Consider the following 54554-nt stretch of genomic DNA (forward strand, 5'->3'; position numbering starts at 1 on the left):
TCCTGCGGTCCAGCCGGGCGAAACGGCTGCCGTACTACTCCCCGGTGATGCTGGGCCTGCTGGTCCTGGTGATCGCCTGGAAGCCGGTCACGGTCAACCGCGGCACCTCCGAGAGCGTCATCTACTTCACCAGCCTGAACACCACCGGCCCGCCGACCTGGGTGATCCTGCCGATCGTCTTCGTCGCCGCCGCCGTGATCCTGGCCGGTCCGGCCGAGCTGGTCGGCCGGTGCTTCTCCGAGTTGCCGCGACTGACGGCGTACCGGTTCGACCTGATCGGCAGCCTGATCGGGATCGGCGCGTTCACCGGGCTGTCGTTCCTGGGCGCGCCGCCGATCTGGTGGGGCGCGATCGTCACCTGGATGTTCGGCGCGCTGATGATCCCGCGGACCGCCGAGTCCGGCCGCCGGACCGTCGCCGTCGGACTGAGCGCGGTCATCACGTTGTCACCGCTGCTGGTGATGCTCGGCGTGCTGTTCCACGAGTCGAGGCAGCCGCAGAACAGCTGGTCGCCGTACTACAAGGTGCAGACCAAGAGCTACACCTGGCAAGGCGTTCCGCTGCTGACGATCACCGTGAACGGCGTGCCGCACCAGCAGGCGATCCCCGCCGACTCCCGGCTGCAGTGGGAGCCGCAGTACGGCCTGCCGTACGAGCGGGCGAACGCCGGCAAAGCCCCGAAGAACGTGCTGATCATCGGCGCCGGCTCGGGTTCGGACGTCGCGATCGCGCTGAAGAAGGGCGCCGAGCACGTGGACGCGGTCGAGATCGACCCGCGGATCCGTGACCTGGGCAAGGAACTGCACCCGGACCGGCCGTACCAGGACCCGCGGGTGACCTCGCACATCGACGACGGGCGCGCGTTCCTGTCCCGGACGGACAAGAAGTACGACCTGATCCTGCTGGCCCTGCCGGACTCGCTGACGCTGGTGAACGGCGCGAGCTCGCTGCGGCTGGAGAGCTACCTGTTCACCGAGGAGGCGTTCAAGAGCGCCAAGGAGCACCTCAACCCCGGTGGCGCGTTCGCGATGTACAACTACTACCGCGAGACCTGGCTGATCGACCGGCTGGCGTCGACCGCGGAGACCGCGTTCGGGCACAAGCCGTGTGTCGACCAGGTCGGCGACGACCTGCAGCAGGCGGTGGTGACGGTCGGGCTGACCGAGGCCGACCAGACCTGCGGCGAGACGGCGTGGGCCGGGGCGACGTCGATCACGCCGCCGCCCGCGACCGACAACCGGCCGTTCCTGTACCTGTTCACCGACCGGATCCCGTCGCTCTATCTGGTCACCCTCGGCCTGATCATGGTGGCCGGCCTGATCGGGGTCGGGATCGCCGGCGGTGGTTCGTCGTACCGGCGGATGCGTCCGTACGCGGACCTGTTCCTGCTCGGCGCCGGCTTCATGCTGCTGGAGACCAAGAGCATCACCGGCTTCGCGTTGCTGTTCGGTACGACGTGGGTGGTGAACGCGATCGTGTTCGCCGGCGTCCTGGTCGCCGTACTGGCCGCTGTCGAAGTGACCAGACGGTTCAAGACACCACCGTTGAAGGTGATGTACGTCGTCCTGTTCGGCGGGCTGGCGTTGTCGTGGATCTTCCCCGACGACTGGTTGCTGGCGATGCCGGTCGGGTTGCGCGCGGTGGTCGCGGTGCTGATCGCGTTCCTGCCGATCTTCGCGGCGAACGTGATCTTCGCCAAGCGGTTCACCGACACCGCGGACGGGACCGCGTCGTTCGGCGCGAACCTGCTCGGCGCGATGCTCGGCGGCTGCCTGGAGTACGCGGCGCTGCTGATCGGGTTCGACGGGCTGCTGATCGTCGCCGCGCTGCTCTACGTCGGGGCGTTCCTGCTGACACCGAAGGTCAGAACGGCGATCCGCAGTTAGCGGTCCTGCGGGCGGTCCTGCGGCCGGTCCGGGTTCGGCCCGGGCCGGTACGGCGGGAAGCCGCCGCCCGGCTGGTTCGGGAAGGTGTTCCCGGGTGGCGGGTAGTTGCCCGGGGCACCTTGCCACGGACCGCCCGGTCCAGGGGTGCCCGGTCCAGGGGCGCCCGGGAAGGTCGGCCCGGGCCGGTTGCGGCGGCGGTTCTTGACCGCGGCGACGGTCAGGAAGGTGATCCCGAGCCCGAGGAAGATCAGCAGCGAGAACACCGTGCCGAGGATCGACACCACGAACGCGAGCACCGACATCTTCGGCCCGGCGAAGTACGTCGCGCTGGTCTCGTCGTCGGCGCAGGAGATGGTGTAGTCACCGGCCGGCACGGTCTCGACCGACCGGGCGACGACGTACCAGGTGTCGGAGTTGACACTGATCTGCTCCGAACCGGTCACCGGCTTGAGCGGGACGTCGGCACCGTCGGCGTTCTTCGCCTCGCACGGCGGCGTGAGCACCGGCACGGACGAGTAGATCGTCAGCCCTTCCTCGTCCAGGTGGACGACACCGCTCTCGCCGATCGGCTCCGGCGTCCGCGGCGCCGTCACGACGATCCGGTAGACGAAGAACCCGGTCAGCCCGAGCCCGATCACGAAACACGCGACCGCGAGCCAGGTCAGCGTCTTGTTCTTCTTCGGCTCCGTCTGCCCGGGATAAGCACTCATGCCTGAACCGTAGCGGGGTTCAGGGTACGCCGAGCAACCGCAGACCCGCCGCGGTCGCGGCGGCGGCCACCACGACGAGGACGAACGGCGCCTTCCGCCAGGCCAGCACGCCGCCGACCAGCACACCGGCGGGACGGGCGACCCCGGCCGGCCCGTGGCCGTCCATCAGGGCCGCCGTCGCCACCAGCGCAGCGAGCAGGACGACCGCCGCGGCAGCGATGAACTGCTGAGCCCGCTCCGGCACCTCGAACCGGCTCCGCATCAACGGCCCCGCGAACCGCAACGAGAAGGTGCCAACAGCAAGCACCGCGATGGCTGCGAGCAACACGGGGGTGTTCGTCATCATCGGGCCACCTCCAGCGCAGGCTTTTCCGCGCGGTAGAACAGCAAGCCGACCAGGGCGAGCAGGACCGGGAGGCCGGCCGGCAGGAACGGCGTGGCAGCGAGCGCGACCACGATCCCGACCAGGGCCGCCGTACGTGTCGCCTTGTCGCGGAGGGCCGGCAGGACCAGCGCGAGAAGCACGGCCGGGAAGGCGGCGTCCAGTCCGAACACGTCGGTGTCGGTGATCACGGTGCCGGCCAGGCCGCCGACCAGGACGCCGAGGTTCCAGCAGACGAAGATCCCGATCCCGGCAGCCCAGTACGCCGCCCGCCGCTGCCGGGGCTCGTCCTGCCCGAGGGCGAAGGCGACGTTCTCGTCGGTCATCAGGTGGCTGCCCGGCACCCGGCGCCAGCCGCTGCCGATCACGTCGCTGACCGCCAGGCCGAACGCGACGTGCCGGCTGTTCACCAGCAGCCCGGCGATCATCGCCGCGATCGGGCTGCCGCCGGCCGCGACGATCCCGACGAACAGGAACTGCGAGGCGCCGGCGAACACCACGATCGAGAGCACCACCGGCACCCACAGCGGAAGGCCGCCGCCGACGCTGATCGCGCCGTACGAGAGCCCGACCACGCCGTCGGCGAGACAGACCAGCCCGATGTCCCGGGCCAGCCGACGGTCGAGTGTTCGCCAGATCGAACGCATGGGCATTATGATGAACAACAGGCCGCCCGTTCGTCAAGCCGAACAATTGGACCGATGGAGCGAACATCGATGGACAGCACCATGCCCGGCAAGGCACCACTCGACGTCATCGCGGCCTCGCTGCGCCGGCACCGGGCGCGTGCGGGACTGTCGCTGACCGAGGTCGCGAAGCGCGCCGGCGTCGCGAAGTCGACGCTGTCCCAACTGGAGTCCGGCACCGGCAACCCGAGCGTCGAGACCCTGTGGGCGCTGGCGGTCGCGCTCGACACCCCGTTCGCCGCCCTGCTCGACCCGCCGCGCCCCAAGGTCCAGGTGATCCGCGCCGGCGAGGGCCCGGTGATCTACTCCGACCAGGCCGAGTACGCGGCCACCCTGGTCGCCTCCTGCCCCCCGAACGCGCGCCGCGACATCTACCGCATCACCGTCTCCCCCGGCCCCGGCCGCAAGTCCGAACCCCACATGCCCGGCGTCGTCGAGCACGTGGTCCTCAGCTCCGGCCGAGCCCTCGTCGGCCCCACCGACTCCCCCATCGAACTGAGCCCAGGAGACTACGTCGCCTACCCCGGCGACCACCCCCACATCTTCCAAGCCCTCGAAGAGAACACCTCAGCCGTCCTCGTCTCCGAACACGTTTGACTTCCTGCCCAGCCCTGACTCAGAGCTTGCGGCCGACGCCGCCGACGATGCACTCCTCGACCTGGTTCAGCGGCTTGACCCGGGGGCCGTCCGGCCACCAGTCGTCGCAGAGCACCAGGCCGGGTGGGATCAATTCCTGGTCGGGGAACAGCTCCAGCAGTTGCTCGCGGGTGCGGAAGACGCCGCTACCCATCGGGCTGTGCGTGAACTTCTCCTCCATCTTGCGCGCGATCTCGGAGTGCTCCGGAGTCTGCGGGTCGAAGAAGTGCGCGATCACGGTGTACGACCCCGGCACCACGGCGTCGACGTACTTCTGCATGATGGCGGGACCGTCGTCGCCGATGTAGTGGTGCAAGGTGCCGTTCTGGATCACGGCGATCGGCTGCGAGAAGTCGAGGAAGTCCTTCACCTCCGGCAGCCCGAGCACCTCGTCGGGCTCGAAGATGTCGGCGCTGACGAACAGCGTGTTCTCGTTCTCCTCCAGCAGCGCGCGGCCGTGCGCGAGCACCACCGGGTCGTTGTCGATGTACAGCACCTTCGCCTCGGGCAGGAGCCGCTGCACGACCTGGTGGGTGTTCTCCGCGGTCGGCAGGCCGGAGCCGCAGTCGAGGTACTGCGTGATACCCGCCTGACCGGCCAGGAAGCGGCAGGCCCGGATCAGGAAGTTCCGGTTCGACCAGGCGAGGTCGTTCACCTGCGGGGCCACGGTGGCCACCTGGCGCAGCACCTCACGGTCGATCTCGTAGTTGTCCTTGCCGTTCAGCGCGGCGTCGTACACCCGCGCGATGCTGGCCCGGGTGGTGTCCACGCCCACCGGAATCGAACTGGGCGCCTTGGTGGCATCGGGCATCGGCGAACCTCGCAGCTGTCGGGATGTGTGTGGCACGACTCTACTGACCGTAGGGGGCCGTGAACACGGGGTGCACGCGCGTCGGGCTGGACCGCGTCACATTCTGTTGTGAAATGATCGATCGGCCGTGATGTGACGATCTGGGGAGGCGAGGGTGACTGAGCCGGGCGCGTACGGCGGGCCGACCGCGCTGCGCATCATGCTCGGGGCCCACCTGCGCCGGCTCCGCGAGGAGTCCGGCATCACCCGCACCGACGCCGGCTGGGCGATCCGCGGCTCGGAGTCGAAGATCAGCCGGCTCGAGCTCGGCCGGGTCGGCTTCAAGGTCCGCGATGTCGACGACCTGCTCACTCTCTACAAACTCGACGACCCGGCCGAGCGCGAGCGCTTGCTCGACCTGGCCCGGGAGGCGAACAACCCCGGCTGGTGGCAGCGGTACGACGACGTCACGCCGACCTGGTTCCACTCCTACCTCGGCCTGGAGATGGCGGCCGACCTGATCCGGACCTTCGAGCTCCAGTTCGTCCCGGGCCTGCTGCAGACCCCGGAGTACGCGCGGGCCGTGTTCCAGCTCGGCCGCGACAAACCGATGCCGCCGGAGGAGCGCGAACGCCTCGTCACGCTGCGGATGTCGCGCCAGCAGGTGCTCACGCGGACGCGTCCGGCCCGGTTGTGGGCAGTCATCGACGAGGCCGTGCTGCGCCGCCCGATCGGCAACAAGCAGATCCTCAAGGCGCAGCTCGAGCACCTGATCGTCGCGTCCAAGCGGCACAACGTGACACTGCAGATCATCCCGTTCGAGACCGGCGGGTACGGCGCCACCGGCGGCGCATTCACGCTGCTCCGGTTCAACGACGCCGACCTGCCGGACATCGTCTACATCGAGCACCTCACCAGCGCGGTCTACGTCGACAAGCGAGACGAGGTCGACGGCTACACGATCACCATGGACACGCTGTCGATCTCGGCCGCCCAGCCCCGCGAGACCGAGCGCCTGATCCGCAACGCGATCGATCTGCTCTAGCTCGCGAGCTCCCGGGGTTTGGCGCCAGGCCCGGGGCGGATCGCGATCTCGCGGGCGCCCGGCTCATGGCCGGCTTCGCAGCGCAGTACGACGCTGACCTGCTCACCGCACTCGCGATGCTGCGGCACGATCGGTGGGCCGCCGTCGAGCGGGAGGTACTGGTCGCCCCACTGGATCATCGCCACAAGCACCGGGTAGAGGTCGAGGCCGGCCTGGGTGAGGCGGTACTCGTACCGCTCGCGCTGCCCGGGCAGGCGGTACGGATGCCGCCGCAGCAGGCCGCGCTCGATCAGCGCCGCGAGCCGCTCGGTGAGCACCTGCCGCGGGATCCCGGCCCGGACCCGGATGTCCTCGAACCGCCGGACGCCGACGAACAACTCCCGCAGCACGTGGAACGTCCACTTGTCGCCGAGGATCTGCATCGTCCGCGAGATCGTGCAGTTCTCGGTCGACCAGCTCATCGCCTCGGGCACCTGCGCAGTCATACCTCGAGGATAAGTCCGCTTGACAGACTCAGCCAAGTCAGGCAAGGCTGAATCCGTGAACCAGACTCAGCGGCCGATGATCCGGCGCGCCGGCGAACCCGACGCGGAGGATCTGACCACGATGCTCACGGGGCTGACCGACCTCAGCCTCTACCTCCGGTTCCAGACCGCCATCGGCCGCCCACCGCGGCCCGCGCTGGTGCTGCGCATGCTCTGCCCGTCCGGCCAGTCCTGGGTCGCCACCCGCGACGACCAGGTCGTCGGTCACGCCATGTGGGCCTGGGCGATCGGGTACGACGAACAGACCGCCGAGCTCGCCGCCGTCATCAGCGAACCCGAGCAGCGGCGCGGTCTCGGCGTACGGATGCTGTCGATCGCCGCCGCGGACGCGATCGCGGCCGGCGCGACCCGGTTCCTGTTCGTGGTCAGCCCGGCCAACGACCGGACCCTGCGGATGATCCGCCGCCGCTGGCCGGACGCCACGGTCGAGCGCGACGGCGCGCTGATCAACTTCCTGGTGTCAGCGAAGCTCCCGGAAGAACGCCCGGATGTCGCCGACGAGCAGGTCTGGCGCCTCGAGCGCGGCGAAGTGACCGCCGCGGGAAAAGTCCGACCAGTGGACGATGCGGTGCCGACGCGCTAGCACCCGCCGGATCGCGGGGTCGGTCGGAAACACCGCCACCCCGGTGGGCGGCCCGGACGGTTCGGCCGGATCGTCGGCCGCCACGCGATTCTCGTAGTACAGGTTGGCGGACGACGCGCTGGTGTTGGTGAACCAGTAGATCGACGCGTCGGTCAGCAGGTGGTCGAGGTCGACCGCGTCCTCGGGCAGCGCACGGGCTGGGTCGGTCCACTCCCAGAGCTTCTCCACGATCCAGGCCAGCTGCCCGACCGGCGAGTCGCTCAACCCGAACGACACCGTCTGCGGCCGCGTGCCCTGCAGTTCGGCGTATCCGGTCCCGACCTCGCGCAGCCGCTCCGCCGCGGCCAGCCGCTCCCGCTCGACGTCGGTCAGCTGGTCGACATCGCCGGGCTCGATCGACGGGAAAGCCAATCCCCCGTTGATGTGTACGCCGATGACGTGGGCCGGATCGACGTGTCCGAGCAGTGGTGACACGACCGATCCGGTGTCGCCGCCCTGGGCGCCGTACCGCTGATAGCCCAAGCGCGCCATCAGTTCGGCCCAGGCGTTCGCGATCCGGCGGTGGTTCCAGCCCGGCGACTCGAGCGGCACCGAGAAGCCGTGCCCCGGGACCGAGGGGGCGACGATGTGGAAGGCGTCGCGCGGATCACCGCCGTACGACGCGGGATCGGTGAGCGGACCGAGGATCGGCAGGAACTCGGCGACCGAACCCGGCCAGCCGTGCGTGAGGATCAGCGGCAGCGCGTCCGGCTCGGCTGATCGCGCGTGCAGGAAGTGAATCGTCTGCTCGTCGATCCGGGTCGTGAACTGCGGATACTCGTTGAGCCGCGCCTCCCAGCCCCGCCAGTCGAAGGATTGCCAGCGCTCGACGAGCTGCCGCAGGTACTCGACCGGAACCCCACGCTCCCACCCGTCTGCAGGCAGTTGCTGCGGCCAACGAACGCGTCGCAGCCGCTCGGCCAGGTCGTCCAGCGCCTCGTCCGGGACGTCGATCCTGAACTCTCGCATGCCCCGAACCTACGCGGCCGGAATAGCGTGCCGCGGCGGGGTTGTGGCCGAGATGATCCTCGTGACCGCCACCACCGGGAACCGCGGAACCGTCATGTGGTGGTCACCGGCGCGGTCCACAGCCCGACGATGCCGTCGATGAGGCCGTCGGCCATCTCCTGCCAGGTCGCTCGCGCGGTCGGGGTGCCCTCGGCCTGCGCGCGCTCGAACTCCGCTGTCATCTGGATGATCAGGTGCCGGGCCATGTCACCGCGCTCCATCCGCACCGGAACCGGCAGGTCCGCCAGGCACTCGTTGAGTCCGTCGAGGATCTGCCGCAGCGTCGGCGAGGTGAGCGACTCCTCGATCTGGATCTGACGCAGCGACGGGTCGGTCATCAGCTGGGCGCTGAACCGCGCCAGCCAGCTGGGGTTGCCCAAACTGCCCATATGGTCGGTCGCCGACCGGACCAGGCAGGTCACCCAGTCGCGGACGTCCGCGTCCCTGCCGAGCTCGGCCAGCAACTCCCGGCGGCGCGCCTCGATCGGCTCGGAGTGCTTGCGCACGATCGCCCGGACCAGGTCGGCCTTGGTCCCGAAGTGGTACCCGACCGCCGTGTTGTTGCCCTGGCCGGCCGCCTCGCTGATCTGCCGGTTGGAGACCTCGTGCACCCCGTGCTCCGCGAACAGCCGCTCCGCCGTGCTGAGGATCAGCTCGCGGGTCGCGTTCACGCGCTCGGAGCGGACCGCCTTCGCCATCATCATGTTCGGTCACCGCCTGCCATCGGAAAGCACCTCCGCGTCGATCTGACTCCAGCCTGCCCGGTCGACTTGTTTAAGTCAACCGCCTGACTTAAAGTCTAGTTGCATAAACCAACTATTCAAGTCGTCCTTCGGAGGCTCGTGATGTCCGCAGTCCCCTCGTCGGTGGAGGCGCCACCAGCGCCTGTGCGCACCGGTGCCGTCGTACCGGTGCTCGCTTCGGCCGGCATCACGGTCGCGCTGATGCAGACCCTGGTGATCCCGCTCGTCCCGGAGTTGCCCCGGCTGCTGAACGCCTCGGCCGCCGGAACCGCTTGGGCGATCACCGCCACGCTCCTCGCGGCCGCCGTCGCGACGCCGATCATCGGGCGGCTCGGCGACATGTATGGCAAGCGCCGGATGCTGTTGCTCAGCCTGGGCATGCTCGTCACCGGCTCGATCGTCGCCGCTCTCAGCGACTCGCTGACCCCGATGATCGTCGGCCGCGCGCTGCAAGGACTTGCCTCCGGCGTGATCCCGCTGGGCATCAGCATCATGCGCGACGAGTTGCCACCGGAGAAGCTCGGTACGGCGACCGCGCAGATGAGTGCATCCCTCGGCGTCGGCGGCGCCCTGGGACTTCCCGCGGCCGCGCTGCTCGCCGAGAACTTCGACTGGCACACGCTGTTCTGGATCTCCGCCGCGCTCGGCGTGATCGTGTTCGGCCTGGTCCTGCGCCTCGTCCCGGAGTCCGCGGTGCGGTCGGGCGGCCGGTTCGACGTACTTGGCGGCGTCGGCCTGTCGACCGGCCTGATCTCGTTGCTGCTGGCCATCTCGCAGGGCGCCGACTGGGGCTGGACCAGCGGCCGCACACTGGGCCTGTTCGCGCTGGCCGTCGTCGCGCTGCTGGCGTGGGGCTGGTGGGAACGCCGTACTCCGGAGCCGCTGGTCGACCTGCGGACCACGGCCCGCCCTCAGGTGTTGCTGACCAACCTCGCGTCGATGGTGTTCGGGTTCGCGATGTTCGCCATGTCACTGGTCCTGCCGCAGCTCCTGCAGATGCCCAAGGCAACTGGTTTCGGGCTCGGCCAGTCGATGCTCGGCGCCGGCCTGGTGATGGGCCCGTCCGGGCTGGTGATGCTGCTGACCGCGCCGCTGTCGGCGAAGATCTCCCGGACCCGCGGCCCGAAGACCACCCTGATGCTGGGCGCCGTGGTCGTCGCCGCCGGGTACGGCGTCGGCGTCGTGCTGATGTCCGCCGTCTGGCAGCTCGTCCTCGTCTCCGTCCTGATCGGCGCCGGCATCGGCCTCGCGTACGGCGCGATGCCCGCGCTGATCATGGCCGCCGTGCCGGTGTCGGAGACCGCGGCCGCGAACAGCCTGAACACCCTGATGCGCTCGATCGGCACCTCGGTGTCGAGCGCCGTCGCCGGTGTCATCCTGGCCCAGCTCACCATCGACCTCGGCGGCTACGCGCTCCCGTCGCAGAACGGCTTCCGCGTCGTCCTGATCATCGGCGCCGCCGCCGCGCTGGCCGCGCTGGCCGTCGCCTCCTTCATCCCGACCCGCAAGGCCGAGGTCGAGTCTCCAGTTCGCTCCGAGGCCGAGGCCACCCGAGCCGCGGTTTCCTGACGAAGAAGGGTCAAGCGGCGGGCTGTGGCGCATACTGGGACCCTGATGGATTCATTCCGCGCGACGACGCGTCGTCACCTGTCCACGAGTCCCTTCAAACCCCGTGTTCCGGACCCGATCAAGGTCTTCGAGGTCGGCCAGCGGGTGTCTCACGACAAGGAAGGCCTGGGCCGGATCAGCACGGTCGACGCCGGCCACGCGGTCGTCGTCGACTTCGGTGGCGGCAAGCTGATCCGTGTCCTCGCCCCGTTCCCCAAGCTGCACGCCCTCTGACACCTACCTCACTCGATTCCGGCCAGGAACACCAACGTCCGCTCCCTGAGGAGGGCGGCAACTGATTCGTCGTACGACGGTAGGGACGAGTCGGCGAAGAGGTGCTCCTTGCCGGGGTAGAGGAAGAGCTCGGCCTGATCGGTCGCGGCGACCAGCGCGCGGGCGGCGTCGAGGTCGCCGCCTTCCTCGGTGAAGAAGGGGTCCTGGTCCATGCCGTGGATCTGCACCGGGACGCCGTCCGGCCACGCGCCGAACTCTTCCACCGGCAGGCAGGAGTAGTAGAACAACGCGCCCTTGGCGCCGGGGCGGGTCTGCGCCAACTGCTGCGCCGGCATCACGCCGAGCGAGAAGCCCGCGTAGACGAGCTCTTCCGGCAGGCTCTCGGCAGCAGCGACCCCGCGCTCCAGGAGCGTGCCGAAGCCGACCTTCTTCGCATACTCCAGCCCCTCCTCCAGGGTGGCGAAGGTGTTGCCGTCGTACTGGTCAGGCAGGTGGACCGTGTGACCCGCCCGGCGTAGCTCTTCGGCGAATGCCTGCACGCCGTCCGTGAGTCCCTGGGCGTGGTGGTACAGCACGATCTCGGCCATTATCAGCTCCAATGATCCAAATATCTCGAACGATTGGCGATGTTAGTCTGATCCGATCATGCCGATCAAGGGGCCGGTGCCGGACTACGAGCTCGAGGACACGATCGAGCTGACCACCGCCGAGCAGGTCCGGGCGATCAGCGACCCGCTGCGGACGACGATCCTCGGCCTGCTGCACGAGCGGGCCGCGACGGTCACCGAGCTGGCGGCCGCGGTCAAGCGGCCGAAGAGCACGGTCGCGCACCACGTGAAGGTGCTGGCGGACGCAGGCATCCTGCGGGTGGTCCGGACCCGGCGGGTGCGGGCGATCGAGGAGCGCTTCTACGGCCGGGCCGCGCGGATGTTCTTCGTCGGCCTGGGTCGCTCCGGACCGGACGGCGAACCGCTGCCGCCGGACTTCAACGACTTCGAGGTCGCGGCGAAGGAGTCCACCCCCGCGTACGACGACGGTCAGCTCCGCTCGTTCATCCGGCACGCCCGCATCCCCGAGGAACGCGCCGCCGAGTTCTGGCAGCAGGTCGACCGCCTCATCCACGACTTCGACCAACTCCCCCGCTCCGGCAACACCACCTACGGCTTCACCGTCGGCCTCTACCCGATCCTCGACTACCCGACCCTGCCACCACCGGACGATGAGGAATCGAGCAGGCGAGCATGAGCACCGCCATGAAGGAGTAGTAGTACAGCGCGACCCACAGACCGGCCGGAGTCTCGAGTCCGAGCTCCGGAGCGAAGGACTCGACCGTCAGCGCCCAGATCGGTACGACGCTGAACGCCAGAACTCCCGCGATCACTCGCCACACCAAGCGACCGCGGCCGGCGATCGCGTACCCGCCGAGCATGCCGAACAGCGGTACGCCGATGGCGCCGCCACCGATGCCGTCTTCCAGCACCCCGAGCGGATCGGGGGTCAGCACGGCCATGAAGAGCAACGGCGACAGTGCGAGCCATCGCCAGTGCGGACGTCCGCCGGTGCGGCGGAGGTACTCGGCCCATCCCAGGAGGACGCCGATGAGTAGGCCAGGCAGCAGGATCCAGACGAACGTGCCGACCCAATCGACACCGGCCTCGTCGCCGGCGACCTGCGCCATGAATCCGCGCAGTCCGGCCGCCCAGGCGAGTCCACAGATCCCACCGACCGCCAGCAGGCCGACCGGATCAACGACTGTCGCCTGAGGCGATTGCGACAACTCGCGCGTCACCACCAGAACCGCCCCCTCACCCCCCAGGCTCGGTTCGACGATAACTCCGGCCGGCTCGATGCGAACCGACTCTGCCCGAAAGGGCCGATCAGAAGATCTCGATGCTGACCGGCGGGGTCGGCCAACCGAAGGCAGCGGTGGCGGTGGTGAGGGCCTCGGGGCGGTGTTCGGTGACGCGGCCGGTGGCGGCGAACTCGGCGAGCGGGCGGCCGCCCAGGTAAATCGCGCCGAGCTCGCGGGCTGACAGGGTGAGGTCGGCCGGGTCGTCGGTCTGGAAGCATTTCGCGGGTGCGGACGGGCCGTCGGCGGTCAGCCGGAAGCGGCCGGCGTTCGCGGGGATCAGGTCGTCGGCCACCTCGAACACCAGGTCGACGGGTACGGCGTACCGGCGTTGGGCCAGCGCCCGCGGGACGTCGGTCACGCGGACCCACAAGGACTCGCTCAGCCGCCGGGTCAGCGCGGTCGGGGTGGTGACGAGCTGCTGCAGCGGCTCATCCACCGCGGCATGCCCGTACTCGAGCTTGGCGGCGAGATCCAGCGTGAGCAGGTAGTGCCACAGCGCCCGGTAGGCGGCCGGCTCGATCGCGACCAGTTCCTCGACCGACACCTCGTTCGACGGGCCGACCGGGTCCCAGTTCATCTTGCCGCGCCACAGCGCGTATCCGTCGATGGCGCCGGACTCATCGCGGTGCACCAGGATCTGCCGGGCGGTCTTCCCACCCCGTGAGTCCGGCTTGTCCTCCAGGTGCTGTTGCCAGCCGAGGCCGGATCGACCGGAGACGCCGGGACGCCGTTCCTGCAGGCGCTTCAGCAGCGGTGCGAGCTGCTCGGCGGCCCCCTCCGCAGCCAGCAGGCCGAGCTCGCCAGGACGGACTCGCACGTCCGGCGGGCCGACCCTGTGCAGATCGATCTCGTAGGACACACCCCAAGCGGCGGGCGCGTAGTCGAACCGCCCGTAGATGCCCGACTCGCTCGCCCACAGCACCGCGATCGCCTCCGGCGCCTCGCGCAACTGCCGGATGATCAGCTCGGACATCACCCCACGCCGGCGATGCGTCGCCCGCACTCCCACGGAGGTGACGTGCGCAGCCGGCACCACCGCTCCCGGCACCGACAGGTCTCGCGTCAGGGCGCGCGTCGTACCGATGATCTCGTCGCCGTCGGTCGCGACCAGTGCGCGCTCGGGCTCGAACAGGGCCCGGCCCAGGTCGTTGGTGGCCGAGGGCTCGAACATCAGCGCCGCGGCGAACAGCGCCCGGAACTCGTCGTAGTCCTCACGCACGGCCGGTCGTACGGCGATCTGCTCGGTCATTCTCCGATCCTCACACGGCCCGCGGACACTTTCGCGTGATTTATCCGGAGGCAGCCTCGGACGCCCGCTCCGCGGCCCAGCGGTCGAGCAGGTCGGCAACGCGGGACAGGACATCGCGCGCGGTCTCGTAGTCCTCGGGACCGAACTCCGCGGCGAAGCGTTCCTCGAGGTCGCGCAGGTGTGCGTACCCGTCGGCGGCGACCTCGCGGCCGTGCTCGCTGTAGGTGACCAGCTTGGCCCGGCCGTCCTCGGGGTCGGGGCGCATCTCGAGGATGCCGAGGCCGACCAGCTCGCGGATCACCTCACCTATCGACTGCCGGGTGATCCCGGCCCGGACCGCCATGTCGGCGGCGCGGGAGCCCTCGATGCTGAGTGTGCCGAAGACAGCGTTGTGGGCCGGCTTCAGCTCCGGATGACCGTCGCGGTGCCCGTGCCGGACCATGTCCGCCTGCAGCGCCCGGTTGGCCCGGTCGACGATCGCAATGAACGGCTTACGCCCAAGCCGAGCAAGCTCAACCCTCGACGGTCTTGACGGCCTGCCCTCTGCCCCCTCCGCTCTTGACATCCGTAAGGATTCCTTTCAACATTTCGACAGGAATCCTTACAGTATCAGGAGCACCCATGGATCCCAAGGAGCTTCGCCCGATCGTCGCCGGCCTGTTCGCCCAGGGCCGTCGCCGGACTGTCCGGGTCGCCGTGGAGCAGGAGTTCCTGGTCGCGGACAGCACCACCGGCGCCGCCGTACCGATCGACCGGGTAAGGCAGGCGGCCGCGACGGCGATCGCCTCGCCGTACGTCGGCTTCGAGCCCGGCGGACAGCTCGAGCTGAGCCTGCCGTGCACGACTGACCCGGTGACGCAGGTCCGCTCGCTGACCGACGACCTCCAGCGCCACCTCACCGCGGAACACCTCAGCATCTACGCACTGCCGGTCGACCCACGGCCGGAGCACGAGGTCCCGCTGCAGCTGACAACGCCGAGGTACGTCGCGATGCACCGGCACTTCGACTCGATCGGTCCAGCCGGCCGGTGGATGATGCGTCGTACCGCGTCCACCCAGGTCTGCCTCGACTGGTGGCCCGGTCGCGCCGGCGCCGAGCAGTGGCGGGTCCTCAACCTCGCCGGCCCGTTCCTCGCCGCCGCGTTCGCACGCAGCGCCGGACCGCACGGACGGCTCACCACTTGGCTCGAGACCGACCCGGCACGGACGGGCTTCGACGATCGGCTCCTGTACGGCGACGACCCGGTCGCGGCGTACACCGCCTTCGCCGCCGGTGCCACGGTCTTCGTGACCGGCGGTCCGGTCGACCACCTCACCACGATGTTCCCGCCGGTCCGGCCGCGATCGACGTACCTCGAAGTCCGTTTCCTCGACGCCCAGGAACCGCACGCAATCGGCGACGTGATCACTGCCCTGACAAGTCTGGTGTACGACGACGACCGCCGGCGCACCGCATTGCGCGCACTCGAGCCGGAACGTGCACACCTGGCTGACCACTGGCGCTCGGCCGCTGCCGGGGACGCCGACACCGCGGCTCGTGGTCACGAACTCCTTCCCGAAGTGGAGCTCGTCGCATGACCGGCATCCTGTTCGTCACCGACCCGCTCGCCGGGCTGCACGCTCAGCCACTCGATGGTGAGCCGGCTGGTCGCCCAGTACGAAGGAGTCCTGATATGAGCACCGTGACGATTGTCTGCATGGCCCTGATGGGCATCCTGCTGTTCCTGCTGGGTGCCAACGTCACCCGGCACCGGGCGATCCGCGGCGGCGGCAACCAGGCGCCGACCGATCTGGCCTAACCGCTGCGCGATATAGGGGCCCTGGGCACCTATGTCATCGGCATCGCCATCGGCGTCACCGCGATCGCCACGATCTGACGTCCCGCTTGTCAGCTACCTTCGATGACCTCGTAGATGCGCTCGGCAACCAACCCGTGCGCCTCCCGGTGCACCGCGATGGCGGCCTCGGCATCCGGCGCCTCGGCGAGGCAGAACACCTTGTGGTTCGCCTCGTCGACCCAGTAGCGCAGGTACTTCACGCCGTACGCGTCCTGCACCTTCACGTCCGCCTTGTGCGCCTCGGCGACATCCTTGGCCGTCGCACCCTCCGGCAAACTCTCGTGCACATCCATGAACAAAGCCATGACACTCCCTAGCCACTTGCCCCAAGCCCCAGCTCCAACACCGCCAGTGTCACGCCCCCACCCCCGACCGCCTATACCCCCACCGCACCCGTAACCAACCGGAAAGCCCGCTCAGCCGAGCCTTTCCGAAGCCGCCGAGCCGCGACGGTGGGCGGTGGGCGTGGTGCCGGTGTGGGATCGGAAGGTGCGGGCGAGGTGTTGGCTGGAGCTGTAGCCGAGGGATTGGGCGATGGTGGTGATGCTGAGATCGGTGGTGTCGAGGAGTTGGCGGGCGCGGTCGATGCGGCGTTCGTTGAGGTAGCGGTGGGGTGGCTGGCCGAGGTGACTGGTGAAGAGCTCGGCCAGGTACGACGGTGCGAGGCCGACCCGGTCGGCGAGCCGGCGGAGTGTCCAGCGTTGGTCGAACTCCTGGTCCAGAAGGCGTTTGACGGTCCGCACCGCCGGATGGATCGCGAGTTCCGGCGCGGCGGTCGGAGCCATCGCCCGGTTGACCGCGAGCACCAGGTGGTCGACCGCGAGAGTCAGGCCGATGTCGGCGTACTCGTACCGCGTGGTCAGCTCGCGCACGAGCTGCGCGAACGCATACGCGACCTCACCCGCCTCCCGATGCACCACGATCGCCGGCCAATCCAGGGCCAGTGACGGATGCCGCCGTACGACGGGATCGAGGTCGATCGCGGCGAAGTAGAAGTGATGGTTGCCCGAGGCCCCGGCCAGGTGATGCTCGAGCTTCGGAGGTACGGCGAACAGGTGCCCGGGCTGCAGCAGATAGCTCTCCCCACCGGCGACCCACCGCGTGACGCCGTGCAACTGCAGGTAGATCTCCCAGACCGGATGCTCGTGCGGCTCGATCAGGAACCGCTCCGGCACCCACTGCTCACCCGCATGGACGAGGCCGCTGACCGGGTCGTGGACATCGGCGTGGAAGCCGGCGCGCAACCCGTCCGGTCGGCTCAGAGACACCTGAAGATTGTGCCCAGTCGCCTGAACATCGGCAACGCCGCGTCGCCCAGCTCCTGCCTAGGGTCAAGGCATGCAGCCAGGACCTGATGACATTGCCTTCTACCGGGAGCACGGCTACTGGATTTCGCCGGTGATCGTGCCGGCCGAGGTGCTCGACGCGGCCGAGCGGGGCATGGAGCGTTTCTACGCCGGCGACCACGACCATCAACTCCCCGATGTTCCGGTCACGCGTGGGTGGCAGCCGAGCGATGGCGACGTACTGCGGAAGAACGACTACGCGTCGCTGCGGGTCGACGAGTTGGCGGCGCTGGTTCGGCATCCGGCGATCGCCGCCACGGCCGCTGCGTTGTCCGGGGCCGACGGGATTCGTTTGTGGCACGACCAGTTGCTCCGGAAGCCGGTCGACGGGCCGGGCGGGTCGGCCCGTGTCGGGTGGCACACGGACCGGCAGTACTGGCAGTCCTGTACGGCGGACACCATGCTCACCGCCTGGGTCGGCTTCCACGACGTCGACGAGGTCAACGGCGCGGTCTCGTTCCTGCCCGGCAGCCACCGGTGGGACGTGACCGGCCTCGACTTCTTCTCCCAGGACAGCGCCGCCCTCGACGCCGCGCTCGTCGCGCAAGGCTTCGACCCGACACCCTTCACGCCACGGATGCGTCGCGGCCAGGTCAGCTTCCACCACTGCCGCACCGTCCACGGCAGCTCTCCCAACCGCGGCACCGAACCCCGCCGGTCGCTGGCGATCCATCTCCAACCGACCACCAACCGCTGGCGCCCCGGCTCCGCCCACCCCAACGACGTCCTGGTCCGCACCGACCCACAGACCAACGCGCCCGACTACACCGACCCCACGATCCAGCCCCTCCTCTGGCCCCGCGACCAACAAGCGGACTGCCGACCGCTCAATGGGGAGTGATCAGCGCACGGCGGGAAGGTCGCCGGTCGACTCGGGGTCGAGCGCGGCCGGTGACTCGGGGTCGAGGGCGGCCGGTGACTCGGGAGCCGGGGTTTGCTCGGCCTCCTCGAGCTCGATCTCTTCCTTGAACACGAACTTGCGGTAGGACCAGAACCGGAACAGCGTGCCGAGGCCCAGGCCGATCACGTTCGCGGAGATGTTGTCGGCCAGCCAGCTGTGCAGGTCCAGCACGTAGCGGGAGAAGCCGAGGCAGGCGGCCGCGATCAGCAGGCCGATGCCGTTCAGCACGAAGAACAGCACGTACTCTCGGTGGAGTCCGGAGCGCTCGCGGTGCCGCCAGGTCCAGTGCCGGTTGCCCAGGTACGTCGCGATCGTGGCGGCCGTGACCGAGATGAACTTCGCGGTCAGCGGCTTGTGGTGCAGCATGCCGACTCCGGAGTCGGCGATGACCAGCGGGTTGTTGAAGACCAGCCAGTTGTAGATCGGGAGGTCCACCGCCATGCCGAGCAGACCGACCAGACCGAACTTGGCCACTTCGTGCACCAGGTGCTCGACCTGGCGGTACAGCGTGGTGACGAGCTTCAACGGTCTCCGGAACCTTCTGTGATCACACTGCGACGGGAGGGCAGCTTCCCACGGTACCCGGCGACGGGCCCGACTCCGAAATCGCCCGCGCGCCCCCGCGCGTCCCTGTGGCCCGCTGCCGCTGACCTGATGTATGGACATTAGGCTCCAGGCTGTGAAGTTCGAACGCAAGGACCTCCCGGTCGGGACGCCGGTCGTCGGCATGGTCGGCGGCGGCCAGCTGGCCCGGATGACGCAGGAGACCGCGGTCGCGCTCGGCATCCAGCTCCGCGTGCTCGCCGAGGGCCCGGCGGTGTCGGCGGCCCAGGCGGTGGCCGACGCACCCGTCGGCGACTACCGCGACCCGGAGACGGTACGGCGTTTCGCCGCCGGGTGCGACGTGGTCACGTTCGACCACGAGCACGTCCCGACCGACCTGCTGCACGCGCTGGAGTCCGAAGGCGTGAAGGTGTTCCCCGGCCCGGACGCCCTGGTGCACGCCCAGGACAAGGCGGTCATGCGCAGCCGGCTGGACACGTTCGACGCGCCCTCGCCCGCACACCAGATGGTGGAGTCGCCGGCGGACGTCGAGGACTTCGCCAAGCGGGTCGGCGGCTTCCCGGTGATCCTGAAGACCACCCGCGGCGGGTACGACGGCAAGGGCGTCTGGTTCGTGGACGGCCCGGACGACGAGGCGGTCGCGGCCGCGTTCGGCAGCGGGGTGCCGATCCTGGCCGAGGAGAAGGTCGACTTCGTCCGTGAGCTGTCCGCGATCGTGGCCCGGTCGCCGCACGGCCAGGCAGTCGCCTACCCGATCGTCGAGTCGGTGCAGAAGGACGGCATCTGCGTCGAGGTCACCGCGCCCGCCCCCGGCCTGGCCCCGGACAAGGCCGCCCAGGCCCAGCAGACCGCGCTGACGATCGCCGGCGAGCTCGGTGTGGTCGGCATCCTCGCGGTGGAGATGTTCGAGGCCCGTGACGGCCGCCTGCTGGTCAACGAGCTCGCGATGCGCCCGCACAACACCGGCCACTGGTCGATCGACGGTGCCGTGACCTCACAGTTCGAGAACCACCTCCGGGCCGTGCTCGACCTGCCACTCGGGTCGCCGGCCGCGCGAGCGCCGTACACGGTGATGGTCAACGTGCTCGGCGGTGACGTCGAGGACATGCACCGCGGGCTGCTGCACTGCATGGCGCGTGATCCGGGGCTGAAGGTGCACTTCTACGGCAAGTCCGTGAAGCCCGGGCGCAAGGTCGGCCACGTGACGGCGTACGGCGACGACCTCGACGACGTGCGTGAGCGCGCCCGGCACGCGGCGGCGTACCTGACCGGCACCATTGACGAGTAGGAGCGGGCAATGTCTGTTGGCATCGTGATGGGGTCGGACTCGGACTGGCCGACGATGAAGGCCGCGGCCGAGGTGTGCACCGAGTTCGACGTGCCGTTCGAGGCGGACGTCATCTCCGCGCACCGGATGCCGGCGGAGATGATCGAGTACGGCCGGTCTGCCCACGAGCGCGGGCTGAAGGTGCTGATCGCCGGCGCCGGCGGGGCCGCGCACCTGCCGGGCATGCTGGCGTCGGTGACTCCACTGCCGGTGATCGGCGTACCCGTGCCGCTGAAGTACCTGGACGGGATGGACTCGCTGCTGTCGATCGTGCAGATGCCGGCCGGGGTCCCGGTGGCCACGGTGTCGATCGGGAACGCGCGCAACGCGGGCCTGCTCGCGGTCCGGATCCTGGCCGCGTCGGACGACAAGCTGCGCGACCGGATGGTCGCGTTCCAGGAGTCGCTGGCCGATCTCGCCCGGGCCAAGGGAAGCACCGTCCGTGACGGGGCCGAACAACTCCGTAAAGGCTGATCACAGCCGGTTTTCCACAGGTCATGGCCGGGTAGTCGTGAGATCCCAACCGACGTCGTCTAAGGTCCTTGATCGTGACTCCGCCCGCTGAATCGGATACGCAGCGCATCCCGGTCCGCTACTGGATCTGGCTGTTCGGTGCTGCCGTGTCCCTGCTCGGCGACCTGACGATGACGTTCGCCATCGGATGGTCGGCCAGCCAACACGGCGGCCAGGTCGCCGGACTGGTCCTGCTCCTCGCCGCCGCGCCTCGTGCCGCCCTGCTGCTGGTCGGCGGCGCCGTCGGCGACCGGTTCGGCGCACCACGCGTCCTTCTGGTCAGCTGTACGGCGATGTTCGCCGTGACGGCCGCCCTGGTCCCGGCCACGCTCGCGGTCGGGGAGCCGGTCTGGCTGCTGCTCGGCCTCGCCCTGGTGGTCGGCGTGATCGACGCGTTCTTCCTGCCGTCGTCCCGCTCGATGCCGCGGCTGCTGGTCCCGCCGGAGCAGGTGCCGCGGGCGCTCGCCAGCTTCCAGGTCACCGGTGTGGTCTTCGCGGTCAGCGGCACGGCGGTCGGCGGCGTTCTGGTCAGCTGGGGCGGGCTGGCGGCCGCGTCCGCCTTCGACGCGCTGACCTTCGGCGTGATGATCGTCGTACTGGTTCTGCTCGGGAAGACGATGACCCCGACCGGACAGATGCCGACCGGGATGATCCGGTCGATCGCGGCCGGGATCAAGGTGGCGTTCGGGCGGCCGCTGACCCGGGCGTTGCTGATCATGATGACGGTGGCGGCCGGATTGCTGATGCCGCTGGACGCACTGCTGTTCCCGCTGCTGGCCCGGTCGCACGGGTGGGACGCGGCGACCGCGGGCCTGCTGGTGGCCAGCCGGAGTCTCGGAGTGGGGGTGATCGCGCTGCGCATCCTGATGCGCGGAGCGTTTCCACGGCCGGGAATCTTCGCCGCGGTGGGGCTGCTCGTCGCCGCGGTCGGGCTGCTCGGCCTGGCGGTTCTCGAGCCGCTGCCGCTGGCCTTCGCCGCGGGTGTGCTCAGCGGGATCGGCGTCGGGACGTTCACCGGTCACGTGCTGCCGCTGCTGATGAACTCGGTCGAGCGTGAGTACCAGTCCCGGCTGCAGTCGGTCGTGGTGCTGTGTCAGAACCTGGCGCTCGTGGTGATGAACCCGGTCCTCGGCACGCTCGCGGACGTGGACGGCTTCGGCATCACCGGTGTCTGCCTGTTCATCTCGGTCGCGGCGGCGCTGACGGGTTTCGTCGTACTGACGAGACCCGTCCTGCGCACCGCGACCGTCGCTTAGGGCTTGCCGGGCGCCCGGTAGGTCCAGCCGGCCGCGCGCCACCGCTTCGAGTCCAGCTGCAAGCGGGCGTCGACCAGCGCGGGCCTGTCCACGACCTCCTTCAGCTTCACCGGGTCCAGCTCACGGAACTCGGGCCACTCGGTCAGATGCAGTACGGCGTGCGTACCCTCGCAGGCCTCGAGCACGGACGCGGCGTACCGCAGCGTCGGGCGGACCTTGCGGGCGTTCTCCATCGCCTCCGGGTCGTAGACCGTGACGTTGGCGCCGTGCAGCTGGATCCGGCCGGCGATGTCGAGGGCGGGCGAGTCGCGGACGTCGTCCGTACCGGCCTTGAACGCGGCGCCGAGGACGGTGACGTTCCGGCCGACCCACTCCGCGCCGAGGACCTCGTGGGTCAGGTCGACGATCCGGGCGCGGCGGTGGTGGTTGATGTCGTCCACCTCGCGCAACAGCGTGATCACCTCTTCGACGCCGAGCTCACCGGCCCGGGCCATGAAGGCGCGCAGGTCCTTCGGCAGGCAACCGCCGCCGTACCCAGGGCCTGCGTTGAGCATGCCGCGGCCGATCCGCTTGTCGTACCCGAGGGCGTCCGCGAGCTGGGTCACGTCGGCGCCGGTCGCGTCGGCCATCTCGGCGAGCGCGTTGATGAACGAGATCTTCGTCGCCAGGAACGCGTTCGCGCCGCCCTTCACGAGCTCGGCGGTCGGCCGGTTGCAGACCACGACCGGCGACCCCTCGGCGATCGGGGTGGCGAACACCTCGCGCAGCCGGGCCTCGGCGGTCGCGGACTCGACCCCGAACACCAGGCGGTCCGGGTGCAGCGTGTCGTCCACGCCGTGCGCCTCGCGCAGGAACTCCGGCTGCCAGGCGATCTCGACCGCCGTACCGGCCGGGGACTCGGCGTGGAAGCGCTGCTCGACGTGCTGCGAGGTGCCGACCGGGACCGTCGAGCGGCCGACCACCAGGGTCGGCTTGGTCAGCAGCGGGGCGAGCATGTCGACGACCGAGTTGACCTGGGACAGGTCGGCCGCCTCGCTGCCCTCGAGCTGGGGGGTGCCGACCGCGATGAAGTGCACGTCGGCCCAGTCCGCGATCTCGCGGTAGTCCTTGGTGAACCGCAGCCGCCCGGACTCGACGTGCTTCTTCAGCAGCGGGTCCAGTCCGGGCTCGTACAGCGGCGCCTTGCCGTCGTTCAGCAGCTTCAGCCGGTGCTCGTCGATCTCGACGCCGATCACGTCGAAACCGAACTCGGCCATCCCCGCCGCGGTGTTCGCGCCGAGGTAGCTGGTGCCGATCACGGCGATCCGCAGCGGGCGGGAGGTCGCTTCACTCATGTCGGGGACTCTACCCATCGTGGTTATCAGCCGGTGACCGGCACTTGTCCGGCCCGTGCGCTCTTGGTCACTTTCGGCGTACGACGCCCTCCGCTCGCGCGGAGTTCGTCGTACAGTGCAACTCGTGAGTAACTCTTTCGAGCTGTACGCGCTGTCCGAGGAGCACCAGGCGATCCGGGAGGCGGTCCGCGACGTCTGCGACGCCAAGGTCGCCCCGCACGCCGGTGACGTGGACGAGCTGGCCGAGTTCCCGAAGGCGTCGTACGACGCGCTGAAGGCGTCCGACTTCCACGCCCCGCACATCCCGGAGCAGTACGACGGCGCCGGGGCGGACGCGCTCGCCACGGTGATCGTGATCGAGGAGGTGGCCCGGGCCTGCGCCTCCACCTCGCTGATCCCGGCCGTGAACAAGCTCGGCTCGCTGCCGCTGCTGCTGTCGGCCTCCGAGGAGGTCAAGCAGAAGTACCTGCCGCCGGTGGCCGCGGGCGACGCGATGTTCTCCTACTGCCTGTCCGAGCCCGAGTCCGGCTCGGACGCCGCCTCGATGAAGACCCGCGCGGTGCTCGACGGTGACCACTACGTGCTGAACGGCGTGAAGCGGTGGATCACCAACGCCGGGGTCAGCGACTACTACACCGTGTTCGCGGTCACCGACCCGGCGGCGCGGTCCAAGGGAATCAGCGCGTTCGTGGTCGAGAAGGGCGACGAGGGGGTCTCGTTCGGGGCGCCGGAGAAGAAGCTCGGCATCAAGGGGTCGCCGACCCGCGAGGTGTACCTCGACAACGTCCGGATCCCCGCCACCCGGATGATCGGCGCCGAAGGCACCGGTTTCGGCACGGCGATGGCGACGCTGGACCACACCCGGGTGACGATCGCGGCGCAGGCGCTCGGGATCGCCCAGGGCGCGCTGGACTACGCGCTCGGGTACGTGCAGGAGCGCAAGCAGTTCGGCAAGGCGATCGCCGAGTTCCAGGGCCTGCAGTTCATGCTCGCCGACATGGGCATGAAGACCGAGGCGGCCCGCCAGCTTACGTACGCCGCCGCCGCCCGCTCCGAGCGCGGTGACGCCGACCTCACCTACTTCGGCGCCGCCGCCAAGTGCTTCGCCTCCGACGTTGCGATGGCGGTCACCACCGACGCCGTCCAACTCCTCGGCGGCTACGGCTACACCCACGACTACCCCGTCGAACGCATGATGCGAGACGCCAAGATCACCCAGATCTACGAGGGCACCAACCAGGTGCAGCGCATCGTGATGGCCCGCCAGCTCCTGAAGGGCCTCGGCTGAGCGTCGCCCGCGAGGCAGTCGGCTTCGTCAGCCGGCGTACGGTGCGCCGACGATCCATCCGCCGACGGAGTGCGGCCGGGCGCTGGTGCGTTCGAGTGTCACCGGATCGCCGATCCGCACCCGGCCCGGCCGGATCACCCAGGCGTTGAGGCCCAGCTCGCCACCGAAGTCGTGACGAATGCGTCTGAAGACGTCGAGATCTTGGGCTCCGGTGTCGGGATCGATCGAAGTGACGATGCACCTGCCGCGGGTGGAATGGATGCCGATGACCGCCTCGCCGATGACCAGGGCGTGTCCCGGCCAGTGACCCTCTGCTCGTGCCGGTACGCCACCGATCAGCAGGTTCGGACGGAGCCGGCGGACGTCGGCGCCCAGCTCCGCGACTGCCCCGTCGGTGGCGATCAGCAGGTTCAGGACGTCGAACCGTTCGGGTCCGGTGTAGGCGACGAGCTCCGCGTCCGGTCCCGCTGCTGCTCGTACAGCTTCCGCCGCGGCTGATGTGTGCCACGGATGACCCGCAATCAAGGGCACACCGTCGGGTCCGGTAGCGGCCGGAACGGTCAGCAACTGGTGCCGGGTCCGGCCGGTCAGCGGCCCGCGGCGGCCGCGGACGTGGACGGTCCGGTCACCAGCGACCCCGTCCCGGGTCAGACCGGCCTCGCCAAGCGCCTCGCCGCTCAGCGACTTGACCGGATAACGCCAGAGCCCCTCGACGTACACAGCTGCCCTCCTCGTCGATCACATCTCCTAATGTGTTAGAAGACGCCTTAGCATTAGAAGTGAACCATGATCTTCTAATGGGAACAAGGCCAAGTATCGTTAGAAGCCGGAGGTGACGATGAGCCACAGTTTTGCCCTGCCATTGCCCGGCGAGCCGGCGCCGGTGCGATTGATGAACACGATCTGGGCAGACCGCCATGGCGTGTACGACGCGCTCGTGGACGTCGGCGACCTGCGTTCCTGGCTGACGGCGCTCGGCCCGGCGGCGGACCCGGCGGTTCCCGGTCGGTTGGTCACAGCCGACCTCACCGCCTACCGAACCCTCCGCGACGCGCTACGGCGACTGGCCGCCTTGCTGACCGAAGACACCCGGTCGGCCGCCGCCACGGATCTCGACGTCGAGCAGGCGGTCGCGGACGTCAACCATGCCGTCACCGCAGGCAGCAACTGGCCCCAGCTCAGCCTTCGCCGGGGACACCTCGAACAACACGCGGCCGGTACGGCGAGTCCCGCGATGCGGTCGCTGTCGGCCATCGCCACCGAGGCCATCCAGCTGTTCACCGGCGAGGACCCCTTGCAGCTCAAGGCCTGCCAGGCGCCCAGCTGCGTGCTGTACTTCGTGAAGAACCACCCACGCAGGGAATGGTGCTCAACCGCCTGCGGCAACCGCGCCCGCGTCGCCCGTCACTACCAGCGCCACCACTAACCGTCAGCGGCGGTCGTTGTCGTCGGAGCTGAAGAGGGTCTCGGCGTCCGGCTCCGCCTGGGGGCGGCGGCGCATGTGGTCAGGGGGCTCCTCGTTGTCGAGGATCCCGTCGCCGGGGCGGCCTTCGGGGCCGCCGAAGAGGAGGTCGGACATCTGCAGGTGGACGTGCTCCACGTGGGGTACGTCGGGCAGGACGACCTGGCCGCGTTCGCCGGCGGACTCGATGTGGAGGGTGCCGCAGCCGAGGATGCGGTCGATCAGGCCGTGCTCGTAGGAGACGTCGTTGATCCGCATCAGCGGGATGTCCCGGCCGGTCCGGGTGAGGATGCCGTGCCGGGTGATCAGCCGGCGGTTGGTCAGCGTGTAGGTGGAGAAGAACCAGTTCAGGAACGGCTTCGCGGCGAACGTCACCAGCACCACCACCCCGACCGCGAGGACGGCGATCCGGGCCGGGGTCTGCAGGCTGCCGGACGGCACGATCGCGGCCACGAAACCACCCACGCCCGCCACCACGAGCAGCACGAACACCGGGAAGATCAGCGCCTTCCAGTGCGTCCGGGTGCTGACGACGACGTACTCGTCCTCGCCCAACAACTTCGCCGAGATCGCCATGGTCACAGTGTCACAGTTCCCGGGTTCGCTTGTCCTGTCCCGACACGACCGCCTTTCCGCCCAGTGGTTCAACACTTCACAAAATGCATACAGTGGGCCAAGATGCGCGAGGAGTAACCGCCCGAGCATGCAGTGCTGATCTTGGTGCGAAAGGGAGCCATCCATGGCCGTCCTGTCGGTACTCGACCGGGAGCACACCGTCGCTCCGCCGGGATACAGCCGCTGGCTGATCCGCCCGGTCGCCGCCCGGTTCCACGAGCGATCCGAGCCGACGATGGAGGAGGCGAAATGAACCAGACCCCACGCCTGGTGATCTCCTGGCTGCTGGTCGCCGTACTACTCGGCTACGGCGTCATCCAGACGCTCATCACCGCGGCAAAGATCTTCACGAGCTAGTACGCAGATGCGTGACATCCCCGGCGGCGAGCGGTCGGACGCCGTCGGGGGTGTCGACGATCAGCCGGCCGTCGTCGGCCAGATCGCGTGCGGTGCCTTCCAGGAACGTCCCGTCCGGCAACTCCACGCGCACCTGACGCCCGAGCGTCGCGGAGTACTCGCGGTACTCCGGCAGGATCGTCTCCGGGTCGCCGTTTTCCGAGCGCCACGCCTCGTAGCGAGTCGCAAGCTCCCGCAGTACGGCGGCCAGCACGGTCACCCGGTCAGTCGTCGCAGCATGCTCGAGCGCCAGCGACGTCGCAGCAGGATGCGGCTTCTCCGACTCGCGCAGGGTCACGTTGAGCCCGATACCGACCACAGCCGCGGGTCCTTCGACGCGCTCGAGCAGGATGCCGGCCAGCTTGCGGTCCTCGACCAGTACGTCGTTCGGCCACTTCACCTGAGCCGGGATCTCCCCCACCCGTCGTACGGCGGCTGCCACTGCCAACGGGACCAGCAACCCGAGCCACGGCCACCGTGCGGCAGGCACAGCCGTCGGACGCAGCAGAACCGACGTCAGTAGCGCAGACCGCGGCGGAGTGGTCCACGTACGCCCCAGCCGCCCACGACCCGACGACTGATGCTCCGCAGTGACCACCAGCCCCTCAGGAGCGCCGGCAGCCGCAGCAGCGGCCACGACGGCGTTCGTCGACTCCGTCTCGGTCAGTACGTCGATCTGCGTCCAGAGCGAGCCGGGTCGTACCAGCCGCCCACTCAGGAAGCGCGCGTCGAGCGGCGGCCGTTCCAGGTCGCTGAACATCAGCCGGTGTTCTGCAGGCCGGCGGCAACACCCGAGACGGTCAGCAACAGCAGCCGCCGGGTCCGGACGATCTGCTCCTCGTCCAGTGAGTCGTCTGTCCGCAGCGTCCGCAGTGCACGCAGCTGCAGGTAGCTCAGTGCGTCGACGTACGGGTTGCGCAGCTCGACTGCACGGCCCAGCACGCGCCGTCCGGCCAGCAGGCGGTCCTGGTCGAGCACCTTGAGCACCCACTCGGTCGTCAGGGCGTGCTCGTCGAGCATCAGCTGCGTCAGGTCCGACCGGTCGCCCAGCTCCAGGTAGCGGCCGAGGATCCGCCGGTCCGTCTTGGCCAGCGACATCTCCGCGTTCTCCAGCATCACCTGGAACAGCGGCCAGTTCTGGTTCGCGTCCCGCAGTACGGCGACATCCCCGACGGCGGCCAGCGCTGAACCGAGGCCGTACCAGCCGGGCGCGTTCACGCGGGCCTGCGACCACGCGAACACCCACGGGATCGCCCGCAGGTCCTCCAGCGACGACACCGCCACACCACGGCGGGCAGGACGCGACCCGAGCGGCAGCTGACCGAGCTCCTCCAGCGGAGTCACCCGGCCGAACCACTCCGCGAAGCCGTCCGCCTTCACCAGCTGGTGGTACGCCGTACGCGCGGCCTCGTCGAGGGTCTTCTCCACCACCGAGAACCGGTTGGCCGCAGCGGCCGCCCGCTCCTCGACAGCCGGAGTGGATGCCAATAGCGTCGCCGCAGTCACCTGCTCGATGTGCCGCTGGGCGATGGCCGCGTTGCCGTAGCGAGCAGGGATCGCCTCGCCCTGCTCAGTGAGCTTGAAGCGCCCCGACACAGACCCAGGAGCCTGCGCGAGTACGGCGCGGTTCGCAGGACCACCGCCACGGCCGAGGGCACCACCGCGGCCGTGGAACAGGGTCAGCCGGATCGCGTTGCGCTGAGCCCACGCAGTGATCCGCGCCTGCGCGTCGTACAGAGCCAGCGTCGCTGACACCGGCCCGACGTCCTTGGCGGAGTCGGAGTACCCGAGCATGACCTCGAAGCGCCGGTCGTTCGCGGTGAGCCGGTGTCGTACCCGGGTGAGCTGGATCGCGTTGTCCAGCACCTCCACCGAGTTCTGCAGGTCCTCGCCGGTCTCGAACAGCGGTACGACGTCAAGCTCGATCGGCCGGCCGTCCATCGCGGCGTCGGCCAGCTCGTAGACCGCAGCGAGGTCACCAGCGTTCCGGGTGAACGAAACGACGTACCGCCGACATGCCTCGGGGCCGAAGCGCTGCTGGATCTGGCCGATCACGCGCAGCGTGGCGAGCACCTCTTCGGTCTGGTCGGAGAGCTCACCACCGCCGAGCACCTCTTCAAGCGCCTTGGTGTGCACCGACGAGTGCTGGCGAACCTCCAGCTCGGCCAGGTGGAAGCCGAACGAGTTCACCTGCCAGATGAGCTGCTGCAGCTCGCCGTACGCCTGCCGTGGAGCGCCTGCGGTGACCAGCGAGTCCTGCAGGACCTTCAGCTCGTGCAGGAAGTCAGCAGCTCGCGGGTAGCCGAAGTCGGCGTCCCGGGCGCGCGTCGCCGCCAGCCGCCGCGCGGCAAGCAGCAGGAGCTGACGGTGTGGTTCGGCGGGCGAGCGGGTTTCGATGTCGGCGATCAGGTCCGGGTTGACCGCGCGAGCGTCCTCCAGGATGCGGCGGACCGGCGCGGACGGCGGAGTGGTCGCCGCGTCCAGGGTCAGCGCCCGGCCGAGCTCGTCGGTGGCTCGCTCGAGCGCCCGCAGGACATGGTCGGCCTGGATCTGCATGGCCTCGCGGGTGATCGCCGCGGTGACGTTCGGGTTGCCGTCGCGGTCGCCGCCGATCCACGAGCCGAGCCGGACGAACGGCGCGACTACGGGCAGCTTCGTCCCGGCCGCGTCACCGGCCAGCGCGTCGTCGAGCCGTCGATACACGTTGCCAACGACATCGAACAGGGTCTCTTCGAACACCGCCATCGCGGACCGCACCTCGTCCAGCGGTGACGGGCGGCTGGTCCGCAGCTGCGACGTACGCCAAAGGATGTCGACCTGCTCGACCAGGCGGCGCTGGTTCTCGGCCAGCTCGCTGTCGCCGGCGCGTGGGTCGGACCGCTCCTCCAGCAGGGACGAGATCCGCCGGATGGTCGCCAGTACGGCGCGCCGCCGGGCCTCGGTCGGGTGCGCAGTCAGCACCGGGCGGAACTCCAGCCCGTTCAGCAGCGCGCGGGCCTGCTGCTCGCCGCTCTCCAACGAGATCTTCTCGACCGCCTGGGCCAGCTCCGACACCACCGGCGCGTTCCCGACCCGGTCACGCTCGCGCAGCACCCGGGCGCGGTGCAGTTCCTCGCTCAGGTTGGTGAGGTGGAAGTAGCAGGTGAACGCCCGCGCGACGTCCTCGGCCCGCTCGTGCGGCCAGGACGCGACCAGCTGCTCGGCCGCCGCGCCGTCACCGGCGATGGTGAGCTCGCGGAGTTTCTCGACGTCGTCGAGCAGCGGCTGACCGGCGTACTCGACGAGCACCTTGCCGAGGATCTCGCCGAGCAGGCGCACGTCGGCCCGAAGCTCTTCGGGCACCTCGAACCGCGCGCGGGTACGGGTCTCACTACCGGTCTCGGTCACGTTCGCCCACCCTATCGGCGGGCGCACGCCCGCGCCGCCCAGTCCGCCTGCTGGAAGCCTGATCGTGACCGTGTCTGGAGCTACTTCCCAGTACGGCGGGTCAGACGTTGCCGAAGCCGCCGCCGACGACCTGGGAGACGACCTTGGCCAGCTCCGCCGGGGTCCGGTCGGTGCCGTCGACGACGAGCATCCGGGCGCAGGCCTCGGTCATCGACGCGAGCAGCTCGGCCAGCACCGGCAGGTTCGCGTCCGGGGCGGTGACGCCGGGCAGGGACTTCATCAGGGTCAGCCGCAGGCCCTCGACCAGGAACGCCCGGGCGGCTCGCACGCGTTCGGCGACGACAGGGGCGGCGCCGTACTGGGCTCCGAAGACGATCCGCCAGGACCGCGGGTGCTGCGCGGCGGTGGTGAGGAAGGCGGTCAGGCCGTCGAGGACGTGCTCCTCGGGGGTGCCGACGCTCGGGTCGGCCGGGAGCGCGGCGACGATCGAGATGACCAGGTGCTGCTCCTCGCGGGCCAGCAGGGCCAGCAGGAGCTCGTCGCGGTTGGCGAAGGAGGCGTAGACGACCGGCTTGGTCACCCCGGCGGCGTCCGCTACCGACTGCATCGTCGTTCCGGCGTAGCCCTTCTCGGAGAAGACCCCCAGGGCGGCGTCCAGGATCATCGGCCGCCGGCGCTCCGGGCCCAGATGGGCCGCCCGGCGGCGCGGTTCGGAGTCCTCCACCACTTGACAAAACCTACCAGATCGTAGGAAATTCCTACGGTCTGGTAGGAACCCGGTCCGGAATGCTCCTCCGGTCCCGGGTCTCCACACCTTCGGGGAGGTCGCCATGACCGAGCGAGGCAGCGCGGGCTGGCTGGAGTCCGACGGCCTGACCTCGCTCGACGCGGGTGAGCTCGCCCGGCTGGTGGACCGGACGTCGGAGCGGGAGCTTCGGCATCGGCTCATCGGGGGCGTGCGGGAGGTCGCGTTGCGCGAGATCTTTCGCCGGATGCCGGAGTACCTCCGACCCGCCCGGGCTGCCGGGTTCGACGCAGTCGTCGCCTGGCAGATCACGGGGGCCGGCGGGAACGGTGTCGCGGGGGACGTGGACGAGTTCTGGATCCGGGTCAGCGACGGTCGGTGCCGGCTGCTCGACGATCGGCCCGAGAGCGCCGACATCTCCATCCGCACCGACCCGGCCACGCTGCTGCGCGTCGTCACCGGCATCGAGGACCCGGTCCTGGCTGTCCTCAAGCAACGCCTCTCGGTCCGCGGCGACCTGGCCCTGGCCGCCCGCCTCACCAAGATCTTCGCCGTCGGCCCAGCCTGAGCCACCGGCCGGCCTGAAGCCGCGATCAGCTCGAAGCCGCCGGTCAGCTCGAAGCCGCTGGTCAGCCGCGCTCGCCCAGACCGCGGGGCTTGGACTCGGCGGTCCCACGGTTCGCTCCCGGAGCGGCCGCCGGCGCCTTGACGCTGACCGGCCGCGCCGCCGCCGGGTCGTTGGCGAACCGCAGGTGCGGATCGGCCGGCGCCGCGATCGTGAACATGCTGTCCTCACGATCGCGGACCAGGTCGTTGGCCTCCATACCCAGTTCTTGCCCGTACTCGAACGACTTGGCCGCCAGGTCGGCGTCCGTCGTACCCGCCTCCTGCCAGGCCGCGAGCTGAGCCGGGAGGTTGCCGAACGCGTGCCCGATCCGATCCGCGGCCCCGCGTACGGCGGCCGGCCGGTCGGCATCCGGAATATCCGTGTCGGCCACCAACGCCTCCGCGGCGGCCGAGGCGATCCCGGCGCGCGGCTGTCCCGCCAACAGCCGAAGCGTCGTGCCAGGCGCTGCTTCGGTGGCCTCGTCGATGGACTGAGCGAGTCCGCGCGCCGCCGGCGCCCAGGCCGAGTCGACGTACGACGGCCCTGCTGACTTCACCTGGTCCGCGAGCTCGGCCGGCAGCACGCTGTCGATGATCTCGTCGCGGTTGTCCTCGACGAAGGCGTTCCGCACCGACGCCGCGAGCGCGCCGTACTGCGGGTCCGCTTCCGCCCGCGTCTCGTCCTCGCGGGTCTGTCCGGCGGGCACCGCCCACTGTGCGTACGACGCGGTGGCTGCGGTGATGCCCTCGTACGCGTCCGCCAACTGCTCGCGAGTGATGTTGCCAGAGGAGTCACGCAGGGCCGCCACGAGCGGCATGTCCGCGCCATCGGTCAGTTGCACCATCGCGAGGTCGGCGTTGCGCTCGACGTACATCGTGCCCTCGGCGGACGGCGCGACAGCTTCCTGCGGCATCAGTTCGAACTGGTTGTTCCACAGGGAGTCCGGTGCGCCGGTCAGCTCGCCGACGCTGCCTTGGATGCGCTCCATCAGCTGACGAATGTTCGCCGGGCGCTCGGCCGCCGGTTGCAGCCGCAGCGGCGCGGCGGCCTCGGCTGCCTCCTCGGCGAAGTTCTCGGCCATGGACTGGGCCAGCCGGGCGACGTCCGCGCCGTACGCCTGGGCGTCCCGGACCTGCGGGAGGTCGTCGAAGCTCTGGTCGATCGCCTCGGCGATCAGCGTGACCGCGGTGGGCCGCTCTAGGTTCGGGACTCCGGCCGCGATTCGTTCCGCCGCCACGATCGCCATCCCGGCCCGGCCCTGTCCGGCCATCAGGCGAAGGGTCTCGCCGGCCGGCCGCCGGTTGGCCGCGTCGACGGCCGCGGCGAACCCGCGCGCGACAGCCGCAGGCCCGTCCTGGCTCACCTCCCGCGGTCCCTGGAGTTGCGTCGCGAGCGTGGCCGGGAGGGTCCGGCCGACGATCACGTTGACGTTGTCCTCGGCAAACGCCGTACTGACGCCCTGTTCGAGTGTGAGGAACCGCGGCGCGACACTCGCGGCCGCCTCGTCGTACCGCCAGTCGTACTCGTCCGGGACGGCCATGCGGGCCAACTCCGCGGTGGCCTGCCGGAACCCGTCCCGGGCGGCCGTCACCTCCTCCGGCCGGAGCCGGACGGCTTCGGCCAACCTGGCCAGGGCGTGCTCCTGGTCGTCAGTGAGCTGGAGCGACCCGTCGTCACGGGTCCACCGGGACCGCGGAGCGCCGGTCAGCTCACCGACCTCCCGCTCGATGCGTTCCACCAACTGGTGGACGGACTCGGGCCGCTGCACGCCGGTGATCTTCTGCGCCCGCTCCCGCCGAGCCGGATGCCACGTGTCCAACTCGTCCAGGAACCCGTGCAGCTTCTGGATCTCGGTGGCGGCCAGCCGGTGCGCCGTGTCGACCGCGCCCGCTCCCGCGGCGATGTCCTGACGCCGGTTCTCGACCTCCTCGGTCAGTTTGCGGGACCTGGCTCCGGTCAGGTCGCGCGCCGCGAAGCCCGTCTCGAGGTCCTGCGCGAACGCCCGTACGGCGGCCTCCTGCTCGGCATCCGGCAGCGTCGCGAACCCCGGCGTGACGCCCAGCACCATCCGGGCGGCCTCCGGAGCAACGCCGCCGCGGCCGGCCCCGACGAGTGCGGTCAGCACCATGTCGTCACGTTGGTTGACCCGGGCCCCGATCGCGAGGGCCAGCGCCTGCGCAGCCGCGACGTCACCCTCGAGGATCGGCTGCGTGAACCGGCCGAGGTCGTCGGCCCGCCCGTTCGCGAAGAGCTGTGGTGCGAGCCTCGGCGTCGCCGCGGCGGCATACGCCCTGCTCACTGCGATTCCGAGGCGGCTGCGGTGGAACGAGTCGGCAGGCGCCGGCAGCGGACTCGGGGGCTCGAGAGTGTTCGCGCAGCTCGCCACCACCTCGGTCAGCGCGGCCCGGATGCCCACGCGCTGGTCGTACGTCTCGCCGTCGCCGCGGTTGACCACCGCCTCGGGACTCGGCGCGAGGCGGGCCGGGATGTCGAGGTTCTCCGCAAGCGGCAGCAGCCGACGCTGGTTGCCGCGGGTCACGCCGGGCACCTGGTCACCGGTCGCCATCGACCGGCCGCCGGTGTCGTCGACGACGAGCTGGTTGATCTTGCGGATGAGGTCGTTCAGCACCGGGTCGGCCACGCGGAGCAACCTACCGAGGGTGCGGGTTCAGTCACGGCGTTGCGGTGGACGTCACAGGGCAGTACGGCGTACCGGCGCGTAGGCTGCCCGATTATGGGAGAGACGGTGAACATCCACACCACGGCCGGGAAGCTCGCAGACCTCGAGCACCGGCTGGACGAGGCCGTGCACGCCGGGTCGGAGCGCGCGGTGGAGAAGCAGCACGCGCGCGGCAAGAAGACCGCCCGGGAGCGGATCGCGCTGCTGCTGGACGAGGGCTCCTTCTCCGAGCTGGACGAGTTCGCGCGGCACCGCTCGACCGCGTTCGGGCTGGACGGCAACCGTCCGTACGGCGACGGCGTGGTGACCGGGTTCGGCACCATCGACGGCCGCCAGGTGTGCGTGTTCGCCCAGGACTTCACCGTCTTCGGCGGCAGCCTCGGCGAGGTGTTCGGCGAGAAGATCGTCAAGGTGATGGACCTGGCGATGAAGATCGGCTGCCCGCTGATCGGCATCAACGACTCCGGCGGCGCCCGGATCCAGGAGGGCGTGGTCAGCCTCGGCCTGTACGGCGAGATCTTCCGCCGCAACGTCCGCGCCTCCGGGGTGATCCCGCAGATCTCGCTGATCATGGGCCCGTGCGCCGGTGGCGCCGTCTACTCCCCCGCGGTCACCGACTTCACCGTGATGGTGGACGAGTCGTCGTACATGTTCATCACCGGGCCGGACGTGATCAAGACCGTCACCGGTGAGGACGTCACCCAGGAGGCGCTCGGCGGCGCCCGGACGCACAACACGAAGTCCGGTAACGCGCACTACCTCGGCAGCGACGAGGAGGACGCGATCGAGTGGGTGAAGGCGCTGGTCGGGCACCTGCCGCAGAACAACCTGGAGGATCCGCCGGCCTACGACTTCGAGGCCGACCTGGAGCCGGCCGAGACCGACCTGGCGCTCGACACGCTGATCCCGGACTCGCCGAACCAGCCGTACGACATGCACACCGCGATCGAGGCGGTGCTGGACGAGGGCGACTTCCTCGAGGTGCAGGCGCTGTTCGCGCCGAACATGATCGTCGGCTTCGGCCGGGTCGAGGGCCGCCCGGTCGGCGTGGTCGCGAACCAGCCGATGCAGTTCGCCGGCACGCTGGACATCGACGCCTCCGAGAAGGCCGCGCGGTTCGTCCGCACCTGCGACGCGTTCAACCTGCCGATCCTGACCTTCGTGGACGTGCCCGGCTTCCTGCCCGGCACCGACCAGGAGTGGAACGGCATCATCCGCCGCGGCGCCAAGCTGATCTACGCCTACGCCGAGGCGACCGTTCCGATGATCACCGTCATCACCCGCAAGGCGTACGGCGGCGCGTACGACGTGATGGGGTCGAAGCACCTCGGCGCCGACATGAACATCGCCTGGCCGACCGCGCAGATCGCGGTGATGGGCGCCCAGGGCGCGGTCAACATCCTGTACCGTCGGGAGCTCGCCGCGGCCGACGACGCCGAGTCGCGTCGCCAGCAGCTGATCACCGAGTACGAGGACCACCTGGCGAACCCGTACATCGCGGCCGAGCGCGGCTACATCGACGCGGTGATCAAGCCGAGCGAGACCCGCGCCGAAATCGTCCGCGCCCTCCGCCTGCTCCGCACCAAGCGCGACACCCTGCCCCCGAAGAAGCATGGGAACATCCCGTTGTGACCATCCTCCAGGTAGTCAAAGGCGACCCCACTCCCGAGGAGCTCGCCGCGCTCGTCACCGTGATCGCAGCCCGCTCCACGGTCACCGCCGTACCGTCGGAGCCCGGCCGGGCGTCCGACTGGGCGACGTACTGGCGACACGCCCGGCAGCCCTTCCATCCCGGCCCGGGTCGTTGGCGAGCGTCGGCTCACCCGTAACACTGGGGGCATGGCCAAGTACGAGGTCAACCCGGCGGCTGTCGAGCAGGCGAAGCGGCTGATCGAGGGGCGGCAGTATGTGCTGGACAGTGACTGGGGTGAGGTGCAGCCCCGGGCGGACGACCAGAACGCGTACCTGGAGAACCACAGCTGGGAGGAGTACGCGGCCTGGCATCTTGGGCTGACGGTCGGGCCGTCGGACGAGACCAAGGCCCGGTACGGGTTCGTGATCGGGGACTTTCGGCGGATCCATCGGACCGCGCTGATCGCCTCGGTCTACCGGGCCTCCGAGTGGCGGCACAAAGCTGTCGAGCTCGCTGCCCACGACCTTCTGCAGTTGCTCGACGAGAAGTCCGGGCTGACCGCTTAGGCGTCGAGCTTCGTCTCGTCGAACCAGAGTTCCGGCGGGACCCGTTCGGACAGCTCGGTGAGCAGACCGGCGGCGCCGCGGAACATGCCGGCGCCGATCGGGATCGCACAACCGTTCAGGCCGAGTACGACGGTCGGGCCGTCCTCGGACCGCATCACGCCGGCGATCCCGTCCCAGCTGATCTCGTGCACGCCGTCCTCGTCCCGCAGGACGAGTGCGGTATCGGTTCGCACCCACAGCATCGAGCGGGCCTCCTTGACGAAGGCCCGCGCCGTCAGCGGCGGCTTGAACGTCTGACCGGCGGGCATCGCCGGGATCACCGGGCAGAGCGACTCCTGGCGGAAACCGGCCTGCTCCCAGATCACCGGAGCGTCTTCATACGTGTAGCCGATCGCGGCCGGAAGCGCGGCCTTCAGTACGGCGGCAACGTCGGCCGGCAGCAGTCCCGCCAACTCCACGCGATCGACTGCCTCTCGCTCAGGCTCACCGAACCTGCGCGCCATCGCGTTCCCGAAAGTCCGGCGGAGCTCGGGCTCGCCGGCGTCGAGTTGCTCCTGATACCGCGCGAGCTGGAACGCGACCTCGGCCTCGGTCGGGCCGTTCTCGGCCAGGTCGGTCAGTGCCTCGACGAACGCCCGGGACACCGCCTCCTCGCTGCCCTCGCGCGCCTCGGCGTACACCACCCAGTCGGTCCCGACCAGATCGCATCCGATGTCGTAGCTGTGCCCGCCGGCGTGCCGGCACTCCTCCTCGACCCGCTGCCGCAGTACGTCGATCGCCAGGGTGGAACGCCGTACGGCATCGTCCGGCGGCAGCGTGAGCAGGACCCCGGCGGCCGGCATGCCGTACCCGACCACCACCGGACCGTCGAAGGACCGGCCGACCGGGTAGTCCCGAGGAGGCACTGTGCCGCTGGGCAGTTCGAGCCGAAGGTCGTCCGGCAACGGACCGGTCACCTGCAGCACCGCGTTGGACGGGACGAACCACGTCCGAGCAAACGCGGTGACGTGCTCCGCAGTCAGGCCGTCGTACCCAGGACCCTCCAACCACGCCAAGCCTGGGCCACTGGCGCCGTACTTCACGTTCAGCAGCTGAGCCACCACCGGATGGGTGTCATGACCGTCCTCGGCCGCGAGCACACCAACCTCCACAGCCATCCGCTCGACCGATGGCGCGGCGAGCGCGCGGCACAACCCGGACAGGAACTCCCCGACCCGCGCCGCCGACCCGGACGCCACGAACGTGGTCGTCATCAGGTCGACCTCGGCGTTCATCTCGATCGGCAGGTGGCGTACGGCGTGCATCACCAAGTGCTCGAGCAGATGCGCAACCCCGACGGTCCGCAGGGTCTCGTCCCGGGAGCCGACCGCGAAGGTCAGCGTGACGTCGGTGTGGTTCTGGGTGCCGCTGTGCCGCAGCACCCGGACGCCGTCGATGTACTCAGTCACGGCCGAACGTTAGCCGGTCACGGTGCGGCGGAAGCGGACGAGTGGGTAGAGCGCGGGTTGGCCGGAGGTGCGGGGTGGGCCGGGGAAGGTCGTCGCGGCGTCCAGGGTGAGGCCGTGGCGGGCGGCCGTGGCGACCAGGTGGGAGAGGGCGTCCTGGGACCGGGAGTCGTTGGGACCACGGCCGTCCGCGTAGCGGCTGGCCTCGGATTTCTCGGTGGTCGTGATGAAGACGCCGTCCGTGCGCAGCACCCGGGCGACCTCGGCGATCACAGGCTCGCTGTCGTCCAGCAGGTGCAGCAGCCAGATGGCGACCACCGCGTCGCACCGACGGTCCGCGATCGGCAACTGGCCCGCGTTGGCCGCCGCGACATGGCCGGGCAGGCGGATGCGGGCGTGCTTGAGCATCGCCGTGGACAGGTCCACCCCGTGCACGAGGTTGCCGCGGGCAACAAGCTCGGCTCCGACGATGCCGGTGCCGACGGCAAGTTCCAGGACCCGGCCGCCCTTCGGCAGCAGCGAGTCGATCGCATCCGCGGCAGCTTGCGCACGTACGGCGCCGCCGCGGGTGTCGTCGTACCGGGCGGCCTCGGTCTCGTCGTACGAGGTCCGCGGGGAGGACTTCCAGAGCGCCGGCCAGCTGATGCCCACCTCGGCGAGCATCCGGCGGAGCAACGGCAGTGAGACGCCGACGACGTTGTGGTAGTCGCCTTCGATCCCGGTGACGAACGCGCCGCCCAGGCCGTCGACGGTGAAGGAGCCGGCGACCACGAGCGGTTCGCCGGTCTCGACGTACGCGTCGATCTCCTCGTCGGTGAGGTCGGCGAAGTAGACCTTCGTCGACTCGAGCTCGCGCAGCTCCTGCTTGGAGGCGGTGTCGATCAGGCAGTGCCCGGTGTGCAGTACGCCGGTCCGCCCACGCATCGACCGGAGTCGTTCACGCGCGATCTCCGGCGTACCGGGCTTGCCGAAGGGCTCGCCGTCCAGCTCGAGGACCGAGTCGCAGCCGAGCACGGTCGCGTGCTCGGTCAGATCGGCGACCACGGCCCGCGCCTTCAGCGTCGCCAGCACCCGGGCCAGCTCGCCCGGGCTCTCCGCGGTCACGTGGTCCTCGTCGACACCGGAGACGATCACCTCCGGCTCGACACCGGCGCCGCGCAACGTCTTCAGTCGCGCCGGTGACGCCGACGCGAGCACGAACCGGACGCTCACAGCTTCGCCAGGGCGCGCCGCAGCGGGTCGAGCCCGATCGAGCCGAGGTCGAGCGCGTCGGAGTGGAAGCTGCGCAGGTCGAACGCGGATCCCTTCCGCTGCCTTGCCTCGTCCCGCGCCTGCAGCCAGATCCGCTCGCCCACCTTGTACGCCGGCGCCTGGCCCGGCCAGCCCAGGTACCGGTTGAGCTCGGCCTTCAGGAACTCGGTCTCCATCCGGCAGTGCGCCCGCAGGAACTCGAACCCGAGGTCCGCGTTCCACACCTCCCCCGGCCGCCAGCCGAACGAGTTGTCCGCGGGGATCTCCAGCTCGAGGTGCATGCCGATGTCGACGATCACCCGTGCCGCCCGGAAGCCCTGCGCGTCCAGCATCCCGAACCGCGCGCCCGGGTCCTCGAGGTAACCCAGCTCCTCCATCAGGCGCTCGGCGTACAGGGCCCAGCCCTCGCCGTGGCCGGAGACCCAGCAGGCGATCCGCTGCCAGCGGTTCAGCAGGTCGGTGCGCAGCATGGTCTGCGCGCACTGGAGGTGATGGCCGGGCACACCCTCGTGGTAGACGGTGGTGACCTCGCGCCAGGTGGCGAAGTCCTCGAGGCCGCTCGGCACCGCCCACCACATCCGGCCCGGCCGGGTGGTCAGGTCCTCACTCGGCGGCGTGTAGTAGATCGAGCCGTCCGAGGTCGGCGCGATCATGCACTGCAGGGTGCGGATCTCTTCCGGGATGTCGAAGTGGGTGCCGCCCAGCTCGGCCACCGCCCGGTCGGACAACTGCTGCATCCAGTCCCGGAACGCTTCCTTGCCGTGGATCTTGCGGGCCGGGTCGTCGTCCAGCAGCGCGGCCGTGGCCTCGATGCTGCGGTCGCCGTCGTTCAGGCCGGCCGCGATCGCCTGCATGTCCGCCTCGATCCGGGCCAACTCCTGCCAGCCCCAGGCGTAGGTCTCCTCCAGGTCGATCTCGGCGCCGAGGAAGTTGCGGGAGGCAAGCGAGTAGACCTCGCGACCACACGCGTCCCGCTCCGGAGCCCGCGGCGCGATCTCCGAGCGCAGCCAGCCGCCGAACTGCTCGAACGCCTTCCGCGCCGATGCGGACGCCGCCTCCACGGTCGCCTTGACCGGGCTGTCCGGGGCCTGCGCGGCGAGCCCGCCGAAGAAGTCGTCGCCGTCCGCGCCGGTCCAGCTGGCGATCCGGTCGGCCAGGTCGTTCACCTGGCGCAGCGCCGACACCCTGCCCTGACCGGCCTGCTCGAGCAGGGTCTCGCGGTACCCGTCGAGCGTCGTGCCGACCTGGTTGAGCCGGATGGCGATCGTCTCCCAGTCCTCCGGGGTCGCCGTCGGCATCAGGTCGAACACCTGGCGGATCTCGGTCGGGACCGAGGCGATCGCGTTCAGCTGGTGCTGCGGCACGCCGGCCTCGTACGTCTCCAGGTCCAGCCCGAGCCGCTCCAGGAACGCGTCCTTGGCGACCTCCTCGCGCGGGCTGCCGGTCGCCGTCGCCCGCGCCTCGGCCAGCGACCGCCGGGTCAGCTCGATCAACGCCTCGAACCCGGCCGGCGTGTAGTCCGGCAGCTCGTGGTCGTGGCCCTCGATCCCCATGAACGTGGCCGCGGTCGGGGACAGCACGACGAGCTCCTCCAGGTACCGCTCGGAGAGCTGATCGATCGGGCTGCTCGGTGTGGTGGCATCGGTCACCTGGCCGACCCTACCCCCGCGGGCCGGAGTCGGCTGACCTGTTTCTGCCGATACTGTGGCCGTCGCCGTTCAAGGAAGGGACCGGGGTTGAGCCAGACACCGTTCGGCGGTCCGCAGGGCCAGAACCCGCCGTACCCGCCGTACCCGCCGTACCAGCAGCCAGCGCCTCCGCCGGGCCCGCCGCCTCAGCCTTACGGTCCGCCACCGGGCCAGTACGGCGGGCAGCCGCAGTACGCACCGGTGTCGGTCGCGCCCCAGCAGGGACAGGGATTCGGCTGGGGACCCAGCTTCGGACCGCCCGGTCCCGGCGCGCCGGGAGGGCCCGGCTTCCAGCCTGGCTGGCAGCCGCAGCAGCCGCCGAAGAAGAAGTCCAAGGGCCCCGCGGTCCTGGTGCTCGGCCTGCTCGCGGTCGCGGTCGCCGGCGCGTTCATCTGGAGCCAGGTGAGCAAGGACGCCGACGACGACTACACGCCGCCGGTGAGCTCGGGCCGGTACACGCCGTCCCCGACCACGACCTCGGAGCCGACCGGAGAACCCACGTCCGAGCCGACGGAGCAGCCGACCAGCACCACCACGGAGGCGCCGGAGCCGAAGGCGATCGACGTCGTCGCGAAGAACCGGCTCTACAAGGCCGGCCAGATGGCCGCGACGGGTTGCCGCGAGCCCCGGGTCCGCCCGACCAACCAGCGCAACGCCGCCGCCTACTGGGCCGCGGTCAAGCCCTGCCTGGACCGCGGCTGGGCGCCGCTGGTCGCCAAGGCGGGCTACCGGTTCGTGTCGCCGAAGATGGTCTACTGGGCGGGCACCAGCTACTCCAACCCGTGCGGCAGCGGCCCGGTCGCGGTGCCGTTCTACTGCCCGACGAACCAGACGATGTACATGAAGGTCGACGTGTTCGTGAAGACCTACATGGAGTACCCGGACGCGGAGTCCAAGGCGTACTCGCGGATGTGGTACACCCGCTCGATCGCGCACGAGTACGGTCACCACGTCCAGGAGATCACCGGGATCCTGGAGGCCGCACACGACCTGGAGTACGACGCCTCGTCGTACGACGAGCGGTTGCGGATGAATCGCCGTACCGAGTTGCAGGCGAACTGCTTCGCCGGGGTCTTCCTCGCCGTGACCAAGCGCAGCTACCCGATCAACGGGCTGATGCTGCAGGTGTGGAACAAGTGGGTCGTCACCGCCGGCGACAAGCCGAACGAGGGCACCCACGGCAGCAAGGCGAGTCAGGGACGGTTCATGGGCCAGTCCTTCAAGACCGGCAACCCGGCCACCTGCAACACCTTCACCGCGTCACCCAACAACGTCAGCTGACACTTCACGGGAGCCGGACTCGGGGTGCACAGTGGTGACCACGCCGAGACCGCATCCGGGGGCCTGATGAGTATCGAGCTGAACCACACGATCGTGCACGTGAAGGACCGGTGGGCCGCGGCTCGCGATGTCGGCGAGATCCTCGGCCTGCCGGAGGCGCGGGCGTACGGGCCGTTTGCCGAGCTGAAGCTGGACAACGGGGCGAGCCTGGACTTCATGGACACCGAGGGCGAGGTCCACGGCCAGCATTACGCGTTCCTGGTGAGCGAGCAGGAGTTCGACCTGATCCTCGGCCGGTTGCGCGACGACGGCCGCAAGTGGTGGGCCGACCCGTTCAAGCGGCAGCCGCAGGAGATCAACCACGGCGACGGCGGCCGCGGCCTCTACTGGGAAGGCCCCGACGGGCACTGGCTGGAGATCATCACCGTCCCCTACGGCGGCGCCACCTGACGTCCGGGCCAGGCCGAGAGGATGACCGCGATGGCCCACATCTCTGGACAGGTCACGATCGACGCACCCGCCGAGAAGGTGTTCGACCTGGTCGCTGACGAGCGGAACGAGCCGAGGTACAACCCCCGGATCATCCGCGCCGAGAAGGTGAGCGCTGGTCCAGTGGGGCAGGGCGCACGGTTCGTCGCCGAACCCAAGGGGATGGGAGCCCGGGGAAAGATGGTTCTCGAGGTTCTGGAGTACGACAGGCCGCGCCGGCTTCACAACAGGGTGCGCTCGTCGTACCTGCAGGTCGACGGCACGTTGACGTTCGCAGAGGTGGAGGGCGGGACGCGCCTGAGATGGGACTGGGACATGCGCCTGGTCGGACCGATGCGGGTGATGACCCCGGTGCTGGCCCTGGTCGGCCCGGCCTGGGAGCGTCGGAACTGGGTGGGACTCAAGCGGTACCTGGAAGCCGGCGCGGCGGCTGCTGATGACGACTGACTCGATGAACGGCGCGTATCTGGCTCTGCCGGACGGCGTGGGCCCACACCCCGGCGTGGTCGTGATCCATGAGGCATTCGGCCTCAACGACAACATCCGGGAGATCTGCAGGCGATTCGCCGACCAGGGATTCGCTGCCCTGGGTGTCGACCTGTTCCAGGGGCGAAGCCGGGTTGTCTGCATGGCCCGGATGTTCGTGGGCGCGATGAGGGGGAATCTCGACCACTACGGCGTTCCTTCGCTGAAGGACGCCCTGGGAGACCTGGCGAGCCATCCGGACGTCGACGCCGACCGCATCGGCGCCATCGGGTTCTGTCTCGGCGGCTCCATCGTTCTGACCTGGGCCTGCACCGATGGCCGGCTGAGCGCGATTGCCCCGTTCTACGGCGCTGCACCCAGGCCACGAGACGCGATCCGCCGACTGTGTCCCGTCGTCGGCTCCTGGCCGGGCAAGGACTTCACGACCAAGGCGGCCGGCATTCTCGAAACCGAACTGACGGCTGCAGGCGTCGCACACGACCTGAAGGTCTACGAGGGAGCCAAGCACTCCTTCTTCAACGACCAGTGGCGTACCTACGCCCCCGAGGCCGCAACCGACGCCTGGCAACGGGTGCTGGCCTTCTTCGAGGAACACGTCCGCCACGGCACGCGCCCGACCTGAGCGTGGGCGGTGGGTCAGGCGAGGTTGTCGGGTGCGACCTGGCGCCAGGAGTCGATCAGGATGTCGCGCAGCTCGTCGGCGTCCTCGAGCGCGGCGAGGCGGGCCCGAACCCAGTTCGAACCCGCCTCGTGCGGCGGAACCCAGAACTTCTCCGGCTCCGCCTTGATCAGCTCGTCCCGCTCCAGCCGGGGGCACCGCACCGCGAACGACGTCTGGTCGTCCGGGATCGTGATGAACATCCGCCCGGCCACGTCGAACGTCGGGTGTCCCCACCGCTGCTTCTCCACCGTCTCGGGGAAGGACAGCGCGATCTGTCGTACGTCGTCAGCACCCAGCACCCTGACACTCTAGGCGCGCCGGCGGCCAGGGAGGAGGAGGGCGACGACCGTGCCCACCGCGACGATCGCGGCACCGGTCCAGACTGCGGGGACGAGGCCGTCGGTGTAGCTGACCGGGGACTCGTAGGAGCCGGCCGAGGCGAACACCGAGGCCAGTACGGCGACCCCCATCGCGACGCCGACCTCGCGAATCGTGTTGTTGGTGCCGGAGGCAACACCACGGTCAGCGTCGGGCGCACTCGCCATCACCACACTGGCCGCCGGCGCGAAGGTCAGGCCCATCCCGATCCCGGCCAGGACGAACGGCAGCACCATCTCGCCGTACTGGGTCGTGGCCGTGGTGATCAGCGCGAGCCACCCGAGCGCGGCCGCGAGGAGCGCCTGGCCGGTCGCGATCAGCACCCGGGGACCGACCCGGTCGACGATCATCCCGGCGATCGGCGCGACCACCATCGGCGCCATCGTCCACGGCAACGTCCGGACGCCGGACTCCAGCGGGCTGTAACCCTGCACCACCTGGAAGAACTGCGCGAGCAGGAAGACCGCGCCGAAGACACCGACGGAGAACGTGAACGACACGAAGTTCACGACGCTGAACGCCCGGTTCGAGAACAACCGCAGCGGCAGCATCGGCGCCGCGCTCCGCCGCTCCCAGGCGACGAATCCGGCGAGCAGCACCACACCGGCGATCAGCCACCCGAGCACACCGCCGGACGTCCAGCCGTCGTCGGCGCCATGCACGACGCCCCAGACGATCGCGAGTACGCCGGACGTCGCCAGGACCAACCCGGCCAGGTCCAGGCGCTTCGCCGTACCCCTGGACTCGCCAAGGACTCGGGCGGCCAGCAGTACGGCGACCACGCCGACCGGCACGTTCAGCCAGAAGATCCACTGCCAGTTCAGCCCGTCGACGACCGCTCCGCCGACGACCGGACCGACCGCCACACCCAGACCGGAGATGCCGCCCCACGCGCCGATCGCGGCGCTACGCAGCCTCTCGGGTACGGCGCCGGACAGCAACGTCAGCGACAACGGCATGACCGCGGCCGCGCCGACGCCCTGAATCGCACGGGCGCCGATCAGCATCCACGGCTCGGTCGCCAGCGCACAGGCCGCCGACGCCACCGTGAACAGCGCGATGCCGGCCAGGAAGATCCGCCGGCGGCCGAGCCGGTCACCTATTGCGGCCGCGGTCAGCAGCAGGGCGGCGAAGGCCAGCGTGTACGCGTTCACGAACCACTGCAGGTCGGAGAGCGACGCGCCGAGCTCGGCCTTGATCACCGGCAGCGCGTTCGTCACGACCAGGTTGTCCAACGTGACCATGAAGGTGGGGATCCCCACCGCGGTCAGTACGGCGCCCAGCCCGAACCGGCGGCCCGGCGACGCCTGCGGTTCCAGCCTCTCGTCGAGAGCGGTCGAAGTCATGCCCACACCCCTAGTTGTAATTGACTGATAACAAGCTCTCCCAAAGTATGCATTCACTGATAACATGTCAACCAACAGATGGGAGAGAGCATGGGTGCGAGGGTGCGATTGACCGCGGCGGAGCGTGGTGAAGAGGTGCTGGCGGCGGCGGTGCAGGCGTTCGGCGCGGCCGGGTACGCGGGGACGAAGACGGACGAGATCGCCCGGATCGCCGGGGTGTCCCAGCCGTACGTGATCCGCCTGTTCGGCACCAAGCAGCAGCTGTTCCTGGCTGCGCTGCAGTCCGTGTGCGACCGGATCGAGCAGACCTTCCGCGAGGCCGCGGCCGAGGAACCGACCCTGGCCAGCCTGGGCGGCCGCTACGAGACCTTCCTGGCCGAGCGGGAGCTACTCCTGGTCCTGTTGCACGGCTTCTCGGCCAGCGGCGAGCCCGCGATCGGCGACGTGGTCCGCGAGCGCTTCGGCGGCATCTACCGCCTGGTCCGCGACCTCACCGGCGCATCCCCGACCGAAGCGCGCGAGTTCCTCGGCACCGGCATGCTGCTCACCGTGATGACCGCGATGCAGGTCCTCGGCCCGTCCGCCGTACCGGTTCCCTGGGCCGACGAAGTCATCTCGACCCTGGGCGACCCGGCCTAGTCCCGGCCGACCTTCTGGCCGGCGGCGAACCAGATCGCGGCCGTGGCGAGGAGCAGCGCGGCGACCGTGACCAGCATCGAGCCCGCGACGTCGGCCCCCTGGATCAGCGCGGCCGCGACTGCCACCACCGGGACGATCACGACAGCGATTGCCCCCGGCAACCACCATCGCCGGAGCGCGTCCCGGTGCACGAGCGCGTACGACGGGACCTGCGCGGCGAACGCGGTCGCCAGATGCACCACCAGCAAGCCGATCCCGGTCAGCACCACACCCCAGCCCACCTCGGCGGGCGCCCGGATCAGCCATCCACCGGCGACAACGATCATGAAGATCACCCCGGCCAGCGAGTCCGGCAGCACCACCGTCGCCACCAGCAGCGGGATCCCCGCCAAGGGAACCATGTCCAGCTGATTCCACGGCTGCACGGCCGAAACCACCAACGCCACCGCACCGGCCACCGCAATCGTCAACCGGGCAACCACCACAGCCCGCCCGGCTGCCCGTCCCTGCGCCAGCCACAAACTGACCTGCTCCGCCGGCGTCACGACGACCCCCTCAGATCCTGCGCGCGCTTCATGAGCGCATCCGTGGGGCGGCGGCAAGTCTGGAGGCGTCTCGGAGGACTTCGTCGAGAGTGCCGGCGCCGTGCCAGGTGACGGTGGGGACGCCGAGGTCGCTGAGGCGGTCGAGCTCACGGCGGCGTTCGAGCATGCGCAGGCGCCAGGCGAGCGGCCAGGCGCGGGCGTCGTGCTCGCTGAGGTCGATCACCGAGGCGACGTCCGGCGGCAGCGTGTCCACGGCGATGACTGTGCACCCCGAGTGCACGAGCGTGACGACGTACCCCATGATCGCTTGGCGGAGCAGCGGGCTGAGCACGAGGACGAGGCTGTCGGACCTGATCCGGTTCCGGCGGACGAGTTGCTCCTCGTCCTGCTGCCGCCCACGACGATCCGCGTGCACCAGCGCGTCGAGGATCCGGCGCAGATGCCCGCGACCGCTGCCGGAGCGAACGCTGCGGACCAGGTTGCCGGTGTCGATGAGCCGGACGCGGTCGCCGTGGCGCAGGTAGTGCTCGGCGATCGACGCGGCCGCGCGGACGCCGGTGTCCAGGCTGCTCGACCGGCCGTCGATCCCCTCGCTGATGCCGATCTCGCCGCCGGTGTCGAGCAGGATCACCACCTCGGTGTCGCGGTCCGACCAGGTCGACGTGACATGCAGCTCACGGGTGCGCGCCGACACGGCCCAGTTGATCCGCCGCAGCCGGTCCCCGGTCCGGAACGGCCGGACGCCGGCCACCTCGGTCCCCTCGCCCGGCCGCCGCGACCGGTGCAGCCCAACCAGCCCAGCCGGTCGCGGTACGGCGTCGACCGCTTCGAAACCCTCGCGCAACGGCAGAGTGCTGACCGCCAGCGGTTCCGTCGACGTCACCCGGACGCGGTACGCCCCAAGCGTCGACGTAGCCACGACAGTCGGCCGATCCAACGCCCGCAGGCCCCACCGCTTCGACCGCAGGCCCACCTCGAGCGTCACCGCGCCATCAATCACCGGCTCGGCGATCGCGGCCTGCGGTGGGTCGTACTGGAACCACTGCGCCCGCGGCAGCGCCGCCACGATCAGGTCGATGTCCGGATCGAGCGTCCCGGCCACGCGCAACCGGTACGTCGTCGCCTGCCCCTCGAACAGCACATCCGTGTCCAGCTCGGTGTGCACCTCGGGCGCCTCCCGCGGCCGGAAGTACCGCCCCCAGATTGCGACGAACGCCAACGGCAACCCGAGTACGGCGGCGTCCGGCCGACGAGCCAGCACCGCCACGAGCAGCAACAACCCCGCCACACAGATCACCCGGATCTGCGCGTGCGTAGGCTGCCACCTCATCTGGACGCGCCCACCACGGTCGGCGGGGTCGGAACCGCTCCGAGCACTGCGCGCACGACCGTCGCACCCGTCACCTCGTGCAGCCAAAGCTCCGGCCGGACCGTGATCCGATGCGCCAGAGCCGGTACGGCGACCGCCTTCACATCCTCGGGTACGACGTAGTCCCGCCCCTGGATCACGGCGTACGAACGGGCCGTCAGCAACAACGCCAGCGAGCCCCGCGGGGACGCGCCGACCAGGACCTGTGAGTCGCGACGGGTCGCCGCGGCCAGGTCGACGCAGTACTGGCCGACGGTGTCGTCGACGTTCACGGTCTCGATCGCCCGTTGGGCGGCGAGCAGTCCGGCCGCGTCGGTGACCGCCGCGACGGTCTGGTCCTCCTGCCGGCGGCTCATCCGGCGGCGCAGGACCTCCCACTCCTCCTCAGCACTCGGATAGCCGAAGCCGATCCGCAGCATGAAGCGGTCGAGCTGCGCTTCGGGGAGCGGGTAGGTGCCTTCGTACTCGACCGGGTTCGCGGTCGCGAGGACGTGGAACGGCGTCGGCAGCGGGAAGGTCTGGCCCTCGACGGTGACCTGGTGCTCCTGCATCGACTCCAGCAGCGCGGCCTGCGTCTTCGGCGGCGTCCGGTTGATCTCGTCGGCCAGCAGCAGGCCGGTGAAGATCGGGCCGGGCCGGAAGGCGAAGTCGGACTCCTTCTGGTCGTAGACGAACGCGCCGGTGACATCCGACGGCAGCAGGTCCGGGGTGAACTGCACCCGCCGGAACTCCAGCCCCAATGCTTGCGCGAAGGATCGCGCGGCCAAGGTCTTCGCCAGCCCGGGATAGTCCTCCAGCAGCACGTGCCCACCAGCCAGGATCCCGGCCAGCACCAGCTCAAGGGCTTTGGACTTGCCGACCACCGCCTCGCCGACCCGCGCCAGAACCTCCTGGCTGAGCGTGGAAACCTCCTCCACCCGCAGCTCACGGCCGGCGGGTTCGGTGGCAGGCAGGTCAGCGTCCGTCACGGGTTCCTCACAGGTTCTCGATGGTCTGGACGGCGTACTCGATCTCGTCGAGGGAGGCCGTGAGCTTGTCGTCCCGGGTGATCAGGTCCCACACCCGGTCGCCGGTGAGCTCGCGGGCCCGGGCGGGCTCGCGCTGCGGGTCGACACCGTGGCGGTGCAGCAAGCGGTCGGTGGTCACCTCGAGCAGTAGCGGCTGGATCCGGCGCGCGAACGTCTGCGAGCCCTCACCGGCCCGGCGCTCGCGATTCGACTCCTGCAGCCAGGTGGCGATGAACTGCGTGCGGTTGTCGTTGCTCCGGCTCCGCAAGGCGGAGAGCTTCTCGTCGTGCCGGGCCGGCCAACTGGTCTCCAGCAGCTCCGGCACGAGCAGCCGGATCGCCAGCGACCCGAACCCGATCGCAAGCGCGGTCGCGACGAACCACATCGGCCGCGGCGCCATACCGAGCGCTCCGAACCCGGCCACCAGCAGCAGGCTCACCAGTACGGTGATCCCGACGTGCTGCACGAGCACCTTGTCCAGCCGCACCGACCGCCGGCCCGGCGGCGGCGCGACCGGAGGCCGTCGCTCCGACTCGTCCAACGGCGTCCACTTGTACGACGTCATCCGCCCACCTCGGTCGTGACGGCGGACAACTCGGCACGCAAGCGCAGCAGCGCTGCCCGGGCCTCGGCACGCGCCTCTTCCGTCGAGCCGTGCGTGGAGTAGCGGGCCTCGCGGTAGAGCTCACCGAGCCGAACGAGCTCGGGCTCGGAGATCCCGCCGACCCCGAGGACGCGGACCGTGAACTCCGCCGGAGTCTCCGACTGCTCCCGTGGCACCCCGGCCGATGCCGCCGCGTTCTCCAGCGCGACCCAGCACGCGATCACGGCGTCGGTCGCCGAACCGGAATCGATCCTGGAGAGTCCGCTGTCGACCGCCCCGGCGAGCCGGTCGGCCTTGATCCGCTCCCAGTCGGTGTCCTCGTCCTCGGCCTCCGGCAGCTGGACCTGGCGCACGACCCGGTAGATCAGCCTCCCGATGAGCGCCACGATCGCCGCGATCGCCAACCACACAACGGCCTGCCACAGCGCTTCCACCCAGGCCGGCAGCGGCTTCGGCTCCACATCCTTCAGGGCCGACGGCGGGCCAGGCCTGGGAGTTTGCGCAGTCTCATCAACCGGTTCCGGAGTCACCGGGCGCGGACTCGTCGTCCGCGTGCTCTCGCTGACCGGCCGCACCGGTCCGCCGGCGGACGCGAGCACCACGAAGCCGGCCGCCGCGATGCCGAGCATCAGCACGACAACCAGCACCAGCGCTCCCCGCCGCCTCGGCTGCACCACGGAAGGCTAACCGATCAGAAGCCGGTGTCGAGCCAGGGAAGCCGACTGGCGGAAAACGCTTCCGACACGATCGCGAGCGCGCCGGACGTGTGCTCCTGTACCAGTCCCGCCGCTCCGAGGCGAGCCAGCGACGGCCGGCCGAGGTACACCGCGCCCAGCTCCCGTACGTCGATGGTCAGGTCAGCCGCACGAGTCGTCGCCTCGCAGGTCGCACCCTCCGGACCGCCGGCGAGATGCCACCGGCCCGCGTTCCACGGCAGGAAGCCGTCGGTCACGGCGAGGACGACATCGAGGTCGCGCGCATAGGTCCGCGCGGTGAGGGCACGCCGTACGTCGACCGGCCGGACCCACAGCCCGTCCCGGGTGATCGGTGATGGCGCCCGTGGGTCAAGCAGCAGCTCTAGCAGTGGGTCGTCGGACGGCAGATGGCCGTACCGGGTCTCGCTCAGCAGGTCCGGCTCCAGCAGGTAGCGCCAGAGCGCGGCATGCGAGGCGACATCCGCCGCGTGGACGCGGATGACGTCGATGAAGCCCTTCTCCTCACGCCGAGTCTGGTAGTGCGCGTAGCCGGTCACGTCGCCGTCCCGCTCGGCCAGGACACACCTGAGCTTGGAGCCGCCAGGGTCGTTCGTGACGTTCGGACCGGTCGCGTACTCCTGCCAGCGGTCGTCGTGGACGAACATCCCCGGCTGCAGCGGCACGAGCCGGTTGCGCAGCGCCGTCGTGACCGGGAGCGCCTCGCGCGGGTCGACGTACCTGATCCGTACGTCGTCGATGCCCGCCACCGGGCGGAGCTCGCGGGACTGCTTCCGGATGACGACCGCTTGGTGGTCGGAGGCCAGCCCGTACCCGAAGCGGCCGTAGATCGCCGGCTCGCTGGCCGTCAGCGCCGCGAGGGGCTCGTTGCCCGCCTCGTAGACATCGTTGAGCTGCGCGCGCATCAGCTCGCGCAGCACACCACGACGGCGGTGCGTCGGCCGGACGCCGACCAGCGTGACGCCGGCCACCGGAACCTGCGCACCCGGCACGGTCATCAGGAACGAGAACGTCCCGGTGTGTCCGACCAACTGCCGGTCGTCGACCGCGACGGTGCTGCGCTCCGGCTCCCAAACCCGCCGCTCCGACTCGATCTGAGCCTCGTTCCACGGCGCGGCGAACGCCAGGTCGACGAGCTCCACCAGCTCGTCCCAGTCACCCTTGAACCGCTCGATCTCGATCGCCATACCCCTTGCCTACCAGACGACCCGGACAAACCGCTCAGGATTTCCGAATTCGCGCGAGGGCGGGAATTTTCCCGGTCTGACGGGAAACCCGGGCCTCCCGGCCTCTGGACTGATGAAAACCGTTTTCATATACTGCCTGCATGACCGCCCATGCGAGAACCTCGTTGTCCCTGTTGGTCGGCCTGTCCACAACCCTGCGCGAACCGGTGCTAACCGCGATGGTGGACCCCTCCACCGTGGCCGTCGTGGTGGACCAGGACGAGCTGCCCGGGCGGGGCGTGCTGTCCTGGCGAGTGCTCGACGCGTCCGGCCCGATCGACTCCGGCGAGTTCACCGTGGGCGACGACTGCGGTGCGTGCCAGCTGATCGAGTCATTGCTGCCGCTGCTCGAGACCCTGGCCGCACGCGAGCACTGGGACCACGTCGTACTGGCCGCTCCCCCGGCGATGGAGGCACGGCCGCTGGTCGCGACGCTGGTGGGGACGATGCCGGAGATCGCGGTCGAGACGGTCACCTGCGTAGTGGACGCCGTACTGCTGGTCGAGCAACTGTCCGGCGACGAGCTCCTCGACGAGCGCGGGCTCGCACTGGGCCCGCCGGACCGGCGGAACGTGGCTGAGCTGACCGCTCGGCAGATCGAGTACGCCGACGTGTGCGTGCTCGCCAACAGCCACCGCAGCTCGGCGCCGGAGCGGCTGCACCACCTGCTGACCCACCTGAACCCGCGTACGACGGTCGTCGCAGCCGACCCGGCCGGTGTGCCGACCGGTCCGGTCGCGCGGACCGGTCTGTTCGACTTCCAGGCGGCCGAGTTGTGGGCAGGCGAGCTAGCGTCGTCGGACCGGTTGCAACCGAGCGGCGACGGCGTCACCACGGTGCTGTGGCGGTCCACCCGGCCGCTGCACCCGGCCCGGCTGAACGACGCACTCGAGGACATCGTCGACGGCGTCGTACGGAGTCGTGGCGTGGTCTGGCTGGCCAACCGGCCCACACAGCGCGTGCGGTGGGAGTCCGCCGGCTACAGCGCCTCGCTGGGGATGCTTGGCGAGTGGTCGGAGACCGAGCACCTCGCCGAGTGCACGGTGGTCGCGACCGGCATGGGCCTGGATCCGGCGCGACTGCAAGCGGTTCTGGACGCCTGCCTGCTGACCGAGTCCGAGCTGGCCAGCCTGAGGTGGCAGGACCTCGACGACCCGTTCGCCGGGGTGCTCTAGGGCGTCAGATACGCCCTAACCCAGCAGCGGGAGACGGGCTGCGTGCGGGCCGAGCATCTCGAGGTCGTCGTCGTCGAGCGGCTCCCGGCCGGTCGCCTTCAGCACGTACGTCGTGGTGTCCCAGTTGATCACGTCCCACGCCTCCGGGCCGAACAGGCCGTCCAGCGTGCGCGCGGTGACCTGCAGTCCCTCGGCGTCCGGCTCGGGCGCGTCCGGCAGGTCGACGATCAGGTCGAGGTGGTGCACGGTTGCCTCCAGCACCAACGTCGCGACGAAGTCGGTCGCCCGCAGCACGTGCCCCTGCGTCTCCACCCGCCGGCCCTTGTCCGCCAGTCCGGCCTCGGCCGCACGTACGGCGGCCTCGGACAGCTCCCGCCAGTGCTGCACGAGCAGGCCAGGCCTGCGGTACGCCGACGCGACCGCACGCACGAAGGCGTCGTCGCCCTCCGTCCCCGGTGGGGAGTCCAGCCAGTAGGTCACGAAGTCCCGGTCCGGTACGGCGGCGGCCGGGCTGGCGAACGCCATCAGCGCACGCTCCGCGTCGTACAGGAGATGGACGAGAAGGGGACCGACCGGCATCCCCTCGCAGCGGGTCCGGCGGGCGAAGTCCGCGTCGCTCAGCCCTTGCACGGTCTCGGTCACCAGCCCGTACGTCCGGGCCAGCGTCGCGGCCAGCCGCAGCGGCAGTGCTCCTCGCTCGGGCGCCCTCATACCAAGCCTCCTCGGTGCGCGGTCCTCTTCGAACCTAACCCGAGAAGGCTCCGGTGTGTTCCTACGACCGGGCGGTGTCCAGGTGCGCGGCCGCCACGGCCTCCAGGTGCGTGAGGTCGGACGCGACGGTCGCGAACGTGTAGCCCTGGCTCAACCGCCGCTGCGCGGTCTGCCCGTCCGGCGTGTGGATACCGGCCGCGATGCCGGCCTCCTGCGCCGTCCGCGCGATCAGCGCGACCGCTTCCTCGAACGGCTCGGCGACGGCCGGGTCGCCGGGGAATTTCGCCCCGACGGACAGCCCAAGGTCCGACGGACCGACGTACACACCGTCCAGCCCGGGCGTCTGGCAGATCTCGGCCACGTTCTTCAGCCCGTCCGGCGTCTCGATCATCGCCAGTACGACGGTCGCCGCGTCGGCGTCGGCCGGGACCGGACCGACCCGCAGGGCCGACCGCATCGGACCGTACGACCGCACACCGGCCGGCGGGTACTTCGCCGCCTGCACCGCCCGCGTGACGTCCTCGGAGCTGTCCACCAGCGGCACGATCACCCCGGCCGCGCCGGCGTCCAGCGCCCGCCCGATCGGCGTCGGGTGGTTGGCCTCGACCCGCACCAGCCCGACCGAGCCGGTCCCGAGTGACGCACCCGCGTCCACGGCCAGGAGGCCGGTCAGCAAACCCTGGTACCCGATCAGCCCGTGCTGCCCGTCCAGCACGACGTAGTCGTACCCCACCCGCGCGATCCGCTCCGTGGCCACCGGCGCATCCAGCACCACCCAATACCCGACCAGCTTCTCCCGCCCCCGAAGCCGACCGGCAAAGTCCTGAGAACTCACGTCTTCTCCTCCAACGATTTCCCCAACCCTAAACCGCTTCCGCCGGGCGCTGTGCGAGTATCACCAACCATGGAACTGCCGTTCACCGTCCAGTCCGGGCCGGCCGACCGGCCGATCCCGATCGACTGGGAGGCCGTCGAGTCCTGGCTTGGGGTCGGGCTTCCGCGGGACTACAAGTCGCTGGCGGATGCCTACGGGCCGCTGGACATCGGTGAGTTCATCTGGCTGTCCGTGCCTTGTGTGCAAGAAGG

60 protein-coding genes and 1 pseudogene (2 of these 61 only partly in view) are annotated in these 54554 nt (G+C 70.0%); 27 read left to right on the top strand and 34 right to left on the bottom strand.

Features of this window, described 5'->3' with window-relative positions; genetic code table 11:
- Positions 1-1886: the 3' portion of a spermidine synthase gene (locus AB0H36_RS14510; protein ID WP_360521794.1), read on the top strand. 205 nt of this gene lie to the left of the window's left edge; 1886 of the gene's 2091 nt are visible here — the last part of the coding sequence; its start codon lies beyond the left edge, outside the window; the stop codon is at positions 1884-1886.
- Here AB0H36_RS14510 and AB0H36_RS14515 read toward each other — a convergent pair.
- Genes AB0H36_RS14515 through AB0H36_RS14525 form a run of 3 tightly spaced genes read right to left on the bottom strand, consistent with a single transcriptional unit; the run spans position 1883 to position 3625 of the window.
- Positions 1883-2596 carry a hypothetical protein gene (locus AB0H36_RS14515; RefSeq protein WP_360521796.1) on the bottom strand — a complete coding sequence of 238 codons (714 nt, stop codon included), beginning with the start codon at positions 2594-2596 and terminating at the stop codon, positions 1883-1885. The genes AB0H36_RS14510 and AB0H36_RS14515 overlap by 4 nt on opposite strands.
- Positions 2597-2615: 19 nt before the next feature.
- The gene (locus AB0H36_RS14520) at positions 2616-2939 is read right to left on the bottom strand and encodes an AzlD domain-containing protein (protein WP_360521799.1); all 324 of its coding nucleotides are present in this window, start codon (positions 2937-2939) and stop codon (positions 2616-2618) included.
- Entirely contained in the window at positions 2939-3625 is a 687-nt protein-coding gene (locus AB0H36_RS14525) for an AzlC family ABC transporter permease (RefSeq protein WP_360521802.1), read from the bottom strand. The genes AB0H36_RS14520 and AB0H36_RS14525 overlap by 1 nt, the downstream gene beginning before the upstream one ends.
- 54 nt (positions 3626-3679) lie before the next feature.
- Here AB0H36_RS14525 and AB0H36_RS14530 point away from each other — a divergent pair, with 54 nt between their 5' ends.
- A complete protein-coding gene (locus tag AB0H36_RS14530; RefSeq protein ID WP_360521805.1) occupies positions 3680-4261 on the top strand; it encodes an XRE family transcriptional regulator in 582 nt (193 codons plus the stop codon).
- A 19-nt stretch (positions 4262-4280) separates the two neighbouring features.
- On the opposite strand, the gene AB0H36_RS14535 is transcribed toward AB0H36_RS14530, so the two are convergent.
- On the bottom strand, positions 4281-5111 hold the full coding sequence (locus AB0H36_RS14535; protein ID WP_360521808.1) for an SAM-dependent methyltransferase: 831 nt from the start codon (positions 5109-5111) through the stop codon (positions 4281-4283).
- Between the two features lie 154 nt (positions 5112-5265).
- On the opposite strand from AB0H36_RS14535, the gene AB0H36_RS14540 reads away from it, so the two are divergent.
- On the top strand, positions 5266-6135 hold the full coding sequence (locus tag AB0H36_RS14540; RefSeq protein WP_360521811.1) for a helix-turn-helix transcriptional regulator: 870 nt from the start codon (positions 5266-5268) through the stop codon (positions 6133-6135).
- Here the strand turns inward: AB0H36_RS14540 and AB0H36_RS14545 are convergent.
- Positions 6132-6620, bottom strand: coding sequence for a helix-turn-helix domain-containing protein (locus tag AB0H36_RS14545; protein ID WP_360521814.1), 489 nt, complete (start codon positions 6618-6620; stop codon positions 6132-6134). The two genes, AB0H36_RS14540 and AB0H36_RS14545, sit on opposite strands and share 4 nt — an antisense overlap.
- Positions 6621-6828: 208 nt before the next feature.
- Here AB0H36_RS14545 and AB0H36_RS14550 point away from each other — a divergent pair.
- Positions 6829-7071 (top strand): annotated as a pseudogene (locus AB0H36_RS14550) (GNAT family N-acetyltransferase); the annotation flags it as partial.
- A 69-nt stretch (positions 7072-7140) separates the two neighbouring features.
- On the opposite strand, the gene AB0H36_RS14555 reads toward AB0H36_RS14550, so the two are convergent.
- Together AB0H36_RS14555 and AB0H36_RS14560 are read right to left on the bottom strand one after the other, a co-directional pair.
- Positions 7141-8271, bottom strand: a complete 1131-nt coding sequence (locus AB0H36_RS14555; RefSeq protein WP_360521817.1) for an epoxide hydrolase family protein — start codon at positions 8269-8271, stop codon at positions 7141-7143.
- Between the two features lie 92 nt (positions 8272-8363).
- Entirely contained in the window at positions 8364-9014 is a 651-nt protein-coding gene (locus AB0H36_RS14560; RefSeq protein WP_360521820.1) for a helix-turn-helix domain-containing protein, read from the bottom strand.
- A 141-nt stretch (positions 9015-9155) separates the two neighbouring features.
- Between AB0H36_RS14560 and AB0H36_RS14565 the strand changes: the two genes are divergently transcribed.
- Both AB0H36_RS14565 and AB0H36_RS14570 read left to right on the top strand, forming a co-directional pair.
- The gene (locus tag AB0H36_RS14565) at positions 9156-10622 is read left to right on the top strand and encodes an MFS transporter (protein ID WP_360521823.1); all 1467 of its coding nucleotides are present in this window, start codon (positions 9156-9158) and stop codon (positions 10620-10622) included.
- 45 nt (positions 10623-10667) lie between these two features.
- Positions 10668-10895: a hypothetical protein gene (locus AB0H36_RS14570; RefSeq protein WP_360521826.1), complete on the top strand. Its 228-nt coding sequence runs from the start codon at positions 10668-10670 to the stop codon at positions 10893-10895.
- 8 nt (positions 10896-10903) lie between these two features.
- On the opposite strand, the gene AB0H36_RS14575 is transcribed toward AB0H36_RS14570, so the two are convergent.
- Positions 10904-11482 carry a dienelactone hydrolase family protein gene (locus AB0H36_RS14575; RefSeq protein WP_360521829.1) on the bottom strand — a complete coding sequence of 193 codons (579 nt, stop codon included), beginning with the start codon at positions 11480-11482 and terminating at the stop codon, positions 10904-10906.
- A 58-nt stretch (positions 11483-11540) separates the two neighbouring features.
- Between AB0H36_RS14575 and AB0H36_RS14580 the strand changes: the two genes are divergently transcribed.
- A complete protein-coding gene (locus AB0H36_RS14580) occupies positions 11541-12140 on the top strand; it encodes a winged helix-turn-helix domain-containing protein (RefSeq protein WP_360521832.1) in 600 nt (199 codons plus the stop codon).
- On the opposite strand, the gene AB0H36_RS14585 is transcribed toward AB0H36_RS14580, so the two are convergent.
- The 3 genes from AB0H36_RS14585 to AB0H36_RS14595 all read right to left on the bottom strand — a co-directional run bounded on the left by AB0H36_RS14585 (position 12061) and on the right by AB0H36_RS14595 (position 14561).
- A complete protein-coding gene (locus tag AB0H36_RS14585; protein ID WP_360521835.1) occupies positions 12061-12684 on the bottom strand; it encodes a hypothetical protein in 624 nt (207 codons plus the stop codon). The two genes, AB0H36_RS14580 and AB0H36_RS14585, sit on opposite strands and share 80 nt — an antisense overlap.
- An 88-nt stretch (positions 12685-12772) precedes the next feature.
- The gene (locus tag AB0H36_RS14590) at positions 12773-13996 is read right to left on the bottom strand and encodes a GNAT family N-acetyltransferase (RefSeq protein ID WP_360521838.1); all 1224 of its coding nucleotides are present in this window, start codon (positions 13994-13996) and stop codon (positions 12773-12775) included.
- Between the two features lie 40 nt (positions 13997-14036).
- Complete coding sequence (locus tag AB0H36_RS14595; RefSeq protein ID WP_360521841.1) at positions 14037-14561, bottom strand: MarR family winged helix-turn-helix transcriptional regulator; 525 nt, start codon at positions 14559-14561, stop codon at positions 14037-14039.
- 56 nt (positions 14562-14617) lie between these two features.
- Here AB0H36_RS14595 and AB0H36_RS14600 point away from each other — a divergent pair, with 56 nt between their 5' ends.
- Positions 14618-15574: a glutamate-cysteine ligase family protein gene (locus tag AB0H36_RS14600; RefSeq protein ID WP_360521844.1), complete on the top strand. Its 957-nt coding sequence runs from the start codon at positions 14618-14620 to the stop codon at positions 15572-15574.
- Positions 15571-15795 (top strand): hypothetical protein, encoded by a 225-nt coding sequence (locus tag AB0H36_RS14605; protein WP_360521847.1) that lies wholly within the window; start codon positions 15571-15573, stop codon positions 15793-15795. Before AB0H36_RS14600 ends, AB0H36_RS14605 begins: the two co-directional genes overlap by 4 nt.
- An 89-nt stretch (positions 15796-15884) precedes the next feature.
- On the opposite strand, the gene AB0H36_RS14610 is transcribed toward AB0H36_RS14605, so the two are convergent.
- On the bottom strand, positions 15885-16139 hold the full coding sequence (locus AB0H36_RS14610) for a DUF4242 domain-containing protein (protein ID WP_360521850.1): 255 nt from the start codon (positions 16137-16139) through the stop codon (positions 15885-15887).
- 111 nt (positions 16140-16250) lie between these two features.
- A complete protein-coding gene (locus tag AB0H36_RS14615; protein WP_360521853.1) occupies positions 16251-17102 on the bottom strand; it encodes an AraC family transcriptional regulator in 852 nt (283 codons plus the stop codon).
- A 70-nt stretch (positions 17103-17172) separates the two neighbouring features.
- On the opposite strand from AB0H36_RS14615, the gene AB0H36_RS14620 reads away from it, so the two are divergent.
- Complete coding sequence (locus tag AB0H36_RS14620; protein ID WP_360521856.1) at positions 17173-18021, top strand: phytanoyl-CoA dioxygenase family protein; 849 nt, start codon at positions 17173-17175, stop codon at positions 18019-18021.
- Here AB0H36_RS14620 and AB0H36_RS14625 read toward each other — a convergent pair whose 3' ends face one another.
- Entirely contained in the window at positions 18022-18606 is a 585-nt protein-coding gene (locus AB0H36_RS14625) for a GtrA family protein (RefSeq protein WP_360521859.1), read from the bottom strand.
- Between the two features lie 154 nt (positions 18607-18760).
- Between AB0H36_RS14625 and AB0H36_RS14630 the strand changes: the two genes are divergently transcribed.
- The 3 genes from AB0H36_RS14630 to AB0H36_RS14640 all read left to right on the top strand — a co-directional run bounded on the left by AB0H36_RS14630 (position 18761) and on the right by AB0H36_RS14640 (position 21741).
- Positions 18761-19933 (top strand): 5-(carboxyamino)imidazole ribonucleotide synthase, encoded by a 1173-nt coding sequence (locus AB0H36_RS14630; RefSeq protein ID WP_360521862.1) that lies wholly within the window; start codon positions 18761-18763, stop codon positions 19931-19933.
- A 9-nt stretch (positions 19934-19942) separates the two neighbouring features.
- Positions 19943-20446: a 5-(carboxyamino)imidazole ribonucleotide mutase gene (gene purE / locus AB0H36_RS14635; protein ID WP_360521865.1), complete on the top strand. Its 504-nt coding sequence runs from the start codon at positions 19943-19945 to the stop codon at positions 20444-20446.
- Between the two features lie 74 nt (positions 20447-20520).
- Positions 20521-21741, top strand: a complete 1221-nt coding sequence (locus AB0H36_RS14640; protein WP_360521868.1) for an MFS transporter — start codon at positions 20521-20523, stop codon at positions 21739-21741.
- Here the strand turns inward: AB0H36_RS14640 and AB0H36_RS14645 are convergent.
- Positions 21738-23075: a UDP-glucose/GDP-mannose dehydrogenase family protein gene (locus AB0H36_RS14645; RefSeq protein WP_360521871.1), complete on the bottom strand. Its 1338-nt coding sequence runs from the start codon at positions 23073-23075 to the stop codon at positions 21738-21740. The two genes, AB0H36_RS14640 and AB0H36_RS14645, sit on opposite strands and share 4 nt — an antisense overlap.
- 124 nt (positions 23076-23199) lie before the next feature.
- Here AB0H36_RS14645 and AB0H36_RS14650 point away from each other — a divergent pair, with 124 nt between their 5' ends.
- A complete protein-coding gene (locus tag AB0H36_RS14650; protein ID WP_360521874.1) occupies positions 23200-24363 on the top strand; it encodes an acyl-CoA dehydrogenase family protein in 1164 nt (387 codons plus the stop codon).
- 27 nt (positions 24364-24390) lie between these two features.
- On the opposite strand, the gene AB0H36_RS14655 is transcribed toward AB0H36_RS14650, so the two are convergent.
- Positions 24391-25083, bottom strand: a complete 693-nt coding sequence (locus AB0H36_RS14655) for an MOSC N-terminal beta barrel domain-containing protein (protein ID WP_360521877.1) — start codon at positions 25081-25083, stop codon at positions 24391-24393.
- A gap of 118 nt (positions 25084-25201) precedes the next feature.
- Between AB0H36_RS14655 and AB0H36_RS14660 the strand changes: the two genes are divergently transcribed.
- Positions 25202-25789 carry a CGNR zinc finger domain-containing protein gene (locus AB0H36_RS14660; protein ID WP_360521880.1) on the top strand — a complete coding sequence of 196 codons (588 nt, stop codon included), beginning with the start codon at positions 25202-25204 and terminating at the stop codon, positions 25787-25789.
- 3 nt (positions 25790-25792) lie between these two features.
- On the opposite strand, the gene AB0H36_RS14665 is transcribed toward AB0H36_RS14660, so the two are convergent.
- A complete protein-coding gene (locus AB0H36_RS14665) occupies positions 25793-26401 on the bottom strand; it encodes a PH domain-containing protein (protein ID WP_360521883.1) in 609 nt (202 codons plus the stop codon).
- A 163-nt stretch (positions 26402-26564) separates the two neighbouring features.
- On the opposite strand from AB0H36_RS14665, the gene AB0H36_RS14670 reads away from it, so the two are divergent.
- The gene (locus AB0H36_RS14670) at positions 26565-26693 is read left to right on the top strand and encodes a hypothetical protein (protein ID WP_360521886.1); all 129 of its coding nucleotides are present in this window, start codon (positions 26565-26567) and stop codon (positions 26691-26693) included.
- A gap of 93 nt (positions 26694-26786) precedes the next feature.
- Here the strand turns inward: AB0H36_RS14670 and AB0H36_RS14675 are convergent, their stop codons facing one another.
- The 3 genes from AB0H36_RS14675 to AB0H36_RS14685 all read right to left on the bottom strand — a co-directional run bounded on the left by AB0H36_RS14675 (position 26787) and on the right by AB0H36_RS14685 (position 30950).
- On the bottom strand, positions 26787-27596 hold the full coding sequence (locus tag AB0H36_RS14675; RefSeq protein ID WP_360521889.1) for a biotin--[acetyl-CoA-carboxylase] ligase: 810 nt from the start codon (positions 27594-27596) through the stop codon (positions 26787-26789).
- Positions 27596-30223 (bottom strand): phosphoenolpyruvate carboxylase, encoded by a 2628-nt coding sequence (locus AB0H36_RS14680; protein WP_360521892.1) that lies wholly within the window; start codon positions 30221-30223, stop codon positions 27596-27598. Before AB0H36_RS14680 ends, AB0H36_RS14675 begins: the two co-directional genes overlap by 1 nt.
- Positions 30224-30323: 100 nt before the next feature.
- Positions 30324-30950 carry a TetR/AcrR family transcriptional regulator gene (locus AB0H36_RS14685; protein WP_360521895.1) on the bottom strand — a complete coding sequence of 209 codons (627 nt, stop codon included), beginning with the start codon at positions 30948-30950 and terminating at the stop codon, positions 30324-30326.
- 103 nt (positions 30951-31053) lie between these two features.
- On the opposite strand from AB0H36_RS14685, the gene AB0H36_RS14690 reads away from it, so the two are divergent.
- Complete coding sequence (locus AB0H36_RS14690) at positions 31054-31536, top strand: SCP2 sterol-binding domain-containing protein (RefSeq protein ID WP_360521898.1); 483 nt, start codon at positions 31054-31056, stop codon at positions 31534-31536.
- Positions 31537-31597: 61 nt separating this feature from the next.
- Here the strand turns inward: AB0H36_RS14690 and AB0H36_RS14695 are convergent, their stop codons facing one another.
- Positions 31598-34216 carry a hypothetical protein gene (locus AB0H36_RS14695; protein WP_360521901.1) on the bottom strand — a complete coding sequence of 873 codons (2619 nt, stop codon included), beginning with the start codon at positions 34214-34216 and terminating at the stop codon, positions 31598-31600.
- Positions 34217-34309: 93 nt separating this feature from the next.
- Between AB0H36_RS14695 and AB0H36_RS14700 the strand changes: the two genes are divergently transcribed.
- From AB0H36_RS14700 to AB0H36_RS14710, 3 genes are read left to right on the top strand one after another with little or no spacing between them, the layout of a single operon-like run.
- Positions 34310-35887 (top strand): acyl-CoA carboxylase subunit beta, encoded by a 1578-nt coding sequence (locus AB0H36_RS14700; RefSeq protein ID WP_360521904.1) that lies wholly within the window; start codon positions 34310-34312, stop codon positions 35885-35887.
- Positions 35884-36084 (top strand): acyl-CoA carboxylase subunit epsilon, encoded by a 201-nt coding sequence (locus tag AB0H36_RS14705; RefSeq protein WP_360521907.1) that lies wholly within the window; start codon positions 35884-35886, stop codon positions 36082-36084. Before AB0H36_RS14700 ends, AB0H36_RS14705 begins: the two co-directional genes overlap by 4 nt.
- A gap of 10 nt (positions 36085-36094) precedes the next feature.
- Positions 36095-36454, top strand: coding sequence for a hypothetical protein (locus AB0H36_RS14710; RefSeq protein ID WP_360521910.1), 360 nt, complete (start codon positions 36095-36097; stop codon positions 36452-36454).
- Here AB0H36_RS14710 and AB0H36_RS14715 read toward each other — a convergent pair.
- The 3 genes from AB0H36_RS14715 to AB0H36_RS14725 are packed head-to-tail and all read right to left on the bottom strand — an operon-like array spanning position 36451 to position 40799.
- Positions 36451-37902, bottom strand: coding sequence for an insulinase family protein (locus AB0H36_RS14715; protein WP_360521913.1), 1452 nt, complete (start codon positions 37900-37902; stop codon positions 36451-36453). The genes AB0H36_RS14710 and AB0H36_RS14715 overlap by 4 nt on opposite strands.
- A gap of 9 nt (positions 37903-37911) precedes the next feature.
- A complete protein-coding gene (locus AB0H36_RS14720; protein WP_360521916.1) occupies positions 37912-39111 on the bottom strand; it encodes a Maf family nucleotide pyrophosphatase in 1200 nt (399 codons plus the stop codon).
- Entirely contained in the window at positions 39108-40799 is a 1692-nt protein-coding gene (locus AB0H36_RS14725; protein WP_360521919.1) for a DUF885 domain-containing protein, read from the bottom strand. Before AB0H36_RS14725 ends, AB0H36_RS14720 begins: the two co-directional genes overlap by 4 nt.
- An 87-nt stretch (positions 40800-40886) precedes the next feature.
- Between AB0H36_RS14725 and AB0H36_RS14730 the strand changes: the two genes are divergently transcribed.
- The 4 genes from AB0H36_RS14730 (at position 40887) to AB0H36_RS14745 (ending at position 43716) form a co-directional block, all read left to right on the top strand.
- Entirely contained in the window at positions 40887-42119 is a 1233-nt protein-coding gene (locus AB0H36_RS14730) for a neutral zinc metallopeptidase (protein WP_360521922.1), read from the top strand.
- Positions 42120-42185: 66 nt separating this feature from the next.
- Entirely contained in the window at positions 42186-42569 is a 384-nt protein-coding gene (locus tag AB0H36_RS14735) for a VOC family protein (protein WP_360521925.1), read from the top strand.
- 30 nt (positions 42570-42599) lie between these two features.
- Entirely contained in the window at positions 42600-43055 is a 456-nt protein-coding gene (locus AB0H36_RS14740; RefSeq protein WP_360521928.1) for an SRPBCC family protein, read from the top strand.
- Positions 43045-43716, top strand: coding sequence for a dienelactone hydrolase family protein (locus AB0H36_RS14745; protein ID WP_360521931.1), 672 nt, complete (start codon positions 43045-43047; stop codon positions 43714-43716). The genes AB0H36_RS14740 and AB0H36_RS14745 overlap by 11 nt, the downstream gene beginning before the upstream one ends.
- A 14-nt stretch (positions 43717-43730) precedes the next feature.
- Here AB0H36_RS14745 and AB0H36_RS14750 read toward each other — a convergent pair whose 3' ends face one another.
- Positions 43731-44054 (bottom strand): MmcQ/YjbR family DNA-binding protein, encoded by a 324-nt coding sequence (locus AB0H36_RS14750; protein WP_360521934.1) that lies wholly within the window; start codon positions 44052-44054, stop codon positions 43731-43733.
- A 9-nt stretch (positions 44055-44063) separates the two neighbouring features.
- Positions 44064-45479 carry an MFS transporter gene (locus AB0H36_RS14755; RefSeq protein ID WP_360521938.1) on the bottom strand — a complete coding sequence of 472 codons (1416 nt, stop codon included), beginning with the start codon at positions 45477-45479 and terminating at the stop codon, positions 44064-44066.
- Positions 45480-45569: 90 nt separating this feature from the next.
- Between AB0H36_RS14755 and AB0H36_RS14760 the strand changes: the two genes are divergently transcribed.
- A complete protein-coding gene (locus AB0H36_RS14760; protein WP_360521941.1) occupies positions 45570-46118 on the top strand; it encodes a TetR/AcrR family transcriptional regulator in 549 nt (182 codons plus the stop codon).
- On the opposite strand, the gene AB0H36_RS14765 is transcribed toward AB0H36_RS14760, so the two are convergent.
- Genes AB0H36_RS14765 through AB0H36_RS14790 form a run of 6 tightly spaced genes read right to left on the bottom strand, consistent with a single transcriptional unit; the run spans position 46115 to position 51543 of the window.
- On the bottom strand, positions 46115-46663 hold the full coding sequence (locus tag AB0H36_RS14765) for a hypothetical protein (protein WP_360521944.1): 549 nt from the start codon (positions 46661-46663) through the stop codon (positions 46115-46117). The two genes, AB0H36_RS14760 and AB0H36_RS14765, sit on opposite strands and share 4 nt — an antisense overlap.
- A 28-nt stretch (positions 46664-46691) precedes the next feature.
- Positions 46692-47993 carry a DUF58 domain-containing protein gene (locus AB0H36_RS14770; RefSeq protein ID WP_360521947.1) on the bottom strand — a complete coding sequence of 434 codons (1302 nt, stop codon included), beginning with the start codon at positions 47991-47993 and terminating at the stop codon, positions 46692-46694.
- On the bottom strand, positions 47990-49000 hold the full coding sequence (locus tag AB0H36_RS14775) for a MoxR family ATPase (protein WP_360521950.1): 1011 nt from the start codon (positions 48998-49000) through the stop codon (positions 47990-47992). Before AB0H36_RS14775 ends, AB0H36_RS14770 begins: the two co-directional genes overlap by 4 nt.
- A 7-nt stretch (positions 49001-49007) precedes the next feature.
- Positions 49008-49604: a hypothetical protein gene (locus tag AB0H36_RS14780; RefSeq protein ID WP_360521953.1), complete on the bottom strand. Its 597-nt coding sequence runs from the start codon at positions 49602-49604 to the stop codon at positions 49008-49010.
- Positions 49601-50317 carry a DUF4129 domain-containing protein gene (locus AB0H36_RS14785; protein ID WP_360521956.1) on the bottom strand — a complete coding sequence of 239 codons (717 nt, stop codon included), beginning with the start codon at positions 50315-50317 and terminating at the stop codon, positions 49601-49603. Before AB0H36_RS14785 ends, AB0H36_RS14780 begins: the two co-directional genes overlap by 4 nt.
- A 17-nt stretch (positions 50318-50334) precedes the next feature.
- The gene (locus tag AB0H36_RS14790) at positions 50335-51543 is read right to left on the bottom strand and encodes a GNAT family N-acetyltransferase (protein ID WP_360521959.1); all 1209 of its coding nucleotides are present in this window, start codon (positions 51541-51543) and stop codon (positions 50335-50337) included.
- 140 nt (positions 51544-51683) lie between these two features.
- On the opposite strand from AB0H36_RS14790, the gene AB0H36_RS14795 reads away from it, so the two are divergent.
- A complete protein-coding gene (locus AB0H36_RS14795) occupies positions 51684-52757 on the top strand; it encodes a GTP-binding protein (RefSeq protein ID WP_360521962.1) in 1074 nt (357 codons plus the stop codon).
- Between the two features lie 15 nt (positions 52758-52772).
- Here the strand turns inward: AB0H36_RS14795 and AB0H36_RS14800 are convergent, their stop codons facing one another.
- Positions 52773-53468 carry a maleylpyruvate isomerase N-terminal domain-containing protein gene (locus AB0H36_RS14800; RefSeq protein ID WP_360521965.1) on the bottom strand — a complete coding sequence of 232 codons (696 nt, stop codon included), beginning with the start codon at positions 53466-53468 and terminating at the stop codon, positions 52773-52775.
- Positions 53469-53529: 61 nt separating this feature from the next.
- Positions 53530-54303 carry an aldolase/citrate lyase family protein gene (locus AB0H36_RS14805; RefSeq protein ID WP_360521968.1) on the bottom strand — a complete coding sequence of 258 codons (774 nt, stop codon included), beginning with the start codon at positions 54301-54303 and terminating at the stop codon, positions 53530-53532.
- A gap of 69 nt (positions 54304-54372) precedes the next feature.
- Between AB0H36_RS14805 and AB0H36_RS14810 the strand changes: the two genes are divergently transcribed.
- Positions 54373-54554, top strand: partial view of an SMI1/KNR4 family protein gene (locus tag AB0H36_RS14810; protein WP_360521971.1) — the 5' portion only. It continues 976 nt past the right edge of the window; 182 of the gene's 1158 nt are visible here — the first part of the coding sequence; it begins with the start codon at positions 54373-54375; the stop codon falls past the right edge of the window.

This window comes from Kribbella sp. NPDC050820 (assembly GCF_040653975.1).
Classification (GTDB): domain Bacteria; phylum Actinomycetota; class Actinomycetes; order Propionibacteriales; family Kribbellaceae; genus Kribbella.

Excerpts from the sequence above, each read along its gene's own strand:
- AB0H36_RS14515 (WP_360521796.1), bottom strand. The coding sequence starts at position 2,596 with ATGAGTGCTTATCCCGGGCAGACGGAGCCGAAGAAGAACAAGACGCTG.
- AB0H36_RS14520 (WP_360521799.1), bottom strand. The coding sequence starts at position 2,939 with ATGACGAACACCCCCGTGTTGCTCGCAGCCATCGCGGTGCTTGCTGTT.
- AB0H36_RS14525 (WP_360521802.1), bottom strand. The coding sequence starts at position 3,625 with ATGCGTTCGATCTGGCGAACACTCGACCGTCGGCTGGCCCGGGACATC.
- AB0H36_RS14530 (WP_360521805.1), top strand. The coding sequence starts at position 3,680 with ATGGAGCGAACATCGATGGACAGCACCATGCCCGGCAAGGCACCACTC.
- AB0H36_RS14535 (WP_360521808.1), bottom strand. The coding sequence starts at position 5,111 with ATGCCCGATGCCACCAAGGCGCCCAGTTCGATTCCGGTGGGCGTGGAC.
- AB0H36_RS14545 (WP_360521814.1), bottom strand. The coding sequence starts at position 6,620 with ATGACTGCGCAGGTGCCCGAGGCGATGAGCTGGTCGACCGAGAACTGC.
- AB0H36_RS14555 (WP_360521817.1), bottom strand. The coding sequence starts at position 8,271 with ATGCGAGAGTTCAGGATCGACGTCCCGGACGAGGCGCTGGACGACCTG.
- AB0H36_RS14560 (WP_360521820.1), bottom strand. The coding sequence starts at position 9,014 with ATGATGATGGCGAAGGCGGTCCGCTCCGAGCGCGTGAACGCGACCCGC.
- AB0H36_RS14565 (WP_360521823.1), top strand. The coding sequence starts at position 9,156 with ATGTCCGCAGTCCCCTCGTCGGTGGAGGCGCCACCAGCGCCTGTGCGC.
- AB0H36_RS14570 (WP_360521826.1), top strand. The coding sequence starts at position 10,668 with ATGGATTCATTCCGCGCGACGACGCGTCGTCACCTGTCCACGAGTCCC.
- AB0H36_RS14575 (WP_360521829.1), bottom strand. The coding sequence starts at position 11,482 with ATGGCCGAGATCGTGCTGTACCACCACGCCCAGGGACTCACGGACGGC.
- AB0H36_RS14580 (WP_360521832.1), top strand. The coding sequence starts at position 11,541 with ATGCCGATCAAGGGGCCGGTGCCGGACTACGAGCTCGAGGACACGATC.
- AB0H36_RS14590 (WP_360521838.1), bottom strand. The coding sequence starts at position 13,996 with ATGACCGAGCAGATCGCCGTACGACCGGCCGTGCGTGAGGACTACGAC.
- AB0H36_RS14595 (WP_360521841.1), bottom strand. The coding sequence starts at position 14,561 with ATGTCAAGAGCGGAGGGGGCAGAGGGCAGGCCGTCAAGACCGTCGAGG.
- AB0H36_RS14600 (WP_360521844.1), top strand. The coding sequence starts at position 14,618 with ATGGATCCCAAGGAGCTTCGCCCGATCGTCGCCGGCCTGTTCGCCCAG.
- AB0H36_RS14605 (WP_360521847.1), top strand. The coding sequence starts at position 15,571 with ATGACCGGCATCCTGTTCGTCACCGACCCGCTCGCCGGGCTGCACGCT.
- AB0H36_RS14610 (WP_360521850.1), bottom strand. The coding sequence starts at position 16,139 with ATGGCTTTGTTCATGGATGTGCACGAGAGTTTGCCGGAGGGTGCGACG.
- AB0H36_RS14620 (WP_360521856.1), top strand. The coding sequence starts at position 17,173 with ATGCAGCCAGGACCTGATGACATTGCCTTCTACCGGGAGCACGGCTAC.
- purE (WP_360521865.1), top strand. The coding sequence starts at position 19,943 with ATGTCTGTTGGCATCGTGATGGGGTCGGACTCGGACTGGCCGACGATG.
- AB0H36_RS14645 (WP_360521871.1), bottom strand. The coding sequence starts at position 23,075 with ATGAGTGAAGCGACCTCCCGCCCGCTGCGGATCGCCGTGATCGGCACC.
- AB0H36_RS14660 (WP_360521880.1), top strand. The coding sequence starts at position 25,202 with ATGAGCCACAGTTTTGCCCTGCCATTGCCCGGCGAGCCGGCGCCGGTG.
- AB0H36_RS14665 (WP_360521883.1), bottom strand. The coding sequence starts at position 26,401 with ATGGCGATCTCGGCGAAGTTGTTGGGCGAGGACGAGTACGTCGTCGTC.
- AB0H36_RS14670 (WP_360521886.1), top strand. The coding sequence starts at position 26,565 with ATGGCCGTCCTGTCGGTACTCGACCGGGAGCACACCGTCGCTCCGCCG.
- AB0H36_RS14675 (WP_360521889.1), bottom strand. The coding sequence starts at position 27,596 with ATGTTCAGCGACCTGGAACGGCCGCCGCTCGACGCGCGCTTCCTGAGT.
- AB0H36_RS14690 (WP_360521898.1), top strand. The coding sequence starts at position 31,054 with ATGACCGAGCGAGGCAGCGCGGGCTGGCTGGAGTCCGACGGCCTGACC.
- AB0H36_RS14700 (WP_360521904.1), top strand. The coding sequence starts at position 34,310 with ATGGGAGAGACGGTGAACATCCACACCACGGCCGGGAAGCTCGCAGAC.
- AB0H36_RS14710 (WP_360521910.1), top strand. The coding sequence starts at position 36,095 with ATGGCCAAGTACGAGGTCAACCCGGCGGCTGTCGAGCAGGCGAAGCGG.
- AB0H36_RS14735 (WP_360521925.1), top strand. The coding sequence starts at position 42,186 with ATGAGTATCGAGCTGAACCACACGATCGTGCACGTGAAGGACCGGTGG.
- AB0H36_RS14740 (WP_360521928.1), top strand. The coding sequence starts at position 42,600 with ATGGCCCACATCTCTGGACAGGTCACGATCGACGCACCCGCCGAGAAG.
- AB0H36_RS14745 (WP_360521931.1), top strand. The coding sequence starts at position 43,045 with ATGACGACTGACTCGATGAACGGCGCGTATCTGGCTCTGCCGGACGGC.
- AB0H36_RS14755 (WP_360521938.1), bottom strand. The coding sequence starts at position 45,479 with ATGACTTCGACCGCTCTCGACGAGAGGCTGGAACCGCAGGCGTCGCCG.
- AB0H36_RS14760 (WP_360521941.1), top strand. The coding sequence starts at position 45,570 with ATGGGTGCGAGGGTGCGATTGACCGCGGCGGAGCGTGGTGAAGAGGTG.
- AB0H36_RS14770 (WP_360521947.1), bottom strand. The coding sequence starts at position 47,993 with ATGAGGTGGCAGCCTACGCACGCGCAGATCCGGGTGATCTGTGTGGCG.
- AB0H36_RS14780 (WP_360521953.1), bottom strand. The coding sequence starts at position 49,604 with ATGACGTCGTACAAGTGGACGCCGTTGGACGAGTCGGAGCGACGGCCT.
- AB0H36_RS14790 (WP_360521959.1), bottom strand. The coding sequence starts at position 51,543 with ATGGCGATCGAGATCGAGCGGTTCAAGGGTGACTGGGACGAGCTGGTG.
- AB0H36_RS14795 (WP_360521962.1), top strand. The coding sequence starts at position 51,684 with ATGACCGCCCATGCGAGAACCTCGTTGTCCCTGTTGGTCGGCCTGTCC.
- AB0H36_RS14800 (WP_360521965.1), bottom strand. The coding sequence starts at position 53,468 with ATGAGGGCGCCCGAGCGAGGAGCACTGCCGCTGCGGCTGGCCGCGACG.